At 59.5% G+C, this 56,237-nt stretch carries 52 protein-coding genes and 8 pseudogenes (1 of these 60 running past the window's edge); 34 read left to right on the top strand and 26 right to left on the bottom strand.

Annotation, left to right across the window (positions count from 1 at the left end; all coding sequences use genetic code 11):
• Positions 1-47 precede the first annotated feature (47 nt).
• Positions 48-758: an IS6 family transposase gene (locus tag BMZ35_RS18310; protein WP_093096202.1), complete on the top strand. Its 711-nt coding sequence runs from the start codon at positions 48-50 to the stop codon at positions 756-758.
• A gap of 242 nt (positions 759-1,000) precedes the next feature.
• On the opposite strand, the gene BMZ35_RS18315 is transcribed toward BMZ35_RS18310, so the two are convergent.
• Entirely contained in the window at positions 1,001-3,976 is a 2,976-nt protein-coding gene (locus tag BMZ35_RS18315; RefSeq protein WP_110680265.1) for a Tn3 family transposase, read from the bottom strand.
• A gap of 134 nt (positions 3,977-4,110) precedes the next feature.
• Here BMZ35_RS18315 and BMZ35_RS18320 point away from each other — a divergent pair, with 134 nt between their 5' ends.
• The 4 genes and pseudogenes from BMZ35_RS18320 (at position 4,111) to BMZ35_RS18335 (ending at position 7,301) form a co-directional block, all read left to right on the top strand.
• The gene (locus tag BMZ35_RS18320; RefSeq protein WP_093096427.1) at positions 4,111-4,671 is read left to right on the top strand and encodes a recombinase family protein; all 561 of its coding nucleotides are present in this window, start codon (positions 4,111-4,113) and stop codon (positions 4,669-4,671) included.
• 58 nt (positions 4,672-4,729) lie between these two features.
• A complete protein-coding gene (locus BMZ35_RS18325; protein WP_242654852.1) occupies positions 4,730-5,962 on the top strand; it encodes a dihydrolipoyl dehydrogenase family protein in 1,233 nt (410 codons plus the stop codon).
• A gap of 1 nt (position 5,963) precedes the next feature.
• A complete protein-coding gene (locus BMZ35_RS18330) occupies positions 5,964-6,563 on the top strand; it encodes an SDR family NAD(P)-dependent oxidoreductase (RefSeq protein ID WP_093096213.1) in 600 nt (199 codons plus the stop codon).
• A gap of 57 nt (positions 6,564-6,620) precedes the next feature.
• Positions 6,621-7,301 (top strand): annotated as a pseudogene (locus BMZ35_RS18335) (IS6 family transposase).
• Between the two features lie 69 nt (positions 7,302-7,370).
• Here the strand turns inward: BMZ35_RS18335 and BMZ35_RS18340 are convergent.
• From BMZ35_RS18340 to BMZ35_RS18355, 4 genes are read right to left on the bottom strand one after another with little or no spacing between them, the layout of a single operon-like run.
• Entirely contained in the window at positions 7,371-8,519 is a 1,149-nt protein-coding gene (locus BMZ35_RS18340; protein WP_093096217.1) for a CaiB/BaiF CoA transferase family protein, read from the bottom strand.
• Positions 8,516-9,652 carry an acyl-CoA dehydrogenase family protein gene (locus tag BMZ35_RS18345; RefSeq protein WP_093096221.1) on the bottom strand — a complete coding sequence of 379 codons (1,137 nt, stop codon included), beginning with the start codon at positions 9,650-9,652 and terminating at the stop codon, positions 8,516-8,518. The genes BMZ35_RS18340 and BMZ35_RS18345 overlap by 4 nt, the downstream gene beginning before the upstream one ends.
• Positions 9,645-10,820, bottom strand: coding sequence for a CaiB/BaiF CoA transferase family protein (locus tag BMZ35_RS18350; protein ID WP_093096225.1), 1,176 nt, complete (start codon positions 10,818-10,820; stop codon positions 9,645-9,647). The genes BMZ35_RS18345 and BMZ35_RS18350 overlap by 8 nt, the downstream gene beginning before the upstream one ends.
• On the bottom strand, positions 10,817-11,863 hold the full coding sequence (locus BMZ35_RS18355; RefSeq protein ID WP_093096229.1) for a glycoside hydrolase family 88 protein: 1,047 nt from the start codon (positions 11,861-11,863) through the stop codon (positions 10,817-10,819). Before BMZ35_RS18355 ends, BMZ35_RS18350 begins: the two co-directional genes overlap by 4 nt.
• A 61-nt stretch (positions 11,864-11,924) precedes the next feature.
• On the opposite strand from BMZ35_RS18355, the gene BMZ35_RS18360 reads away from it, so the two are divergent.
• From BMZ35_RS18360 to BMZ35_RS18380, 5 genes and pseudogenes are all read left to right on the top strand, one after another.
• The gene (locus tag BMZ35_RS18360; RefSeq protein WP_131814400.1) at positions 11,925-12,689 is read left to right on the top strand and encodes a TetR/AcrR family transcriptional regulator; all 765 of its coding nucleotides are present in this window, start codon (positions 11,925-11,927) and stop codon (positions 12,687-12,689) included.
• A 96-nt stretch (positions 12,690-12,785) separates the two neighbouring features.
• Positions 12,786-12,972 (top strand): annotated as a pseudogene (locus BMZ35_RS21135) (IS6 family transposase); the annotation flags it as partial.
• Between the two features lie 930 nt (positions 12,973-13,902).
• A pseudogene (locus BMZ35_RS21325) lies at positions 13,903-13,974 on the top strand (IS6 family transposase); the annotation flags it as partial.
• On the top strand, positions 13,953-14,672 hold the full coding sequence (locus tag BMZ35_RS18375) for an alpha/beta hydrolase (RefSeq protein ID WP_165610124.1): 720 nt from the start codon (positions 13,953-13,955) through the stop codon (positions 14,670-14,672). The pseudogene BMZ35_RS21325 and the gene BMZ35_RS18375, both read left to right, overlap by 22 nt.
• 202 nt (positions 14,673-14,874) lie before the next feature.
• Entirely contained in the window at positions 14,875-15,897 is a 1,023-nt protein-coding gene (locus tag BMZ35_RS18380) for a mechanosensitive ion channel family protein (protein WP_165610125.1), read from the top strand.
• Positions 15,898-16,028: 131 nt separating this feature from the next.
• On the opposite strand, the gene BMZ35_RS18385 is transcribed toward BMZ35_RS18380, so the two are convergent.
• Positions 16,029-17,108 carry an AraC family transcriptional regulator gene (locus BMZ35_RS18385; RefSeq protein ID WP_242654853.1) on the bottom strand — a complete coding sequence of 360 codons (1,080 nt, stop codon included), beginning with the start codon at positions 17,106-17,108 and terminating at the stop codon, positions 16,029-16,031.
• Positions 17,109-17,284: 176 nt separating this feature from the next.
• Between BMZ35_RS18385 and BMZ35_RS18390 the strand changes: the two genes are divergently transcribed.
• The 12 genes from BMZ35_RS18390 to BMZ35_RS18440 all read left to right on the top strand — a co-directional run bounded on the left by BMZ35_RS18390 (position 17,285) and on the right by BMZ35_RS18440 (position 31,827).
• Positions 17,285-18,841 carry an amidohydrolase family protein gene (locus tag BMZ35_RS18390; RefSeq protein ID WP_093096243.1) on the top strand — a complete coding sequence of 519 codons (1,557 nt, stop codon included), beginning with the start codon at positions 17,285-17,287 and terminating at the stop codon, positions 18,839-18,841.
• Positions 18,842-18,888: 47 nt separating this feature from the next.
• Positions 18,889-20,520 (top strand): amidohydrolase family protein, encoded by a 1,632-nt coding sequence (locus BMZ35_RS18395; protein WP_093096248.1) that lies wholly within the window; start codon positions 18,889-18,891, stop codon positions 20,518-20,520.
• Positions 20,521-20,551: 31 nt separating this feature from the next.
• On the top strand, positions 20,552-21,217 hold the full coding sequence (locus tag BMZ35_RS18400) for a DUF3299 domain-containing protein (RefSeq protein WP_165610126.1): 666 nt from the start codon (positions 20,552-20,554) through the stop codon (positions 21,215-21,217).
• Between the two features lie 163 nt (positions 21,218-21,380).
• Positions 21,381-23,006: an amidohydrolase family protein gene (locus BMZ35_RS18405; RefSeq protein WP_242654854.1), complete on the top strand. Its 1,626-nt coding sequence runs from the start codon at positions 21,381-21,383 to the stop codon at positions 23,004-23,006.
• Between the two features lie 31 nt (positions 23,007-23,037).
• Positions 23,038-23,169 carry a hypothetical protein gene (locus tag BMZ35_RS21225; RefSeq protein WP_278247162.1) on the top strand — a complete coding sequence of 44 codons (132 nt, stop codon included), beginning with the start codon at positions 23,038-23,040 and terminating at the stop codon, positions 23,167-23,169.
• Positions 23,166-24,164 (top strand): class A beta-lactamase, encoded by a 999-nt coding sequence (bla, locus tag BMZ35_RS18410; RefSeq protein ID WP_093096256.1) that lies wholly within the window; start codon positions 23,166-23,168, stop codon positions 24,162-24,164. Before BMZ35_RS21225 ends, bla begins: the two co-directional genes overlap by 4 nt.
• 142 nt (positions 24,165-24,306) lie before the next feature.
• Positions 24,307-25,794, top strand: coding sequence for a serine hydrolase domain-containing protein (locus tag BMZ35_RS18415; RefSeq protein WP_093096259.1), 1,488 nt, complete (start codon positions 24,307-24,309; stop codon positions 25,792-25,794).
• Positions 25,795-25,882: 88 nt separating this feature from the next.
• Positions 25,883-27,229 carry a metal-dependent hydrolase family protein gene (locus BMZ35_RS18420; RefSeq protein WP_093096262.1) on the top strand — a complete coding sequence of 449 codons (1,347 nt, stop codon included), beginning with the start codon at positions 25,883-25,885 and terminating at the stop codon, positions 27,227-27,229.
• 124 nt (positions 27,230-27,353) lie between these two features.
• Complete coding sequence (locus BMZ35_RS18425; RefSeq protein ID WP_278247167.1) at positions 27,354-28,934, top strand: M81 family metallopeptidase; 1,581 nt, start codon at positions 27,354-27,356, stop codon at positions 28,932-28,934.
• 198 nt (positions 28,935-29,132) lie between these two features.
• On the top strand, positions 29,133-29,819 hold the full coding sequence (locus BMZ35_RS18430) for an ABC transporter ATP-binding protein (RefSeq protein WP_093096268.1): 687 nt from the start codon (positions 29,133-29,135) through the stop codon (positions 29,817-29,819).
• A complete protein-coding gene (locus BMZ35_RS18435; protein WP_242654855.1) occupies positions 29,819-31,150 on the top strand; it encodes an ABC transporter permease in 1,332 nt (443 codons plus the stop codon). Before BMZ35_RS18430 ends, BMZ35_RS18435 begins: the two co-directional genes overlap by 1 nt.
• Before the next feature lie 20 nt (positions 31,151-31,170).
• Positions 31,171-31,827 carry a DUF3299 domain-containing protein gene (locus tag BMZ35_RS18440; protein WP_242654856.1) on the top strand — a complete coding sequence of 219 codons (657 nt, stop codon included), beginning with the start codon at positions 31,171-31,173 and terminating at the stop codon, positions 31,825-31,827.
• 181 nt (positions 31,828-32,008) lie between these two features.
• On the opposite strand, the gene tnpC is transcribed toward BMZ35_RS18440, so the two are convergent.
• The 4 genes and pseudogenes from tnpC to BMZ35_RS21330 form a co-directional block, all read right to left on the bottom strand.
• Entirely contained in the window at positions 32,009-33,568 is a 1,560-nt protein-coding gene (tnpC, locus tag BMZ35_RS18445; protein ID WP_093096276.1) for an IS66 family transposase, read from the bottom strand.
• Positions 33,569-33,622: 54 nt separating this feature from the next.
• Positions 33,623-33,976 (bottom strand): IS66 family insertion sequence element accessory protein TnpB, encoded by a 354-nt coding sequence (tnpB, locus tag BMZ35_RS18450; RefSeq protein WP_093096279.1) that lies wholly within the window; start codon positions 33,974-33,976, stop codon positions 33,623-33,625.
• A complete protein-coding gene (gene tnpA, locus BMZ35_RS18455) occupies positions 33,973-34,404 on the bottom strand; it encodes an IS66-like element accessory protein TnpA (RefSeq protein ID WP_093096282.1) in 432 nt (143 codons plus the stop codon). Before tnpA ends, tnpB (BMZ35_RS18450) begins: the two co-directional genes overlap by 4 nt.
• 154 nt (positions 34,405-34,558) lie before the next feature.
• A pseudogene (locus tag BMZ35_RS21330) lies at positions 34,559-34,666 on the bottom strand (carbohydrate porin); the annotation flags it as partial.
• Positions 34,667-34,764: 98 nt separating this feature from the next.
• Between BMZ35_RS21330 and BMZ35_RS18460 the strand changes: the two are divergent.
• The 6 genes and pseudogenes from BMZ35_RS18460 (at position 34,765) to BMZ35_RS21140 (ending at position 37,217) form a co-directional block, all read left to right on the top strand.
• Positions 34,765-35,064, top strand: coding sequence for a transposase (locus BMZ35_RS18460; protein ID WP_165610127.1), 300 nt, complete (start codon positions 34,765-34,767; stop codon positions 35,062-35,064).
• A 74-nt stretch (positions 35,065-35,138) separates the two neighbouring features.
• Complete coding sequence (gene tnpB, locus BMZ35_RS18465) at positions 35,139-35,486, top strand: IS66 family insertion sequence element accessory protein TnpB (protein ID WP_093096285.1); 348 nt, start codon at positions 35,139-35,141, stop codon at positions 35,484-35,486.
• Positions 35,487-35,548: 62 nt separating this feature from the next.
• Positions 35,549-35,860, top strand: a pseudogene (locus tag BMZ35_RS21335) (transposase domain-containing protein); the annotation flags it as partial.
• A gap of 135 nt (positions 35,861-35,995) precedes the next feature.
• Complete coding sequence (locus tag BMZ35_RS21340) at positions 35,996-36,430, top strand: IS66 family transposase (protein WP_423227767.1); 435 nt, start codon at positions 35,996-35,998, stop codon at positions 36,428-36,430.
• Positions 36,364-36,983 (top strand): annotated as a pseudogene (locus BMZ35_RS21235) (IS66 family transposase); the annotation flags it as partial. The gene BMZ35_RS21340 and the pseudogene BMZ35_RS21235, both read left to right, overlap by 67 nt.
• A 75-nt stretch (positions 36,984-37,058) precedes the next feature.
• Positions 37,059-37,217 (top strand): transposase domain-containing protein, encoded by a 159-nt coding sequence (locus tag BMZ35_RS21140; protein WP_242654859.1) that lies wholly within the window; start codon positions 37,059-37,061, stop codon positions 37,215-37,217.
• Here the strand turns inward: BMZ35_RS21140 and BMZ35_RS18475 are convergent.
• Positions 37,199-37,885, bottom strand: coding sequence for a hypothetical protein (locus BMZ35_RS18475; protein WP_093096290.1), 687 nt, complete (start codon positions 37,883-37,885; stop codon positions 37,199-37,201). The genes BMZ35_RS21140 and BMZ35_RS18475 overlap by 19 nt on opposite strands.
• Positions 37,886-38,257: 372 nt before the next feature.
• Between BMZ35_RS18475 and BMZ35_RS18480 the strand changes: the two genes are divergently transcribed.
• Positions 38,258-39,215, top strand: a protein-coding gene (locus BMZ35_RS18480) for an IS5 family transposase (RefSeq protein WP_242654857.1) whose coding sequence is annotated in 2 segments (ribosomal slippage) — positions 38,258-38,482 and positions 38,484-39,215 — 957 coding nt in all. Because the reading frame shifts where the segments join, the coding sequence is not laid out codon by codon here.
• An 87-nt stretch (positions 39,216-39,302) separates the two neighbouring features.
• On the opposite strand, the gene BMZ35_RS18485 is transcribed toward BMZ35_RS18480, so the two are convergent.
• The 7 genes and pseudogenes from BMZ35_RS18485 to BMZ35_RS18510 form a co-directional block, all read right to left on the bottom strand.
• On the bottom strand, positions 39,303-39,491 hold the full coding sequence (locus tag BMZ35_RS18485) for a hypothetical protein (RefSeq protein ID WP_165610128.1): 189 nt from the start codon (positions 39,489-39,491) through the stop codon (positions 39,303-39,305).
• 99 nt (positions 39,492-39,590) lie between these two features.
• A complete protein-coding gene (locus BMZ35_RS18490; protein WP_093096297.1) occupies positions 39,591-40,712 on the bottom strand; it encodes a BamA/TamA family outer membrane protein in 1,122 nt (373 codons plus the stop codon).
• A gap of 490 nt (positions 40,713-41,202) precedes the next feature.
• Positions 41,203-41,715 (bottom strand): Mu transposase C-terminal domain-containing protein, encoded by a 513-nt coding sequence (locus tag BMZ35_RS21240; protein WP_278247168.1) that lies wholly within the window; start codon positions 41,713-41,715, stop codon positions 41,203-41,205.
• A gap of 177 nt (positions 41,716-41,892) precedes the next feature.
• Complete coding sequence (locus BMZ35_RS21245) at positions 41,893-42,018, bottom strand: hypothetical protein (protein WP_278247164.1); 126 nt, start codon at positions 42,016-42,018, stop codon at positions 41,893-41,895.
• An 8-nt stretch (positions 42,019-42,026) separates the two neighbouring features.
• Positions 42,027-42,152 carry a hypothetical protein gene (locus BMZ35_RS21250; protein ID WP_278247165.1) on the bottom strand — a complete coding sequence of 42 codons (126 nt, stop codon included), beginning with the start codon at positions 42,150-42,152 and terminating at the stop codon, positions 42,027-42,029.
• 324 nt (positions 42,153-42,476) lie between these two features.
• Positions 42,477-43,236, bottom strand: a pseudogene (locus BMZ35_RS18505) (IS110 family transposase).
• A gap of 110 nt (positions 43,237-43,346) precedes the next feature.
• Positions 43,347-44,104 (bottom strand): IS5 family transposase gene (locus tag BMZ35_RS18510; RefSeq protein ID WP_093096305.1). Its coding sequence is split into 2 segments (ribosomal slippage): positions 43,347-43,780 and positions 43,780-44,104, totalling 759 coding nucleotides; the frame shifts between segments, so codons are not numbered across the junction.
• Positions 44,105-44,546: 442 nt separating this feature from the next.
• On the opposite strand from BMZ35_RS18510, the gene BMZ35_RS18515 reads away from it, so the two are divergent.
• The gene (locus BMZ35_RS18515; RefSeq protein ID WP_278247169.1) at positions 44,547-45,314 is read left to right on the top strand and encodes an IS110 family RNA-guided transposase; all 768 of its coding nucleotides are present in this window, start codon (positions 44,547-44,549) and stop codon (positions 45,312-45,314) included.
• A gap of 52 nt (positions 45,315-45,366) precedes the next feature.
• Here the strand turns inward: BMZ35_RS18515 and BMZ35_RS18520 are convergent.
• The 8 genes and pseudogenes from BMZ35_RS18520 to BMZ35_RS18560 form a co-directional block, all read right to left on the bottom strand.
• Positions 45,367-45,543 (bottom strand): annotated as a pseudogene (locus BMZ35_RS18520) (IS6 family transposase); the annotation flags it as partial.
• Positions 45,544-45,738: 195 nt separating this feature from the next.
• Entirely contained in the window at positions 45,739-46,374 is a 636-nt protein-coding gene (locus tag BMZ35_RS18530) for a helix-turn-helix domain-containing protein (RefSeq protein ID WP_093096311.1), read from the bottom strand.
• A 136-nt stretch (positions 46,375-46,510) separates the two neighbouring features.
• Positions 46,511-46,903 (bottom strand): RidA family protein, encoded by a 393-nt coding sequence (locus tag BMZ35_RS18535; RefSeq protein WP_093096314.1) that lies wholly within the window; start codon positions 46,901-46,903, stop codon positions 46,511-46,513.
• Between the two features lie 33 nt (positions 46,904-46,936).
• Complete coding sequence (locus BMZ35_RS18540) at positions 46,937-48,205, bottom strand: FAD-dependent oxidoreductase (protein ID WP_093096317.1); 1,269 nt, start codon at positions 48,203-48,205, stop codon at positions 46,937-46,939.
• A gap of 12 nt (positions 48,206-48,217) precedes the next feature.
• A complete protein-coding gene (locus BMZ35_RS18545) occupies positions 48,218-49,495 on the bottom strand; it encodes a TRAP transporter large permease (protein ID WP_093096320.1) in 1,278 nt (425 codons plus the stop codon).
• The gene (locus BMZ35_RS18550) at positions 49,495-50,034 is read right to left on the bottom strand and encodes a TRAP transporter small permease (protein ID WP_093096323.1); all 540 of its coding nucleotides are present in this window, start codon (positions 50,032-50,034) and stop codon (positions 49,495-49,497) included. Before BMZ35_RS18550 ends, BMZ35_RS18545 begins: the two co-directional genes overlap by 1 nt.
• A gap of 63 nt (positions 50,035-50,097) precedes the next feature.
• Complete coding sequence (gene dctP, locus BMZ35_RS18555; RefSeq protein ID WP_207503016.1) at positions 50,098-51,195, bottom strand: TRAP transporter substrate-binding protein DctP; 1,098 nt, start codon at positions 51,193-51,195, stop codon at positions 50,098-50,100.
• 229 nt (positions 51,196-51,424) lie between these two features.
• Positions 51,425-51,886, bottom strand: a complete 462-nt coding sequence (locus BMZ35_RS18560; RefSeq protein WP_093096326.1) for an Lrp/AsnC family transcriptional regulator — start codon at positions 51,884-51,886, stop codon at positions 51,425-51,427.
• Between the two features lie 134 nt (positions 51,887-52,020).
• Here BMZ35_RS18560 and BMZ35_RS18565 point away from each other — a divergent pair, with 134 nt between their 5' ends.
• The 4 genes in view from BMZ35_RS18565 to BMZ35_RS18580 are tightly spaced (at most 4 nt apart) and all read left to right on the top strand, a layout consistent with a single transcriptional unit that may run on beyond the window.
• Positions 52,021-53,196, top strand: coding sequence for a thiolase family protein (locus BMZ35_RS18565; protein ID WP_093096329.1), 1,176 nt, complete (start codon positions 52,021-52,023; stop codon positions 53,194-53,196).
• A gap of 4 nt (positions 53,197-53,200) precedes the next feature.
• Complete coding sequence (locus BMZ35_RS18570) at positions 53,201-54,352, top strand: acyl-CoA dehydrogenase family protein (RefSeq protein ID WP_093096333.1); 1,152 nt, start codon at positions 53,201-53,203, stop codon at positions 54,350-54,352.
• The gene (locus BMZ35_RS18575; RefSeq protein WP_093096336.1) at positions 54,349-55,116 is read left to right on the top strand and encodes an SDR family NAD(P)-dependent oxidoreductase; all 768 of its coding nucleotides are present in this window, start codon (positions 54,349-54,351) and stop codon (positions 55,114-55,116) included. The genes BMZ35_RS18570 and BMZ35_RS18575 overlap by 4 nt, the downstream gene beginning before the upstream one ends.
• Positions 55,113-56,237 carry the 5' portion of a thiamine pyrophosphate-dependent dehydrogenase E1 component subunit alpha gene (locus BMZ35_RS18580; protein WP_093096339.1) on the top strand. The gene runs 111 nt beyond the window's last position, so 1,125 of the gene's 1,236 nt are visible here — the first part of the coding sequence; the start codon lies at positions 55,113-55,115; the stop codon falls past the right edge of the window. The genes BMZ35_RS18575 and BMZ35_RS18580 overlap by 4 nt, the downstream gene beginning before the upstream one ends.

Here is a 56,237-nt window from a genome sequence, read left to right on the forward strand (position 1 = left end):
GGCATTGCCAAGTTGTTCGCGTTCTCTTTTTCGCCTAGGTGACAGGGATGAAAATACCATCCGATATGCCGCGTCTTAAAGGCTTCCGTTTTCCGCGCGAGATCATCGCATACGCGGTTTGGGCCTACCATCGCTTCGCCCTGAGCACGGCGGATGTTGAAGACCTGCTGGCCGAACGCGGAGTGATCGTCAGTCGGGAAACTGTCAGGCAATGGGTGAACCGGTTTGGCGCCCACTTTGCAGATTGTGTCAGACGTGACCGCCCGGCAGCGGCGGACAAATGGCACCTGGACGAAGTTGTCGTGCCGATCGGAGGCCTGAAATACTGGCTCTGGCGGGCAGTAGACTCGAACGGCGACGTTCTGGATATTCTCGTCCAACCGCAGCGAAACGCCAAAGCGGCAAAGCGTTTTGTGAAGCGACTGATGGCGCGTTTCGGTGATCCACGCGTTGTGATTACGGACAAATTGCGCAGCTATATCAAGCCAATCCGTGATCTCGCCCCAAATGCGGACCACCGGGCGCACAAGGGATTAAACAACCTCATTGAAGGCTCACATCGGCCGACCCGGAAACGCGAGAAGCTGATGGGGCGTTTCAAATCCCCGCGCCAGGCGCAAAGGTTCCTCGTCGCCCACGACCAGATCAATGTCGTTTTCCGCCCCCGCCGCTACCGAATGTCAGCCAACGCCTACCGCCAGACTAGATCCGACGCTTTCAGTCTGTGGCACGGATATGCAAGCGAAATGAACGCCTGACGACACTGCCTAAGGCTAATCGTGTCCAGTATCAGACAACTTGGCAATGCCTCTCAAATAGTTCGGACCACCCCCCTGACAAGCGATGGCCAGTTGAACACCAAATAGCCGCCCGATTTTTCCCTTTGGCACTGAGCAAAGTCAATTGGAGCTGGCTTTCTGGAGGGCACAGCAATGACCCCATCTGGGGTCACTGCATAAAAGTGACATTATTGTCCGGTTCGCGCGAACGAAACATGAACTCATGCGGCATCGCGAAGATCATTTTTCCGAAGTGGCCTGAGGCGATCTGGGCTGAATGGCGGGTTCATGTTCCAGAGGTAGTCCCCTGTCAATCCGACATGGGCCCAGCCAAGTGGCGCGATGTGTTTGATGATGTCATTCGGGATGGCGACGCCGTTTTTCCTCAGATCAGTGACTGAGGCTTCCAGATACTTGGTGTTCCACAGGATGATGGCGGCGACCAGGAGGTTGAGACCGGATGCTTTGTGGATCTGATGCTCATAGCTGCGATCGCGCATTTCACCGAGTTGGTTGAAGAAGACCCCACGTGCCAGGGCGTTTCGGGCTTCGCCTCTGGCCAGACTTGCGCTGGTTCTTTTTCTCAGTTCCAGGCTGCGCATCCATTCCAGGGCAAAGAGGGTCCGCTCCAACCGCCCCAGTTCGCGCAGGGCAATGGCGAGTCCGTTTTGCCTGGGATAAGCGGACAAGCTTTTAAGGATCGCCGATGCGGTGGTGGTCCCGGCCTTGATGGACGTCGCCAGCCTGAGAATCTCGCGCCAGTTGTCGACAATGTGACCGACCTTGATGGTGCCGCCGATGAAGGGTGTCATGATGGCCGGAGGCTTCATGCCGGGCAGAAGGTACAATTTGCGATCCTTGAAGTTTCGCAAGCGCGGCGCGAAGCGGAACCCCAAGAGATAGCACAGCGCAAAGACATGGTCTGTCGCGCCGCCAGTGTCCACATGATGCTCTTCGATTGCGACACCGGATTGGTGGCGAAGTAGACCATCCAAAACGAAGGGTGCTTCGCTTTCTGTGGCGGTGATGACCGTTGAGTGGAACGGGCTGAACTGATCGGAGATGTGGGTGTAGAACTTGAGACCCGGTGTACGCCCGTATTTTGCGTTGATATCCGCAGAGGCCTCACCGCGGCCACCGGCCCGGAAGAACTGCCCGTCTGAGGATGACGTCACGCCATCCCCCCAGAGTTTGGCCAGCGGGAGTTCGCGGTGCATGTCGACCAAACAGGCCAACGCGCTTGAATATGTTTCCTCACGCAAATGCCAGTCATGAGCCCATGCGATCTGCCGGGCGGACAGATTGTGGGTTGCTGCCGCCATGCGGGATACGCTCAGATTGACACCGTCGGCCAGGACGGCGGCAAACAGCGCCTTTTGATCTTCCGCCGGTCTGCCCGAGCGATAATGGGTGAAGCACTCCGCAAATCCGGTCCAGGCGTTAACCTCCGTCAGCAGGTCGGGGATCTTGATCTGTGGCAATTGCCCATAAACCAGACGGCTCATGGCCGTGGCGGCTTCAGGCGTTTCGTCTTTGATCGGGGTGATGCTCAGGGTGCCACCCTGAATGACGGCATCCGGCAGCGTCCCCGCTTCGGCCCGGGCCGCGACAGTGGCCATGGCCTCCTCAATCTGCTGTTGCCGTTCCGCAAGATAGGTTTCTGCATCCGCCGCGGCGGCGATCGGCAGCGATCCCTCGGTACGCAAGATCTCGAAGGTAGCCTTGGGGATGAGCCGATCATCGAAGTTTCGGCGCTGCCGGCTTCCTTCGACCCAGACATCCCCGGCCCGAAGCCGATCTCGCAATTCGAAATAGACGCACAGCTCGTATGCGCGCCGGTTGATCTCTCCTGGTGCAGAGAAGACAAATGGACGCCAGACCTTCCGAATGAACCCGGTGGGAGGGTTGTCAGGCAGGCTGCGCTTGTTCGTGTTGTACATGATGCGCAAAACATCCACCGCACGAAGAAGGCTGGCGGCACTTGCCGCGCCTTTGAAGGAGAACACCTTTATTATCAGGGGCGCAAACTGACGGGCCGTCTGATATTTTCCGATGAGATCGGAGTATTTGTCGGGCTTTCCGTCTCCCAGGGCAGTTTCAATTGCGGATGTCGCACTCTCGATCTCATCCCAATTGGCGGTGTCCAGCATCCCGTTGAGATCGCCGGTTTGCAGACGGGCCGTCAGGGCTTCACGGCAGAAGTCTTTGAGAGACTGCAAGGGGCGGATGATGTCCATCAGGAGCTGGGACGCTTTGTCGGAACTTTGCTGTTCCGCCCTTCGAAAGCTGCGGCCCAGCAATTTGTCGAACATATCCAGTGCGAGATCGGTGAGCTGTTCTTCCAGCCGCAGGCAGGCGGCCGACAAAACCGCCCACAACCGTGGCACGGCCAAACGGCGCAGGTTTTGCACCGTGATCCGCAAACCTTCCCCGGCCAGACTGTCGAGCGCCGATGTCGAGATGTTTTGACGCAAACTGGCAGGCAGGCCGATTGCTCGAACCACAATCAGGCGATCCAGAACAGCCTTGAGGGATTTGGCGGACGCTGATTTGGGTGCTGCCTTCAACCAACTCAGCGTCGACACCTCGCCTGATTCAGGGGGCGCAATCAGCGCGCGCAGAGTATCGTGGTGATCCGGATGCAGATCTCCGGTCAGAGCGGATATCCTGACATTTTCCGCGCGCTGGATCGCGTGCCTGACAATCAGTTCAACGGTACGACGCGCGGGGACCAGGATACGCCGCCTTCTCAGTTCTTCGATCAGCGAGATTGCCAAAGGCTCTGCCCGCGGGTCTTCTCCTGCAGATGGTGTCAGCCAATGAACAAGTTCCCGTACGAGAGATCTTGTGAAGGCCTGATATCCGAACCGAGCTATGATTTGCCCGATATGTTCGCGTCGCGTTTGCGGGCGCTGATCATAGACCGCCAGATCGGAAGCGCTGGCATCAACCTGATCTGCAAGAAAGGCCAGCATAACGTCGTTGGGCTGTTCTCCAACCTCACGAACCCGCCCGGGATGGCGCAGATAAGCCAATGACACGGCATAGCCCAGACGGGCGGCCGCGGTTCGCTTTCTGGCAACAGCCTCGATCTCGTCCGGGGTAAGCGTGCAATACATCGCAACCTCTCGATCCTCCGAGGGCGGCGCCATCAACCGAGACCAAAAACTTGCCGCCAATAATTGTCGCCGTGCCATAAACTACCCTCTTCCCATCGATGTCCGTGAAACGCTCGTTTGGCGGAGCCTCCCGCGCCGTCCGTCAATATGGCTTGACAACGGGAAGTCGGACAAGTTGATTCATGGACGGGAAAACGGACAAGGCTATCTTCATGGCACGGATAGGATATGCGCGGGTCTCGACGGCGGAGCAAAAACTGGAACCACAGGTGGATGCGCTCAAAGCCGCGGGCTGCGAAACCGTGTTTGAAGATGTGATCTCCGGCGCCAAAGCAGAACGCCCCGGCCTAAATGATGCCCTGACCTTTCTGCGCAGGGGCGACACCCTTGTGGTCTGGAAACTCGATCGCCTGGGCCGATCCATGAAGCATCTGGTGGAAACAGTGGCAGAGCTCGGTGACCGTGGCGTTGGCTTCAGATCTCTGACCGAAGGCGTGGACACGACGACCACCGGAGGCACATTGGTGTTCCATCTGTTCGGCGCGCTCGCCCAGTTCGAACGTGACCTCATAGTCGAGCGGACACAGGCCGGATTGAAGGCAGCCGCAACGCGCGGCAGAAAAGGCGGGCGCAAGCCTGTCGTCACGCCCAAAAAGCTGGAGCAGGCAAAAGCCCATATCAGCGATGGATTGACAGTCCGCGAGGCCGCTGCCCGCCTCAAAATCAGCAAAACCAGCCTCTACAACGCTCTCAGAGACCAGAAAACCGGCTGAAAACGCAAATGTTCTCAGAAAGTTCGCGCGAGCCGGACAATATTGGCACTTTTATGCAGTGACCCCAAAAGCGCTGCTTCATGCGGCCGAGATCATCCATGAGGCGCGCCATGGCGGCGATTGGGGGATTTCCACCGGCAAGGTGGCTGTCGATCTCGATGCGCTGCGCGCCAAGAAGGACGGGATCGTCGGGCAGTTGACCGGCGGGCTTGTCGGGCTGGCCAAGCGGCGCAAGGTTGAGGTGGTGCGGGGCACAGCAAAATTCACCGGCGCGCAAAGCCTGGAGATTGACGGGAAGGCCTGGACATTCGATCAGGCGGTGATCGCAGTGGGCTCGGCCCCGGTGCGCCTGCCCGGCTGGCCCGATGACGACCGCGTCTGGGATTCGACCGCCGCGCTGGAATTGCGCGAGGTGCCCAAAAGGCTGGCGATTGTCGGTGGCGGTATCATCGGGTTGGAAATGGCGACGGTCTATGCCGCGCTCGGGGCAGAGGTAACCGTGGTCGAGTTCATGGACCAGATCGCCCCCGGCGCCGATGCCGAGGCGGTACGCATCCTGCATGCGGCGCTGGAGGCCGAGGGCATCACCCTCCACACCGGCACCAAGGTCGCCTCGGTCAAACCCACGAAGGCCGCGCTGGTGCTGACTTGCGAAGGGGCCTTTGAGGGCGAGATCAGGGCCGACGCCGCGATCCAGGCGGTGGGACGCAGCGCCAATGGCGGCAAGATTGCCGCCGAGACGGCAGGCGTCGAGGTCACCGAGCGGGGCATCATCCCGGTCGATGCCTCCTGCCGTACCGCCAACGACACTGTCTTTGCCATAGGCGACGTCACCGGCAACCCGATGCTGGCGCACCGCGCCACCCATCAGGGTCATGTTGCCGCCGAGGTGGCCAGCGGTCACGCAGCGGCGCTCGATACCGATCTGATCCCCTCGGTGGCCTATACCAGCCCAGAACTCGCCTGGGCGGGCCTGACCCCGACGCAAGCCAAAGAACGCGGCATTGCCCACAAACTCGCAAGCTTTCCCTGGGCGGCCAGCGGACGGAACCTGTCCACCGGTGGTGGCGACGGGCTGACCAAGCTGGTCTATTGCCCCGACAGCCACCGCGTTCTGGGTGCCACCATCGTTGGCCGCAATGCAGGCGAGCTTTTGGCCGAATGCGTGCTGGCGATCGAGATGGGCGCGACACTGGAGGACATCGCGCTCACCGTGCATGCCCACCCGACACTGTCCGAGACCGTCGCCTTCACCGCCGAACGGGCGCTTGGCACCCTGACGGACCTTTGACATGCCCGGTCCAGCCATTGATCTGAGCGGCAAGACGGCACTGGTCACCGGTGCCAGCCGTGGCATTGGCCGGGCGATTGCACTGGTGCTGGCGCAATGCGGCGCGCGGGTCATCGGCGTGGGCACGTCAATAGAACGCGACGATCAGGGTCCCGAGGCCGAGATCGCGGCGGCGGGCGGGGTTTTCCGGGGTTTGTCCTGTGATCTCGCGGACCGCGATCAGATCGACGCGATGATTGCGCGGCTTGATGCCGAAGACACACAAGTCGATATCCTGATCAACAATGCCGGGATCATCCGGCGAGAAGAGGCGGCAAACCACAGCCTTGAAGACTGGGATGCGGTCATGGCCGTCAACCTCGATGCCGTTTTCCACCTGACCCGCGCCTTCGGTCAGCGCATGCTGGAGCGCGGTCATGGCAAGATCGTCAACGTCGCCTCGGTGCTGTCCTTTCAAGGTGGCATATTGGTCCCCGGCTATGCCGCGAGCAAAGGCGCGGTGGCGCAACTGACCCGTGCCTTCGCCAATGAATGGGCGGCGCGGGGCGTGAATGTGAACGCGGTCGCCCCCGGGGATCTGTCGCAAACTTTGTGCCATTGACGCTCAAGAACGCAGAGAGTGAATAGCGGCCGATGTAATTCAGCCGAAAGCCAGGCCATGATCTCCTTTAAAGGCGCACAATATCCCAAGGATGTGATCCTCTTTGCTGTGTTCTTCTACCTTCGATACGGCGTGTCGTACCGTGACCTTGAAGAAATCATGTCCGAGCGCGGCGTTGCGGTAGATCACACGACGCTGAACCGTTGGGTGACAAAATACGCTAGTGCAATTGCCGATGTTGCGCGCTGACGAAAGGGACTGTGCGACCGTTCTTGGAGAATGGACGAGACTTATATCAAGGTGAAAGGCAACTGGGTCTATCTCTATCGAGCCGTTGACAAGCACGGCAAAACGCTTGATTTCATGCTTTCCCAGCGACGAAACAAACCGGCTGCGACAAAGTTCTTCGCCAGGATGCTGGAGGTCAACGGGCTTCCGAGGAAGATTGTCATCGACAAAAGCGGAGCTAACACGGCTGGCATCAAAGCCATAAACAAGATGTTGAAAGGCTTTGGTTGTCCGATCCCAATCGAGATGGTCAGGCGGAAGTATCTGAATAACATCGTGGAACAAGACCATCGCTTCATCAAGAGACGCACTCGGCCGATGTTAGGGTTCAAGGCCTTCGCTTCAGCGGCGGCTACACTGGACGGGATCGAAGTGGCGCACATGATCCGCAAAGGTCAGCTCACGCCCGGAATCTGTCCGTTTCGTCAGTTTGCGGAACTGGCGGCATGAGCCGCGGGTTCGGTGTCAATTCTTCGGTCAGTAAGAAACTTTGCAACAGATCCCATGTCAGGGCTTCTATTATTTTGGGCTGTGCAGCCAGTTCAGTATCTCAGCCCTGTCGGCATCCAGCGCAGGCGGGCCGTGGCGCAATTGCGCAGGGTTGTCAGACAATTTCAGTGGATTACCAACCAAACGCGCGTTTTGCCCGTCGGGCAGAGGCGCGTTGATGAGCAGTCCACTGGCTTCTATTTGCGGATGCGCCAGCGCTTCGGCTAGACTCTGCGCGGGTTGGCAGAGCAGGTCTTCGGCTGAAACACGGCGGTGGGCCTCGGCGGTGGTCAGTTCAAGAAACGCGCCGCTCAGCAGGTCGCGGATTTCGTCGCGGTGGATGCGCTGTTGGTCCGGCGTCGCCAGATGCTCAGCAGTGCTGGCATCGGGTAGGCCCAATGCTTTGCAGAGGGATTGCAGCGGATTGGGGCGGAAGAAACCCAACACGGTCAAATAGCCGTCGCTGGTTTTAAAAACAAAATTCGCGGCCAGGTCGAACCACTTGGTCGTGACCCCATGCATCAGGGTCGTTGCGGCCTCAAGGCTCTGGATCGCCATCGCGGTGTCGAGCAAGTTGATCGCAACTCTTTGCCCCTTGCCCGTACGCTCTCGATTTAGCAACGCCAGCAAGATACCCTGAGCCAACGTCTGCCCCGAGGCATAATCAATGGCCGGCGGGTTGACGAAACTGGGGGCGCCACCGCTCGACGCGCTTTCGCGCGCCATGCCAGACAGCGACTGGATAATCAGATCCTGCCCGCCTGCCTTGGCCAGCGGGCCAGTATCACCATAGCCCGAGGCCCAGGCATAGATCAGCCGGGGATTGCGCGCGTGCAGGGCGTCATAGCCAATGCCCAACCGCTCGGCCACACCTGGGCGGAAGTTGTGAATGAGGACATCCGCCCGATCCAGCAGCGCCTGCAACGTCTCGGCGTCCTCGGGTTTTTTGGCGTCCAGAGCGATAGAGCGCTTGTTCCGGTTGGTGGCCGCGAAATGGCTGCTCATCATGCCCTTGGCGGTCGACGCAGGGTCAGAGCCTCGCAATGCCTCCCCGGTGCCCGCGCGCTCGATCTTGATCACGTCGGCGCCGAAATCGCCGAGGACCTGCGCCGCCAGCGGCCCTTGGAACACTTCGCTCATGTCGATGACGAGAAGCCCGTCGAGTACTTGGTTGCTCATGCTTGACCACCTTCGCTCAGCAACGCCTTGGCAATGATCAGGCGCTGGATTTCGTTTGTGCCCTCGTAGATTTGAGTGATCTTGGCGTCACGCATCATGCGCTCTACCGGGACACCACGTAGATAGCCGTAGCCGCCGTGGAGTTGCACCGCATCAACGGCCACCGACATCGCGGCATCCGAGCAAGCAGCCTTGGCCATTGACGCCAGGCTGCGCGCCTGCGGATCGCCGCGCATCGCGAAATCGACTGCGCGATAAAGCAACGCGCGCGCGCTTTCGACCCGTATGGCCATATCGCCGATCTTTTCTTGGATCAGCTGGTAGCGCGCCAGCAGTTTGCCCTGCGATTTTCGCTCTTTGACATAGGAGGCGGCCTGATCCAGCGCGCCCTGGGCGACGCCAAGCGCCTGACCTGCGATCACCGGGCGTGAATGGGTGAGCGAGAGGCCCATGCGCGCCAAGCCGCCACTGCGGTCTCCGACAATGCGGTCCAGCGGGATGCGGCAATCGTCAAAAATCACATCGGATGTGGGCGAACCGCGCAGGCCCATCTTGTCTTCGGGTGGACCAAAGCAGATGCCGGGGTCGTCGGCGTTGACCATGAAAATGGCGAAATCTTCGTCCAGCCGGGCAACGACCAGATACCAGTGGGCCCAGCTGCCGTTGGTGATGAAACGTTTTGTGCCATTGAGCACCCAGCAATCGTCCTGCTCGACGGCGCGTGTTGTCATGCCGGCCATGTCGGTGCCGCCTTGCGGCTCGGTGATGCACCATGCGGTGCGCAGTTCGCCTGCGGCAACGGGCGGGATGATGGCCTGTTTCAATTCAGCCGAACCAAACCGCACAAGCGGATCAAGCGTGCCCCAAGCCGCGGTCATGGTCAGTGCGGACGCCGAACAGACCCGCGCCATTTCCTCGACCGCGATTACTTGTGCCATCAAATCCCCGCCGCCGCCGCCATATTCCTCGGGCAGGCCGAGGCCGAGCAGTTCGTTTTCGCGAAAGATTTCGAATTGCGCATCGGGCGGGCCGCCGGTCTTGTCCAGATCCACGGCCAGTGGTTCGATCTTGTCGCAAGCGATACGGCGCACCATGTCGCGAAAAGCCTCGTATGTATCCCAGGATTCACTCATTGTTTTCATTGCTCCCTGTTGGTTTTTTTGGCCGGCGTGGGGGCCATTGCAGACTGCGTGAGGTGGCGGCGCCGTTGCCTTTGAGCACGGCGCCAACCGTGTCGGCAGACAAGCCTGCCGCGATCAGCACGGCTTCTGTGCGGTCGGTCATGTCGCGTGGGGGCGGGGGCTGGTCATCGCCGTCAAAACGTGGCGCCAGCGGAACAGTGCCGGGGGCGCGGGTCAGGCGGTGGGCGATCTGCGCATCATTACGCACTTCGTCGGGGGCCAGAACCGGGGTGACACAGGCGTCGGCACCTTCGAAAACCGCTGTCCACTCGGCGCGGTTTCGGCTGGCAAATGCTCGAGCAAAGCGCGCCTCAAGCGCGGGCCATATGTCGGGATCCATATAGTTGGGCATGGGGTCGTCAAACTCCAGCCCTTTCCACAAATTGGTGAAAAACGCGGGTTCGAGCGCGCCCACGGCCATATAGCCGCCGTCTGCGCATTCATAACAGCGGTAAAAAGGTGCCCCGCCGTCGAGCAGCCCTTTTCCGCGCGCTGGCATGAAATCGGTGCCCCACATTTCGGCATGCATGGCCATCATCGACAGACACCCGTCGACCATGGTGGCGTCGATCACGCGGCCTTTGCCAGTGCGGACGCGTTCGGTCAGCGCGGCTAGGATGCCGATTACTGCGAACAGGCTGCCACCACCGAAATCCGCAACCAGATTCAACGGAACCGACGGCGGCGCATCAGGCGGACCCATTGCGCCCAAAACGCCCGAAACCGCGAGGTAGTTGATGTCGTGTCCGGCCTCTTGCGCGCGCGGTCCGTCCTGTCCGTATCCGGTGAGCGAGCAGTAAACCAAGCGCGGGTTCAGGGCGCATAGTTCATCTGCTCCGGCACCGATGCGGGCGGCGACGCCGGGGCGGAACCCTTCGACCAGAACGTCGGCGTGGCGCGCCAGATGGTGCAACGCATCGCGGCCTTCGGGCGATTTCAGATCAAGGCGGATCAGCGTCTTGCCCCGCGCGACAACAGGCGCGACGCTCGCATCACTGCCGGCACCGACGGTAATGACTTCGGCACCCATGTCGGCCAACAACATTGTGGCATATGGACCGGGGGCAAGTCGCGACAGGTCGAGAACACGGATTCCGGACAAAGGGCGCGGTGCGGTCATTTCGCGCCCTCGCCTCCCGCAAGTCCGAGCAGTTCGTATGCGGCCAGAATGAAAAAGCCCTGCCCAAAAGGCGCAGAAGCAAAAGGCACTCCTGGCCCGCCGGGAGGAATGGCAACACCCGGCACCATGCCGTCCGCGCGCACCGATCCGGCGACGACGTTGAAGGCGCGCCAGGCGCTATCCAACCAGTTGTCATAAAGCAGGCCCAATCGGACGGCCTTGGCCACGGAATAGGCATAGATCAGGGTCGCCGAGGCCTCTTTCTTGCTGCCAGGTCCATCTATGATGTGGCGGAAAAAGCCCGACCGATCCTGATACTTCGCCATCTCACGCAAGGCGCGCATTCCGGTTTCGGCGATAAAGTCACGGGCTGGGTGGGGGCCCATCATTTCGAGCAAGTCCACAGTCACAGCAGTCAACCAGCCATTCCCGCGCGCCCAGAAGGTCGATTGCGGATAGTGGTTGGGCACCTCGCACCAGGCGTGGCGGGAAAGGCCGGTGAACGGATCGACCAGTCTTTCAATCGCGACGCGGTGTTGCAGGACCGCTTCTTCCAGATAGCTTGGATCCTCTTTGATCTGGCCGTAGGACACAAGAAACGGGGTCATCATATAGACCATATCGATCCAGAGTTCCGGCCCTTCGCCACGCGACCAGAATCCGCCGCCCGACGTGCGCGGTGAATTCATCAGCGCCTGCATCTGCAAATCGGCGGCCTCAAGATAGGCGGTATTGCCGGTGCGTTTGTAATATTCCAGCAAGGGCCGTGCGAGGCTGCTGGTCAGGGATGCGATAGGTGTGAAAGTCTTGATGTGACCTGGCAATCCATCGACGGCGTCGGAATAGTTCAGGTTGCCGTCGCTATTCTGTGTCGCGACCGAGCGCGCAATGATGCGTTCGGCCTTTTGCACCGCTTCGGGGTCGTTCCACGTCAGGATGGCCGTCAGGGCAATTGATTTTTCCCAAACATCCCGCTCTTCGGTGTTGTGCAGCGCGAAATCCGTGACGCGGCCGACGAGTTCTCTGATTTGTGAGTGTTCCATAATGTCCTCCGCAGCAAGGCGTTGCCTCGATATTTACATACCTTCGCGTAGGTAGGTAAAATTGCACTGGTGCGTCTGTCAAGCATCTTGGCGGTTCGGAGGCGGACTGATTATGGGGTCACAGGCGGCATACGAGGTGCTAAATCAGGATCAGCATGCCCCGGCGTGCCATCAGGCCGAGGAGAAAAGACACGTGCCCCAGCAAGCAAGAAAAAGAACCAAGCATGAGATTTCCCGCGACAAAAGCATCAGCCTGATCAAGGACGCGACCACCGACCTGTTCATCGAACGCGGCTATCACAATTGCCATATCGAGGCGATCGCGCGGGCGCTGGGTATGACCAAGGGCGCGGTTTATCATTACTTCGCGTCCAAGGATGAGATTATTCTGTCCTTGCTGCAGGACATCGACACGCGCATCTTTGAAGCTCTTGACCGCGTAGAAGGCAATTCGACACCAACGGCAACCCAGAGACTGTTGGCGTTTCTCCATGCGCAGGCTGCTTATGCCGTGCAAAACCCGAAAGCGTTCACCATGCTGGTGCTGTGCTCCTTCAGCTTTGCGGGTGACGACAGCCCTGTTGCAGAGTGTGTTCGTGCCATTTTTGAGCGACAGGAAACGATCATCGGAGAGATCTTGGCTGAGGGCGTGGCGAGCGCGGAATTCGCGCGCGACATCGTCCCGGCCACGCTGGCGCGCAGCATCGTTGGGGCCTATGCGGGCAATGTGGTGGCTTGGCAGCGAAGCGGTTTCGACCCTGCGGTGGGCCGTGCATTGGTGGCCGAACTGCGCGCAATGATCTTGGCCCGGATCCGACCGACCTGACTTTTCATGGAGGTTCTGGCGATTTTCGCGGCCCAGAGGGGCGGTGTCAGAAGGAATCCGGTTGAGACCGGCAAGGCGGTCTCGTAGCTTCTCTGCATGTCGAAACGTGATCCGTTCAAATACTTCCACAGCAGCCCAGAGATCATTCGTCTGGCGGTCATGCTGTACGTCAGATTTCCCCCTGTCATTGCGCAATTTCGAGGATCTGCTTCACGAGCGCGGCGTCGATGTCAGCCACGAAACGATCCGGTTCTGGTGGCAAAGGTTTGGCCCAATTTTTGCGTCCTAGATCAGAAAACGGCGGATTGAAGGGATGAAATCCAGCCGCAGTGGGGTTGGCATATGGACGAAAGTGTGCCGCGAGGCTCCGGCATATGATGCGGGTGCAGAGCTGCACGAAAGATGAAGGGAGGCCCCTCGAAGCCGGCCGTCAGGGGCAGGCTTCAAACCACTGCAAGCTGCGACGGTAAAGAGCCGTGGTGGTGAGCGTTGTAGAAAAGGCGGGCTTCGAGCCCGTCAGGTGCGGTCTGGAGAGACGAGCGTAAGCGAACCGCTGATAAAGTGTCGAAAAGTGCAAGATGATGGCGAAACCGGGGGGAATTCGTTAACTTGGGACGAGGCTGGGGGGCAACCTGATTTTTGCCCAGATGGCATCCGGCATGAAGGCGGCGTGACCCTTGATCAGTCTTTCGTGTGGAACGCGGGAACCTGTCGCCCCGATGACAAGCGAGAAACCCAAGCAGGCAGACCCTGTGAGGGTGAGATTACCGATGCGGGGCACAGGGGCGGAGCAACCGGTAGTGGTGATGAAGGTCCTGTAATGGGGCTGGAGCGAATGGGTTGCGTTGTTCAGCTCTGGAGCGGGGATAACCGGCGACGGGAGGATCCTCGTGAATAGGGCAAAGCCATATGCTTTTCCGAAAAGGGAGGTATGGAACGCATACAAGCGGGTTAGAGCCAACCAGGGAGCGGTTGGCGTTGACGGCCAGACGATTGCGGACTTCAAGGCTGATCTTTTGAACAATCTCTACAAGCTCTGGAATTGGCTGTAGTCGGGTAGCTACTTTCCGCCTCCGGTGCGGCGGGTCGATATCCCGAAGAGCGATGGCAAGACACGGCCGCTGGGCATACCCACGGTTGCGGACCGCATCGCCCAGATGGTGGTCAAACATCATCTGGAACCGCAGGTGGATCCCAAATTCCACCCGGATTCCTAACCAGCCGACAGAATTTCAAGCTCAACCGCGCCGCCGCTCTCGCCGAGTGGCGCGATCTCTGCGCGGCGAAAGAGACAAACGTTCAACCCTTCGTGAGACCGGTTCTCATCGTTCTGACAGGGCCTTCGTCGAGGATACGGGATATGATGGTGTTCCATTGCTGTTCTCATGGGCCTCCGACGGGCGTCTCACGAGCTATGTCTACGACATCAACAGTGCCCTGATCGCCCGCGATGCAATCTATGAAGTCGCAAGCACACTGGGTCGATCATCATTCGACACCATAGAAATCGTGGCCCATTCCATGGGCAACTTTCTCACCATGGAAGCGCTCCGGACCGGTGTTCAACAAAAGCTTTTCGATTCAACCGGGAAGCTTGCGAACATCATCCTGGCGTCCCCTGACATCGACTACGATCTGTTTGCGGCACAGGTGCGTTCCATTCCACCAGAGAAGCGCCGGTTCTTCGTTCTCATTTCCGATGATGACCAGGCATTTCGCCTGTCGGAATTTCTCTCGCGCCGTCCGAGGGTCGGCAATATCGATGCGGATCGACTGACCAGACTTGGCGTAAACGTCATTGATCTGAGCGAGGTGAAGGATAAAAGCTCGATCCATCACACGAAATTCAGCGAAGCGCCCGAAGTGGTGCAACTTCTCGGAACGCGCATCTTGGCCGGAGACAGTTATTCCAACAACGAACCGACCTTGCTGGGCGAAGTGATTGTCTTCGGAGCCGGTGGCGCCCTGGAGATCATCAAGTGAGCGGATGACACAAATAGCACTTTCGGTGATTGGGGGCGATGTGTGCCATCGCAGTCTGAGTGACGCAACTTGCCCAGGTCAATCCGCAGGACGATCCGATGGTTGACCTTGATTGCCAGAAGCGACAAAGCTCACCCATACCGGATGCGGATCAAAGTGTGGTTGACCGAACGTCGCCGTGCAAATGAATGGAGATATCATCTTGGCTGACACCACCTTGGTATACCTGATGGGCGAAACGCTCCTGACCGTGGTATTGCCCATCCTCATGCTCGTGATTTGGGCGCTCGCAGTCCGCTTTCGCATGCTGCGTGGAGTCTTGGGTAAGTACCCCTTTACGAGCGCGATCATCGAGATTGCGTTGGTTCTGACGGGGAGCTGGAGCCTTGGAACAGCAGCCGAGATCTTTCGCGACACTCTCTTGTCCGATCAAACGCAGACTCGGCCGGGGATGTTGGTCAGGCTTGCTATGTACCTTGCCATTTCCTTCAGCGTCGCGAGGCTTGTGGAAGCGGCGGCCGTCTCGCGGGAGCGTCATGGGCGCGGCGATGGCCTCTCGCGGCTTTCCCGAACATTTCTGCATGGGGTCTGTGTCCTTGCCGGCCTGCTCGTCTTCTTCGCCGCGAACGATTTTCCGCGGCTGACGGTGGTCGTCGGAGGTTTCGCTGCGGTCCTCGCCTTCGCGCTGCGGCAGACGCTTACGGACATCGTCGCCGGGGCGGCACTGTCGATAGAACATCCCTTCAAACGCCGTGATTGGGTAATGCTGGAGGACGGCACCGTCGCTCAGGTTGTCGACATGGATTGGCGGGCAACGCATCTTCGGGGCTGGGATCGCGCGATCTTCCTCGTTCCGAATGCGCAACTGGCAAGTCAGTGTCTGCGGATTCTTCCGAAGCCGGGCGAGCTTTACGCGGAAACCTACACAATCCTTGTTTCCGGTGACGAGGACCCGAAGCGCGTGAAGTCCCTTCTGGAGGAGGCGGCCCGAGAATCTGAGACCCTTCTGACCCGTCCAGCCCCCGTGATCCGGCTGGCCGACGCTTCGTCACTCCCCTACCGCTATTCGCTGTGGGTGCACTTCGACGGCTACATGGCGAGCTTTGCAGGGCGTGAGGAGCTTTTCTCTAACACCCACAAGATGTTCGCCGAGGCGGGCATACAGGTGACGACCGAGATTCAGGATGTTCGGGTCGAGCGGAAGCGCTCTACAATTCGTCCTTGATGCCGTGGCGCCGTTCGTTGCTTCAGTGACCCCCCGGATATCCTCCACCCGATGCGAAAGTCCGGGTGGGCTAGAGGGCCGGATGGCGAAGTGCCATGAAGGGTACGATCGGTGCATCAGTGCGTTAGGGCTCATCCTTTACGGTTCGTTCTGGTACTGGACCCGGATCCGTTATCCACAACTTGGGCATCCGGATCCGATTTGGATTCGGCCCGAAAACCTGTGGGCGTCTTGCCGGTCCATCGCCTGAATGCCCTGTCGAGGGCGGCCGGGCCGGAGAGGCCTACCTGAAGGGCGATTTGCGAGATGGGTAGCGTTGTGTTCGAGAGGAGGTCTTCGCTGACGCTCTGGCGCACGTCGTCTTTCATCTGGCTGAAGGAGGTGCCCTCTGCCTGCAAGATGCGCTGTACACGACGAGGATGCAGGCCACAGAGCGCGGCAAATCCATCAAGAGATGGATCGTGGTGCGCGATGTTATCCGCAAGCACGCTGCGAAGATAGCAAAGGGTTGCTTCGCTGCCGCTGGCGCCGCCGGTCGCGAATTCCCCTCGTGGCGCTTCCACAGGGTCCCAGTCCAGCGAGAATGAAGCCCAAAGCCATTGCGGCGGAAATGAAATCCTCAAGCCGTCGATCTGGGATGTGATAAGCGCCTGTTTCGGCAGAAACCCCGGCGGAAGACCTGCGGTGCTCGGCACAGTGACGAGGAAGTCATTGGGGTTGAAAGTGTCACCGATACCCAGCCTGATCACGGTCACGTAGAAGGCGGCGCTGACAGCATCCACTTGACTTGATGGCTTCGACACCCTGATCGTGCGCTGAACCTCCAAGCTTGCAACGTCGGGTGAAACGAATAAGGAATACTTTACATTGTCGACTTGCTTCGAAACTTCCACCACCACTTGGGAGAGGAAATCTCCCAAGGTGCGAGCCTGGCGCGCCGCGTCCCGGAGCCCGGGCGTCCCCTTCCGGGCGGTTTCGATGGCCACCGTTGCGCAAAAATGTGGGTCGCCGAGCGTTTCGGCCATGTCCTCAATGGCCGCATAAAGGGCGGTCGCCTCAATCAGCATTGCGGGATCGGTCAGCGCGCGGCGCGGAATCCTGTAGCGGGCAAGGACAGCTTCTATATCGCCGCCCCGCAAGGTGAATGCCTTGGCGAGCGGGAACAACGTCAACACTGCCCGGGTGAACTTCGGTGTAGATGGTTTGCTCATCCGGACTCCTTGTCTCATCTTTCAACGGATTACCCAACGCGACTAGATTGTGCCACCGCTGGCATTAGATGCAAAGACTTGACCTCGCGGGCAGTGTAGCTTTTGGGCTAGTCACGAACAGATTCTGGCGTCATGTGCTCGGCGCCCGTGACCTCTGTCAGCCCAGGAGCCTGTCAATGCTACGAACAAGGACTTTGGGAGCCGCCACGATGGTGGCTCTGCTGTTGTCGACTACGGCCGTGCTGGCGAATGACATCGTCATAGCGGGCGGTCGCGTCATCGACCCTGAAACCGGTCTCGATGCCATTCGCAACGTCGCCATCGAGGGCGACAGGATCGTGGCGATCAGTGAATTTCCGCTGGCGGGTGATGTGGTGATCGACGCCACCGGCCACGTCGTATCTCCGGGCTTCATCGATCTGCATTCCCATGGCCAGAACATCGGCGACTATCGGATGCAGGTCATCGAGGGCGTCACCACGGCGCTGGAGCTTGAATCCGGCATTGTGCCGGTCAGCGACTGGTATGAGGATCAGGCCACGAAGAAACTGCCGATGAACTATGGCGCGTCCGCAGGCTGGACCCACAGCCGGATTGCGACCTTCAGCGATACCGATCCCTTGGCCACGGCGGCGTTTTTCACGGATGCGCAGGGCCGCACCGACTGGAAGCAGGACATCGCCAGCCCGGAACAATCCGTGCGCATCATGTCTCTGCTCGAACAGGGCCTGAAGGACGGTGCGCTCGGTATCGGCGTCAACGCTGGCTATGCGCCGGGTTTTGGACACAAAGAGTATTACGCGCTGGCCGAACTGGCCAAGAAATACAATGTCCCGACCTATACCCATGTGCGCTATGCCAGCAACACCGAGCCGCAAAGCTCGTTCGAGGCGATCCAGGAGCTGATCAGCCTCGCCGCCATCACCGGCGCGCACATGCATCTGTGCCACATCAATTCGACCTCGCTGTCGGACATCAAGGCCACGATGGCGCTGGTGGAAAAGGCGCAGGCCCAGGGCATCAACGTCACGACCGAGGCCTATCCTTACGGCGCAGCCAGCACCGTGGTCGGCGCGGCCATGTTCAGCGGCCCGGATTGGCGCGACCGAATGGACTCGACCGCCAACAACTTCCAGCTTGGCGCGGATCGGATGACCGAGGACGAACTGGCTGACTATAAGGCCAACAAGCCCGGCACCTTCATCGTCTGGCATTTCCTGGACGAGGAAGATCCCGCGGCCCTCTCTTTGCTGGACGTTTCGGTGACGAATCCCGCGACAGCGATCGCCTCGGATTCCGTGCTCTGGTCCTATTTCGATGAAAACGGCAACATTCTGCTATACGAAGGCGATGAATGGCCGTTGCCCGACAATGTGTTCAGCCATCCGCGGTCAACAGGCACGTATACCAAGATCCTGCGGTCCTATGTGCGCGAACGCGGGGTATTGTCGCTTTCCGAAGCGATCCGAAAGATGTCGCTGCTACCCGCGCAGACACTGGAAGACAGCGTGCCGCAAATGCGCACCAAGGGTCGGCTTCAAGTGGGCATGGACGCTGATATCGTTGTCTTCGATCCCGCCACGGTCTCTGACCTGGCTACCTTCGAGAACGCCAATCGACCGACCGTGGGCGTGCAAACCGTGATCGTGAACGGCGGCTTCTCGGTGCGCGATGGCGAGCTGGTGCTGGACGCTCCCAATGGCAGGGCGATCCGTAATACGGTGGTGAACTGAAACTCTTCCAAACGGATAGAAAGCAACCTGTGGATTAGGAACACTCCATGAAAGCCAAAACAACCATTTTGACAAAAACACTTATTGCCGGGCTGCTGACCGTTTCAGCGGCCTTCGCGCAAGACTATGATCTGGTGATCAACAACGGCCGTGTCATCGACCCGGAAACGCTGTTCGACGACATCGCCAATGTCGGCGTGAAGGACGGGCGCATCGTTGCGATCAGCAAGGACCCGCTGACGGGTACCGAGACCATTGATGCGACCGGCCATATTGTGGCGCCGGGCTTCATCGACACGCATTTCCACTTTCAGATGCCGATCGGATATTCCCTCGGGTTGCGCGACGGGTTGACCAGCAGCATGGATTTCGAGATGGGCTGTGCGGGATCCTATGTCGCCGCCTGGTATGAGGCGCGTGCGGGTGTGACCCAGGCCAACTATGGTTGCGCGGTCAGCCACGAATTCGCCCGGGCGATGGTGCTCGACGGGTCAGACGGCGCCGAGTACCTGATAAACGGCCCCGTAGCCGCTTACACAACTCGGGCGAAAACAGGCTGGAGCGTGACGCGCCCGACCCTGGAACAGGGCAACGCGATTCTCGAAGAGATTGACAAGGGTCTGATGGCGGGCGCACCCGGCATTGGCAGCACCACGGGCTATATGAGAGCGGGCATCTCTTCCCGCGAGTTGTTCGAGGTGCAGAAGGTTGGCGCACGCTATGGCCGCCCGACGGGCTCACATACACGCTATACGCTTGGCAACGACACGACCGAGGTCAACGGCGCGCAGGAACTGATCGCAAACGCAATCGCGCTCGGCGCGCCTGCGATCGTCCTGCACTTCAACAACCCCGGCTGGCGCGTGACACACGAATTGATTTCAGGGTTGCAGGAAAGGGGCTTCAACATCTGGGGGGAAATCTATCCCTATGCTGCAGGCTCCACCACGATCAATGCGGAGTTTCTGGAGCCCCAAAGCTGGGTCGACGATCTGGGCAACCGCTATGAGGAAACCATTCTGGATCCGGTCACGAATGAGTACTATACACTCGAGACCTACAAGGCGACCATCGCATCCGAACCGACCAGGCCGGTCGTCGTATTCAAGATGCCCGCCGAAGACCAGGCAAAATGGCTGACGCTGAAGGGCGTGACCATGGCCAGCGATGGGGTTGGTGCACAGCCGTACGACGCCCCGTGGGATTTCCCGATGGACCAGCTGGGCGGCACACACCCCCGAACCGCCGGATCCCGAGGAGCCACGATCCGACTCGGTCGGGAACACAACATCCCGATGATGCAGCTGATGTCGATCCTCAGCTACAACGCAGCCAAGCATCTGGGCGATACCGGCCTGAAGGCGATGCAGGAACGCGGTCGCATCCAGACCGGGATGGTCGCCGATATCGTGGTCTTTGACCCCGAAACCTTCACGGACAATTCCACCTATGAGCAGGGTGCCATCCCGTCGACGGGCATGAAAGCCGTGATCGTTAACGGTCAGGTTACCGTGCGGGACGATGTGCTGCTTCCTGTCTTCGCCGGTCAGCCGATCCAGTTTGAACCTGAAGACAAGCCACGCTTCGTGCCGGTCTCGTTAGAAGCGTGGAATGCCGAATTCTCGACCGGGATGCCCAGTGACTTCACGGGCGCCTTCCCCGCGGACGGTGGCAACTGATCATGACGCATCCAAGCAAAGAGGCGGAAACATGCGGTTTTTGATCTCTGTCTTCGTGGCGGCCTTATTGGCCGCCACTCAAGTCACGGCAGAGCCGGAATCTGTCGAGTTTTCCGATCTGGCTGATCCGTTGGCGGTGGCCTTTGACGACCCCTACGCAGCTATGAGGGTCGACATGATGAACGAATTGAAACTGTTGGTTCAGTCGGACGAGAAGCTCGCCGGCACTGATCTTGATGCGGAGACCCGCACGCGTCTGGAAGCCCGCCGCACCGCCGCGCGGGAAGTGCTTGAAGCGAACGGTCACGATGTGGAAGCGCTGCTTGAGCAGCGATGGGACGTCGCCAAGAAGCGGCAGATCGCCCGCATTGCCACGAACCCCATTTTCGACGGCGTCGAGGTCTCGATCTCGGGCTATATCATCCCCGCACCGCCAGACGCGGATGGCAGCGGGTTCGGCTATCTGGTGCCGCAGGTCGGAATGTGCAGCCACCTTCCGCCGCCACCGCCGAACCAACTCGTCAGGGTCAGACTACGCGCGGATCAACAGGTCGGGTCGCTGTATCTGCCGGTTCGTGTGTCGGGGCTGCTGCGCGTCGAGCCAAGCAATGATACCATATTCATCCTCGACGGCGAGTCGCGCATGCTGAGCGGCTGGACCTTGGAGGCTGAAATCGTCGAGTTGCCGGAGGGATGAGATGGGAATGGCCCGGCCCTTTTTCTTTGGAATGTAGGAACTGTTGGCGAATCCGGGCGGCGCGGCGTCCGGGAAACAGGAATTCGCCAAGGGCGCATTCAAGACGATCGCCCGGCTGGTAATAAAGCCATCAATAGAAACCGAAATCGACATGGAGTCACAAATGAAGACGCAAAGACACCTATTGACCGGGACCTTCTTGCTAAGCGTCATGTGTGCCGTTCCGGCCTTGGCACAAGACTATGATCTGGTGATCAACAACGGTCGGGTCATGGATCCCGAAACCCTGTTCGATGACATCACCAATGTCGGCGTGAAGGACGGGCGCATCGTTGCGATCAGCAAGGAACCCCTGACGGGCACCGAGACGGTGGATGCCACTGGCCATATCGTGGCGCCGGGCTTCATCGATACCCATTTTCATTGGCAGACGCCAATCGGCTACCGGGTCGGTTTGCGCGACGGATTGACCAGCAGCATGGATTTCGAGGCTGGCTGTGCAGGATCATATATTGCTCACTGGTACGAGGCGCGTGCCGGTGTGGCCCACGCCAACTATGGCTGCGCGGTCAGCCACGAACTGGCCCGCGCGGTGGTGCTCGACGGGGCAGAGGGCGATTTCCTGATAGAGGGTCCGATTGCCGCCTTGGAAACCCGCAAGAAACCGGGTTGGAGCGTGACGCGCCCGACCCTGGAACAGGGCAACGCCATTCTCGAAGAGATCGACAAGGGTCTGATGGCGGGCGCGCCCGGCATCGGCAGCACAGTGGGCTATATGCGGGAGGGCGTCTCTTCCCGCGAGATGTTCGAGGTGCAGAAGGTTGGCGCCCGTTATGGCCGCCCGACTGGCGCGCATACACGCTATACGCTTGGCACCGACACGACTGAGAACAACGGTGCGCAGGAACTCATCGCCAATGCCCTGACACTGGGTGCCCCGGCGATCGTTCTTCACTTCAACAACCCCGGCTGGCGGCTTGCCCAGCAAATGATTGTTGAGCTTCAGGAACAGGGCCACAACATCTGGGGTGAAATCTATCCCTACGCTGCCGGATCCACTACGTTGAATGCGTCGTTCCTGCAGCCGGACAGCTGGGTCGAGCAGTTGGGCAACCGCTATGAGGATACCGTACTCGATCCGGTCACGAACGAGTACTACACCCTGGAGTCATTCAAGACCGACATGGCCGCCAATCCGACCAAGCCGATCGTCGTGTTCAAGATGCCCGCGGAAGATGCGCCGAAATGGCTGACGCTGAAGGGCGTCACCGTGGGCAGCGACGCGCTTCCGCCCGAACCGTACTTCGGCCCGTGGGATATCTCGCTGGACCAGCTCGGCAACACCCATCCCCGCGCGGCGGGCGCCCGGGGCGCCACGATCCGGCTCGGTCGGGAAAACAACATCCCGATGATGCAGCTGATGTCGATCCTCAGCTACAACGCGGCCAAGCATCTGGGCGATACGGGCCTGAAGGTGATGCAGGAACGTGGCCGCATCCAGACCGGCATGGTCGCCGATATCGTGGTGTTCGATCCCGAACGCTTCACGGACAATTCGACCTACGAGAAGGGTGCCGTGCCGTCAACGGGCATGAAAGCCGTGATCGTTAACGGTCAGGTCGCGTTGCGTGACGACAAGGTGCTGCCTGTTTTCGGCGGTCAGCCGATCCGGTTTGACCCTGAAGACAAGCCGCGCTTCGTGCCGGTCTCGGTAGAGGCCTGGAATGCCGAATTCTCGACCGGGATGCCCAGCGACTTCACGGGCATCCCGGCGGACGGTGGCAATTGATCGCGGCGCATCCAGGCGAGGAGACGGGATCATGCTGTTTTTGATCTCCGACTCCTGGCTGTCCCCCGCTCAGGTCTTGCGCGCAGGCTGCGCGATTCTGGGTATCAACGCAGAACGGGACAATTCCGATACCAATCTCTCAGAAAGGAGATATCTGAAATGAAACTTCGCAACACCATCATGGCCCTCGCGGTTTCTGCAGCGGCCACCTTCGGCCCGGCATACGCCCAGACATCAGACGGGCAGCCCGTTGCCGCCGCGATCGAGCAATTCGCGGCGAAGCATGTCGGGCGCCTCGGCTTTGCGGCGCAGGAAATCGGCGGCGACGAGGTTATCGCGTTGAATGGCGATGAAACCTTCGCCATGGCCAGCACGTACAAGATGGCGATCGCCACTGCGATTATGGACCGCGTGGACAAGGGGGAACTGAGCCTCGACCAGATGGTCGACATCACACCCGACATGATGATGATCGGGGACGCTGCGCTGAGCGACACATTCGTGCATCCCGGTCTGCAGCTTTCGGTGGCGAACCTGATGGAGATCATGATCACCGAGAGCGACAACACGGCGACCGACACCTTGATCGGGCTGGCTGGCGGCGCCGCGGCCGTGACCGAAAACCTGCGCAGGCTCGGGATCACCGATTTCAGGGTCGATCGGACGACTGGCGAGATCATCGGCGAATTCTATGGTCTGCCGGGACCGGCCACGATGAAGGTCGCCATAGAGGCCTTCAAGACCAACCCGGAGCTTGCAACGATCGTCAGTGACCGCAATCTGGACTTCGAGGCGGATCCCCGCGACCACGCAACGCCGCTTGCGATGCTGCAACTCCTGCTTGCCATCGACAGTGGCACGGCGATGAGCGCCGAGAGCCGCGACTTCCTGATTGACATCATGTCGCGCACGCGCACCGGCGCTGCCCGGCTCAAGGGGCTGCTGCCGAGAGGAACGCCCGTGGCGCACAAGACCGGAACCATCGGGGGCGTGGCCAACGACGTCGGCTATATCACGCTTCCCGACGGTCGCCGGTTTGCCGTCGCCGTGTTCACCAAGAGCAGCGTGTCATCCGAGGCGGACAGGGATCGGGCAATTGCAGAAGTCGCCCGATCGCTTTACGACTACTTCTACGTCGGACAGATGGCTAAGCCGTAAACCGGGAATCTTCGCCGTGCAAACTCTGCCAGCGCGATTCTGCCCGGCGAAGACGGAACCCTCCGGGAAGAGCAATGGTTGTCCCGGAGGGAGAAATCCAGTGAAAACTCCAATTCAAAGGAAAAATCCAGTGAAGAACCTAATGAAACCGCTACCTGCCCTGCTTGTTTCGTCGCTACTGTGCGTCACACCGGCACTCGCACAGCAGGCCATGACAGAGGAAGAGGGCCAGGCGACCTTCGATGCGGTGCTCGCCGAAGCCTCTGAACTGATCAAGGAACTGAAAATCCCGGGGCTTGGTGTCGGGGTCATTCATGGGCCCAACGCCTACGGCGCCGGACTCGGTGTCACGAACGTCACCACAGGAGAGCTTGTTACCACTGATACGCAATTCCAAATCGGCTCGGTGACAAAAACCTTCCTTTCGACAACGGCCATGAAGCTGTCCGAAGAGGGCAAACTGGATTTGAACGCGCGTGTCGTCGACCTCCTGCCATGGTGGAGGGTCGCGGATCCCGACGCGACGTCGAAAGCGCGGGTCGTTGACCTGTTCCACCATCACGCTGGCTGGTATGGCGACCATGGGTTCCTTCCTGTTCCTCCGGGTGGGTCGATCAGCGAGAAGGTCATGCTCCAGGCGGCTTACGTCGAGCAGATCTATCCGTTCGGTCAAACCTGGATGTACAACAACACCGCCATCACCTTCGCGACCCATGTGGTGTCGCATGTCGGCGGAAAGCCGATCGAGGACCTGATCGAAGAGAACCTGTTGACTCCGCTCGGCATGGGGTCGACATCCTTCAACTACGACCCCACCCCGCCGGCCAAAGATTATGCATGGGGCCATCCGCCGATCTACGGCGAAGGCAGCATCAGTGATCTCAAGCCGTACTACATTCCGTTGATCAGAGAGTCCGCAGCCTCCGGCGGAATCCGGTCTACGGTTACCGACATGCTGAAATACGCCCGCTTTCAGCTGGACGGCAAGGACGCCGCCGGGAATCAGCTGTTGTCCATGGACGCGCTGGACTATGCCCACGCTCCGGCAGTCGACGCCTCGGTCGGCGAGTTTACCGGACTGACATGGTTCGTCCACGACTACGACGGCGTCACCAGCCCCTTCCACGGGGGGAATTGGCCCGGCACGCGGTCTTTTCTCAAGCTGATCCCGGAACACGACTTTGCCGTGGTGATCATGGTCCACAGCGATCGCGGAGTCGAAGCCTACAGCAAAATTGCGGACAAAATGGTCAAAGCCTTCACGGGAATCGAGGCCGACTCTCCCGTCGCAGCGGGCGTTGATCCGGCTGTGCTCGATCCCTTCGTCGGCGTCTTCAAGGGGAATTCGCAAAACATCGAGATCCGCAAAGAGGGCGACAAATATGTGTTTGTCCAGTTCTCCGCATTGACCAGCGGAGCGGATCCCGCGCCTGCCAATGTGGCCAACACGGCCGAGGGCTATTTCATCATCACCGAGGGCCCGAACGAGGGCGCCCTTGGCGAATTGCTCGAAGATCCGTCTGGCGAACTCAACTACGTGCGATTCAACCACCGGATCTTCATTCGGGGCGACGGGGCGGTCGACGAATTCTCGCTCTCCGGAACTGCATTCGACAAACCAGCCCAGTAAGAGCCATGCATTCGGTGGAGGGGCGATCCTGCAAAGCGCAGATCGGCCTCTCCACCGAACTCGCAGCATCGACAACAAGAGTCACCAAATGAAGAAATCAAACCCAAGGACCTTGACCGCGGCGCTTGCCGTCACCGTCAGCGTCTCCCTTCCGGCGGCGGCTCAGGACGCCTCCGGGCCGATCCTGTTCACCAACGTCAACGTCTTTGACGGCGTGAACGAAGCTTTGATCATGAATGCCAACGTCGTGGTGACGGACAACCTTATCACCGCAGTGTCGACCGAACCGTTGGCGATTGCGGGTGGCACAGTGATCGACGGAGGCGGTCGCACGCTGATGCCGGGCCTGTCCGACACACATACCCATCTGGCCTATTCCTCTATCTCTCAGATGCGAATGCTGACGGGTCACGCTTCCTATGGCTACATCCGCGCGACCGTGGACGCCGAAGGCATGTTGATGCGTGGCATTACAAGTGTTCGCGATATGGGCGGCAATGTCTTCGGTCTGAAAAGCGCCATTGACGAAGGCCTTATTCCCGGCCCGAGGATCTATACGCCGGGGGCTTTGATCGGCCAGACCGCCGGGCATTTCGACTTCCGGTTCGGCAACCAGCCCCATGTTCAATTCGGCGGCACGACGCCCGATTGGGAAAGGCAGGGCCATGCCTATAATGTGGATGGCGTGGATCAGGTGCTCGCAGCAGTGCGCGAAAACCTGAAAAACGGCGCATCCCATATCAAACTGGCGATCGGCGGCGGATACGCGTCCCCTGCGGACCCTCTTCTGGGCAATCAATTCACCTTTGATGAAATCAAGGCGGCCGTGGATACGTCTGGCGATTGGGGCACCTATGTCACCGTTCACGGGTATCACCCTTCCGCCATCAACAGGGCGATTGACGCGGGGATCAAGGACGTTGGTCACGGCCAGTTGCTGGATGATGCAACCTTGCAGCGGATGTCCGACGAGGGCGTTTTCCTAAGTACCCAGCCCTTCACGGTCTGCAAAGAGCCACAGTTGGATGATTTCTCGAACTCCAAGCTTGCGCTGGTCTGTCAGGGTACAGAACGGGTCTACAAAGCCATCAAGAATTTTCCCGATCTGAAGGTGACATACGGGACCGACCTGTTCTTCCTTCCCGAAGAAGAGCTCGCCAAACAAACACAGCAGATGGAGCGGTTGCTGCCGTGGTTCGAGCCCGTCGAGATCCTGCGTATGGCGACGAGTACTGCGGGCGAGTTGTTCGCGTTGAGCGGCGACATGCGCAACCCCTATCAGGAAGGAACTCTTGGCAAGGTTGCAGTGGGCGGTTACGCTGACCTTCTGCTGGTCGATGGCAATCCGCTTGAAGACCTAAAAGCGGTCACCAACGTCGATAACCTGAAAGTCATCATGAAGGACGGTGTGATCTACAAGAATACCATCGATTGACCGTTTTCTGCAGGCGTTTAGCCAAAATGCCTGCAGCATTTTTTGAGGATTCTGGGAGAACAGGACGAAACATGAAACGTAGAACATTCAATACTCTGGCGGCCTCTGCCGCTATTGCCGCAGTATCGTCACCTTCGCTTGGGTCAACGAAAAAAGTGGAAAATTACGGGTCTGCTGTGTCGGTTTTTTCCATGAAACAAATACTTACCTCACCGAAGGCATGGGCGAAACCACGCTGGACAACATGCGTATTTTTCGGGGTGATGAAATCAAGGCACTCAGAGGAACAGCCTTGGGCGGTGCAGTAGATGTGTGTGAGGAAAACGGCTGGGAGTTGCTCCCGGGTCTTATATACGGACCGGATTCGAGCTTTGGTCTGGTGAATGCGCAATTCTGGAGCGATGCGAAAAAAGAAATGCTCGACACGCTTAAAGCACAGATGCCATTGGACATCGTTTACCTCGCTCTACACGGTGCAGGTGTTGTCGATAAAACGCCCGATCTTGAAGGAGATCTGGCGGAGTCTGTCCGGGAACTTGTGGGAAAGGACACGATGATTGTCTGGTCCGGCGACCTGCATGGCAAGATCACGGACAAAATGAAGGACAACATGAATTTCTTCAGTGCCTGCAAAAAATATCCTCATCTGGATATGAATGAAGCTGCACGTGATGCGATGTATCGTGCCGCCGCGATCCTGGCAGGAGAGTCGGATCCCACCCCGGCCTATCGCAAAGTGCCGCTGATGATTCCGCTCAGTAACACCGAAGAGGAAGGCATTTTTGGAAATCAGCTCAAGGAAAAGTGTATTGAGATCGAAAACCGTCCCGGTGTTCTCAATTGCTCTGTCATGCATGGTTTCCCGTACCAGGACACCGATTTTATCGGCGTGTACCCGATGGTCACCACCGAAAACAACGCCGAGTTGGCACAAGATCTGGTGGACGAATTGTCCCAGTGGATATGGGATCACAAGGATGAGGCCTTTTATCCACTGAACGATTTGAACACAACGATGACCAGCGTACTGGCCATGCTCGACAGAGACGGCCGCTATGAGCGTCAGCAGCCGACGAAGGGCGACATCATCGATCATACCCCGATCGTGATTGGGGACGCTGCGGATAATCCCGGTGGTGGGGCGGGCGGCTCGGGGACGCATCTGCTGCGGGCTCTTTTGGAAACAGAAGGCTTGGGCAAGGTCGCCTTCATTTCCATACACGATCCGGAAACCGCACAGGCCGCAGTCGCTGCCGGTGTCGGAGCGACAATCGATGTGAGCCTCGGGGGCAAGTTTGAGCCGATTGCGGGCGAACCGATCAAAACCAAAGCCTATGTCAAGTCGATTTCGGATGGCTACGAGTTCGTTCGCGGGGGGACCGCTTACGGTATCCCTTACACGTTTGGTCCCTCAGTCAGGCTGGTTATCTCGGATACGGTGGATGTCATCGTCATATCCGGCCTGGTTCAGGCCTATGACGATTCACAAGCGAGGCCACATGGCATCGCCATCCAGGAATATGACGTCATAGGTGTCAAAAGCGGGAATCACTTCCGAGCGTTCTATGAAAATTTCACGGACAAGGTGCTGATCGTTGATGTTCCCGGTGCCACCAGTCGCGATATCACTCTTTTCGAGCACACGCAGCTGACGGAACCCATCTACCCTCTCGACAAGAGCACAACTTTTTCTGTTGCGAACTAGCAAAATTCTACAGGTACACGCCGCCAAAGGATACTATTTCATAATGCTTCGAGCCGGCGTTGTTGATCAACTCAAAGCGAAGGTGGCCTGTCTTAACAGGGCTTCAGCCCTTGGCTCTAGCTGCTTCATACATGTATTTGGATTTTGGCCCATCGTACCAAGTGGGCTGTGTCAAGGTAGCCAGATTGAGTGTATCGAATGAGGGCATTGCACGTCCAAAACCTGACTTTCACTTGGCCGGGCGCAGAAAATGCGACGCTGCGCATACCAAACCTGTCGCTTGCTCAGGGTGAGCGGATTTTCTTGTTTGGCCCCAGCGGCAGCGGAAAATCCACACTGCTCTCGGCTATCGCAGGCGTGGTGGATGTTTCTCCGGGGGCAATCCTGGTCGCGGACAAGGATGTAGGCGCGGTAAATGGGGGTGCGCGGGATCGGTTCCGGGTCGATCATATCGGCATGATCTTTCAGGTATTCAATCTGATCCCATGGCTGAGCGCGCTCGAGAATGTCCTACTCCCCTGCACATTCTCCAAGCGTCGACGCGCGCGCGCGGGCGAGGATCCTGGGGGAACGGCCCGACATCTGCTCGACGAACTGGGCCTGTCGGATCCGTCCCTGGTATCCAAGCCGGCTAGCGAGCTCAGCGTGGGCCAGCAACAACGGGTTGCCGCCGCGCGCGCGCTGATCGGCAAGCCGGACCTGATCCTGGTGGACGAACCGACCTCGGCACTCGATGAGGCGGCCAAGGCGGCCTTTGTCGACCTGCTGGCGAGGGAATGCGCCGAAGCGGGCAGCGCGCTGCTCTTCGTCAGTCACGACCGCAGCCTGGAGCATCATTTCGACCGTAGTGTTGATTTCCTCGCCCTTAACGGGGGCGCAGCCTGATGCTGGGGTTCAGCCTGCGCAGCCTGTGGAACCGCCGCTTCGTGGCCGGCATGACCGTGCTGGCCATCAGCCTCAGCGTCGCGCTGATCCTCGGTGTTGAACGGCTCCGGGACGGCGCACGCGACAGCTTTGCCAACTCCGCGTCAGGGATCGACCTGATCGTGGCGCCGCGCGGCAATTCGGTGCAGATCCTGATGGCTACCGTGTTCGGTGTCGGTGGCACCGAAACAGGTATGACATGGGACAGCTTCGAGTGGCTGGAAGATCGGCCCGAGGTGGCCTGGGCGGTTCCGATCCAGATGGGCGACAATCATCGCGGCTATCCGGTGATCGGGACGGTTGCATCGTATTTCGAGCATTTTCGGCACTCTGGCGGTCAGCCTCTCTCCCTCGCCGCAGGCACGTTCCTTTCCGGTGAAGGGGCGGATGCCGCAGTGGTCGGGGCCGAGGTCGCGGCGCGGTTCGACTATGCCCCCGGTGCGGTGATCGTCAACGCCCACGGCGCGGGCGAGGTTTCCTTCGACCTGCACGACGACGCGCCCTTTACGATATCCGGCGTACTCGCGCCGACGGGCACTGCCGTCGACCGGATGGTCTTCGTCACGCTCGAAGGCTTCGGCGCCCTGCATGCGCAAGAAGACGCGCCTGCTGCCGACCCCCTCGACCCGGCCGCCATTCCCGCCGATGATCATGACGATCATGACGATCATGACGGGCATGACGCGCACGAAGATCATGGCGCACACGAGGGCACGGTGGCCAAACACAGTCACGAACCGGACCGGATCAATGCCGTCTACGTTGGGCTGATCGATCGGACGAATGTCCTCGGTCTGCAGCGGGCCGTCAACGAACGCGCTTCCGATGCGTTGAGCGCAGTCCTCCCTGCGGTCGCGCTCGCCGAGCTCTGGGGGATTATCGGGACAGCGGAGCGCGCGATGAGGTTGATGGCGTGGGCCGTGGCTTTGGCAGGAATGATCGGCATGGTGGTCATGCTCTCTGCGACCCTCGACACCCGCCGCCGCGAATTCGCGATCCTGCGGTCTGTTGGCGCCACGCCCACCCGTATCTTTGCGCTGATTGTCACGGAAGCGGCCGTTCTCACCGCGGCAGGGCTTATCCTTGGCCTTGTTCTGCTCACGGTGGCCACGTTCGTGACCGACCCGATCCTGTCTGACCGCTTCGGTCTGAGGTTGGGATTGAATGTCTTCGGTACGCGCGAAATGGCCACCCTTTTCGTCATCTTCTGGGCCGGGCTCCTCGCCTCGCTTATCCCGGCGGTCCGGGTCTACCGCATGACGCTGGCTGACGGGCTGTCGGTTCGGCTATGATAAAAGAAGGGGATTTCTTCATGACCATGTTCGCCCGTCTCTTCTTGATACTTTCGCTTGCCGTTCCTCCGGGTCTCGTAGAAGCGGCTGATCCTAAGGAAATCTCCTGGGAGACGCTTGCGCCTCCAGCCGCCGTGATCTCGAACCCGTTCGAGAACCTCAACGACGACCAGATGAACAGCCTCCGCCAGATCCTGCGGCTCGAGGCACGGGCCGAGCGGAGCGATGACGCCGAAGCGCACGCCGAGGCGCAAGCCTTACGGAAGCAAATGGCCATGGACGGCCTTGATGTCGACGGGCTGTTCGCCGCGCGCCGCGCGATCATGGAACAACGCGAAGCCGCGGCCTCGGCGGTGAACGAGGACCTCGTTGGCACCAGTGTCCGCCTGCCTGGCTATGTTCTGCCCCTGGAATTCAAGGACCGCAAGGTCGTCGAGTTTCTTCTCGTGCCGACAGTGGGCGCCTGTATCCACACCCCGCCACCCCCCGCCAACCAGATCGTCCATGTCGTGTATCCCCAGGGCATCGAGGTGAACGGTCTCTTCACCCCCGTATGGATCACCGGGGCCATGGTCGCCCAGAGTTCGGTTCAGAAGGTCGGCTATGTCGACGGACAGGCTCCGGTCTCCGTGAGTTACTTGATGCGGCCAATTTTGGTCGAGAAGTACGGAAGCTGAGCTTCGGCGCTAAGGCCCAGTTCCTTATCCAAGCTTGGCGATCTACAGACAATGCGTCAAGGCGACGGGCCTGAGTGGCGCAGCGAGTTGGCCGTTGGCCATGACGCGTCCGAATCCATACCGCTACTTCCGAAAAAGCCGCGAGATCATCCGTAAGCGTTAGCTGAACAGCACCAGCGGGTCAGCTTGACGGCGCAAAGTTCCACGGCAGCAGATCATCGAGGCGGCTTTGCGGATGGCCATTGCCGATCGCTGTGAGGGCTGCCTTGAGATAGGCGAAGGGTTCGACGCCGTTGATCTTGCAGGTCTCGATCAGTGAGGCAATGCGACCCCAAGCGATGCCGCCTTCGTCGTGACCTGCGAAGAGGGCGTTCTTTCGGTTCAAAGCGATCGGTCGGATCAGGTTTTCGACACGGTTGTTGTCGATCTCGACGCGCCCGTCGGTCAGGAAGGTTTGCAGGCCGTCCCAGTGATTGTGGATGTAGGTCAGCTTTTCGCCCAGCCGGGATTTGGCGGAGATCTTACGGCGTTGCGCCTGCAGCCAGTCGCCGAAGGCTGCGACCAGCGGGGCACTGCGAGCCTGACGGGCGGACAGGCGCTGGCCGTGCGAGACACCACGGATATCAGCTTCAACGGCATAAATCTGGGCGATGCGGCGCAAGCCTTCGGCGGCGATCTCTGATCCGTCGCGGTCGAAGACTTCCTTCAGCTTGCGCCGGGCATGGGCCCAGCAATGGGCCACCCGAATGGGGTCGCCACCCTTGCGCGCGGGTTTGGTCAGCCGATTGTAGCCCTGATATCCATCGATTTGCAGGATGCCATCAAAGCCCATCAGGAATGCTTCGGCATTCTCGCCCGCGCGCCCGGGTGCATAGAAGTAGACCACCCCGGGCGGATCCTCACCGCCCCATGGTCGGTCATCGCGGGCAAGTGCCCAAAGATATCCTGTCTTGGTTTTACCGCGCCCCGGATCCAGCACTGGAGCCGTTGTTTCATCCATGAACAGCTTACCGGATCGTTTCATGTGTTCGGCCAGTCGGTCGACGACGGGCTTGAGGTGGAATGCTGCCTTGCCGACCCAATCCGCCAGCACCGCACGATGCAGATCAAGACCCGCCCGCGCCAGGATCTGGCTTTGGCGGTATAGTGGAAGGTGGTCCGCGTATTTGCTAACCAGCACATGCGCGATGCTGGCCTCGGTCGGCAACCCGCCCATGATCAGATGCGGTGGTGCAGGGGCCTGGGTCACGCCATCGGTGCAGGTCCGGCAGGCGTATTTGGGGCGCACGGTGATAATGACACGCAACTGGGCCGGCACGATGTCCAGCCGCTCGCTGCGATCTTCGCCGATCTTGTGCATGACACCGCAGCCACAAGGGCAGATCAGGCTGTCGGGTTCGATAACCTCTTCGATGCGCGGCAACGCGGCCGGGAGATTGCCAATCGTGCGCTTTGGCGCAGGCCTGGTTGCCGTCTTGTCACCTGTCTTGGCGGCCAGATGCTCCTTCCGCACCTCGACCTCAGCCAGTGCGATGGACAGATCCTCAAACGCCAGTTGCCGGTCATCCTCGGTCAGCTTTTCCGACCGTTTGCCATGCAGGGCATGGTTCAACTCGGCGATCAAGTGCTCTTGGCGTTGGGTGATTTCTGTGAGCGCCGCCACCTTTTCCATCAACGCCAGAACCGCCGCGCGTTGCGCAGCCGGGATAGCGGAAAGATCAAGTGCCGGGGCAGTTTGCATAGGCCAGAGCTACCAAAAAATCCCAGTAAAAACACACAAAAACATGCGGTTGATTCATTCTGCCGCAGCAGGTGGGCGTGTTTCCAATGCCTTTACCTTACGCCAGTCCAGACCGGCAAACAGGGCCTCGAACTGGGCGTGGTTCAGCGCCATAATCCCGGCTTTGATCGTAGGCCAGGTGAAGGTTGCCTCCTCCAGCCGTTTGTAAGCCATCACCAGTCCGGTGCCGTCCCAATAAAGCAGCTTCAGCCGATCCGCCCTGCGCGACCAGAACACAAACACCGTGCCCGTGAATGGATCCTTGCGCAGCACCGATGACACGATTGCAGCCAGACCGTCATGACCTTTCCTGAAGTCCACAGGCTGCGTCGAGACCAGAACCCGCACACGGTTTGAAGGGAACATCATGCCAGCACCCCGACTGCCCGAACGATCTCGGCAATCCGGTCAGAACTGGTGGTGCAATCGAGCCTGATTGTCACTTGGCCGATCTCAATCTCGATAGGGTCAGCGGATGCTGCGTCAGACTTGGTAAGCGGTGCAGACACTGCTGGCACAGGAGCATCGCCGCAATCATCCAACACCACGATCGGCGCAAAACAAAAGTCGTCCTCTTCAACTGCGGGTAAAACCAACCTGCCGTCACGCGCCCGACTGCGCCATTCCAACAGATGGTTTGCCCGAAGCCCATAACGCGCAGCAACCCCGTTCACCGTCGCCCCGGGCTTCAAACTCTCAGCCACGATCCGCGCCTTGACCTCATCCGGCCAGCGTCGCTGACCATTGGTCCGTATGTCCACACCGTAGCCCCTGAGAAACTCCACCGTAGTCGCCATCGCGAAACTCCTGCCCTAATCTCCGTCAGGTGCGAAATCTCAGGTCAGGTCAGAATTGGGAAGGTGCGGACCAGGAAACGCTTACGAAGCGGGCGGGAGCGCGAAATAAATTCGCCATTCCTTCAAGGCGCACCGGCTCTCACGTTCGACGAAATCAGAAAAAGACCCGTAGGCGCAGACCTCCAACCAAGATATTTTTCGTTGCCAGGTCGTTGGCCGGATTGGCAACATATTGAATACTTGGGGTTATCTGGAGGAAGTCAGTGACTTCGTAAGTAACCGCCCGGTTGGGACCGCCTGCCGAATTTCATCGTGAGGCGGTAAGACACGTGCATAGCGACGTCGCAAACGACGTCTCTTATGCGCGGAGGGGCGATGCGGGGCGAAGTTCTGGGTGTTGAGCGCCGTCGGCGTTGGGATGACGAGGTGAAGCTGGCGATCGTGAGCGCGACGGTGACCCAGGTGTCGCAACTGCACGAGGTGACACGCCAACAGTTCTACGCCTGGCGTCATGAGCTGAAGCGGAAGGGTTTGTGGTCACCCGAGGCGGGCGCGCTGTTCCTGCCCGCTGGCATGGCGCCGACGATGGAGCTGACGGTGGTGGAGCCGCCAGTCTCAGCCACCGCCCCCGTAGCCTGGGTTGAACTGCGGCTTGCGTAGGGACGCGTGCTCCGGTTCGAGAGCAACATCGACGATGGGGCGCTGTCTCGCCTGGTTCGCGCGGTGGATGTCGCATGATCGGGCCGGGGACCGGGGTGCGGGTGTATCTGGCCTGCGGAGCGACGGATATGCGCAAGGGGGTCGGAGGGCTGGCGGCGCTGGCGCAGGACGTGCTGCGGCAGAAGCCGACCGGCGGCGCGGTCTTCGCCTTCCGGGGCCGCAAGGGTGATCGGCTGAAGTTGCTTTACTGGGACGGTCAGGGGTTCTGCCTTTACTACAAGATCCTCGAGCGCGGGCGCTTTCCCTGGCCGAACACCAGTTCGGGGGCGGTGCGGCTGACTTCGGCGCAGCTGGCGATGTTGTGGGAAGGGATCGATTGGCGGCGGCCGGATTGGGGCGCGCCACCGGCCCGTGTTGGGTGATCTATCTGCCTGAAAGGTCTTGTTTTTATGGCACTTGATGATCGGTTGTGGTAGGTGATGGCATGTCGAGCGACACGCCCATCTTTCCCGAAGATCCCGCCGTTCTGAAGGCGATGATTGCCGCGTTGCAGGCGGAAAACGCCAAGATGGCGGCGACGATCCGGGCGCATGACCAGCTGATCCAGACGCTCCGGCTACGGATCGCGAAGCTCAAGAAGCAGGCCTTCGGCAAATCCTCCGAGAAGATCGAGCGCGAGATCGAACAGCTCGAACTGGCGCTCGAGGATCTGCTCATCGCCAGCGCCGAAAGAGCCATCACCCCGGCGGTGGACGAAGACGAGGCAGATGCCGCACTTGAGGTCACGACCGGCGACATCGACGTGAGCAAGCCGCGGCGGCGTCCCCGCGTGTCGGCAACCACCCCGCGCGAGCGGCGCGAGCTCGACCCGGGCAGCTGCTGCCCGGACTGCGGTGGTGACCTGCGGCTCGTGGCCGAAGACATGAGCGAGATGCTCGACCTGGTCGTGGCACAGCTGAAGATCCTGCAGATCGCACGGCTTAAGAAGTCCTGCCGCCGTTGTGAGAAGATGGTTCAGACGCCCGCGCCCAGCCGTCCGATCCCCGGCAGCATGGTAAGCGCGGTCCTGCTGGCCTGGATCCTCGTCTCCAAGTTCGATGATCATCTTCCCTTGTATCGCCTGAACGAGATCTTCGCCCGGATGGGGGCCGACATCCCGGACAGCACGCTGGTCGACTGGTGCGGGCGCGCCATGCAGGTGCTGGCGCCGCTGGTCGAACGGTTCGAGGCCGATGTGATGGCCAGCGATCTTCTCCACGCCCCCTCTCGGCAGCATGCTTCGCATGCGCCTGCCGGGCAGTGGATGACACCCCGATCCGGGTACTGGACCGATCCCTCAAGGACCGCGGCCTCGGAAAGGGAGTAAAGCAGGGACGGGTCTGGGCCTTTGTCCGCGATCCGCGACCTTGGGCAGGGACAGCGCCACCCGGTGCGGTCTACCGCTTCGCCCCAGACTGGAAGCAAGAGCACGTCCATGGGCATCTCGCCCAGACGCGCGGCATCCTGAAGGCCGACGGGTACAAGGGCTATGCCAAGCTTTACGAACCCGACCCCGACGGCACGCCGCGTTTGCAGGAGGCATCATGCTGGGCTCATCTGCGGCGCGACTTCCACGACGAGTGGGACAAGACGAAATCCGCCATCGCGCGCGAGGCGCTTGACCGCATCGGTGCGCTCTACGACATCGAGCGGGAGATCAACGGGCAGCTCGCCGAGCTCCGCCTTGCCGCGCGCCAGACGCACAGCGCGCCAAAGGTCGAGGCCTTCTTCGCTTGGTCCGAAAGCCAACTCACGCGGATCCCGGCAAAGGCGACCTCGCCCGCGCTTTCCGCTATGGGCTGGCTCGCCGCGCCTCGTTCAGCCTCTTCCTCACCGATGGTCGCCTGGCCATCGACTACAATGCCGCCGAGCGTGCCCTGCGCCCGATCGGCATCGGCCGGAAGAACTGCCTCTTCGCGGGTGCCGACACCGGTGGCGAAACGCTGGCCCGCGCCATGACGATCATCGAGACCGCCAAACTGAACGGCCTCGATCCGCAGGCATATCTCGCCGACGTGCTCGACTGGATCAACGATCACAAGATCAACCGCCTCGACGAACTCCTGCCGTGGAACTGGACCCCGGTCGCCTCCGCTCAGGCCCAGGCCGCCTGATCAATCGCGGTAACAACCGGGCGGTTACCTTCGTAACGATAGAAAGCCTCGACAGTATACTGATCGCGCGTACTGGCTGGAGCCTTGCCCCATGCGAAACCGATCCCGGCAAGATCCTTCCCCCCACGGGCGTCATATCCCGTTCCGAAACTGATTGCCCGTTCAAGGCTGGTCCCGCCGTTATCGGCATAACCTGCTCTGAAAAAGGGACGCCAGGCATCGAAACGGCCGCTCGCGGCAAAAGATACACCATGACCGCTTGGCACAGCCGCATCCGTTCGCTCATCGACCTGCCAAAGCGTTAGATGTACAAGTTGATCAGAACGGTCATCCCAATCGGGCGACCAACCGATCGCGACGTGTTTGAAGGTCTTGCCGGTTTGTAACAGCTTCTTGGTCGCCTGCCAGGGATCGGAGGCGTCGGCATTTGCATTGGCGATCCCGGCGAGAATGGCCCAGTTGCTGTTGAGTCGCCATTGAATGGCGGCTCCAAAACCTTGTCCCGGTCCGGCAAAAGTGGCCTGCTGTTCGAATTCGAGGTTTGTGAACGCGGTCCAGGGGCTCGCGAGGCTGTTAACGATCACATAGTCATACGGGTCGATATGACCAATGACGAAACTGCCCCGCCCATCCGCGAAACGCTGTCGCCAATAAAGATTGGTCAGCACCAGTCCTGCGTTGCTTTAGGTTGAAGAAAACAAGCCAGCATATCCCAGCGTCGGGCCTAGGGCCTGCGTGGAAATCCTCCCGGCAATCGCTGTCCGATACTCGAACTTAAATACCAGTGCTCCGGTGTCGGGTGTGCCGCGGCCGAACGCGCTCCAGGTTCCGTAAAGACGGGTCACATTGCTGGCTGCATTAGATGGGGTTCGAGTAGAATCCGAATTGAGAAACTGGGTATGATTATCAACGCCAAAGGACAATCCGGTTCTGGCCTCCAGGTCCTTCTTCCAGTTGTAGTATCTCTGGAACATCTGAAAAACCTGCGCGCACGGGCTTGATCTGGTAGGTTTTCGGGGAGCCGCCAAGGAGCCGCGCCGATGCCGAAACAGCCCGCCCTTCCTGGTTTTCGTGACGCGATGAAGAAGAAGGTGACGCGGCGGGAGCAGTTTCTGGCGGAGATGGATGGGGTGGTACCTTGGACCCGGCTGCTGGCGTTGATCGCGCCGCACTATCCGAAGGCCGGGCCGAAGGGCGGACGCCCGCCGATGGCGCTGGAGACGATGCTGCGGGTCTACTTCCTGCAGAACTGGTATGCCCTGAGCCGACCCGATGACGGAAGAGACGCTGTATGACAGCGAGGCGATGCGTCGCTTCGCCGGGATCGAACTGGGCGACGACCGCATTCCCGACGAGACAACGATCCTCAACTTCCGCCATCTTCTGGAGCGGCACGGGCTGACCGAGGCGATCTTCGCCGAGGTGAATGTCCACCTTGCGGACAAGGGTATCACGCTGCGCTCGGGCACGCTGGTGGATGCGACGATCATCGACGCGCCGTCCTCGACCAAGGACAAGGCGGGTGCGCGCGACCCCGAAATGTCATCCACCAAGAAAGGAAATGACTGGTATTTCGGCATGAAGGCACACATTGGCGTCGATGCCGGCAGTGGCGTGACGCACAGCCTCGAGACCTCGACCGCCAAGCTGCACGACAGCCAGGTCTGGGACGAACTGCTCCACGGCGAAGAGACATCGGTCTGGGCCGACAAGGGTTATGTCAGCGCCGAGCGCGAGGCCGAGTTCAAGGCGCCAGGCAAGGTCTGGGGCGTGCTGCGCAAGGCGCCAAGGGGCGGCAGGTTGCATCCCGTCGACGCGCGGATCAATCGCCTGATCACCATGGTACGCGCCAAGGTCGAGCATCCGTTCCGGGTGATCAAGCGCCAGTTTGGTTACGTGAAGACCCGCTACCGGGGCCTCGCCAAGAACCGCGCCCAGCTCTTCACGCTATTCGCCCTCGGCAACCTGTTCCTGGTGCGACGAAGGCTGTTGGCATGAGGGACGAGTCCGTCCAGAATCGCCAGATCGGCCCAAAGCGGGTCACAGAGAGCGAAAAACCGCCCCTCCAGCAGCCGCAAGACCGCTTCACGCGACGAGCGCCCGGTGTTCGGCGAAGCCGAAGGCGTAGATCAGATGTTCCCTCTCTAGGGCACCTTGCTGTTGCCGCTCCGCGGTTGCCAACAGTGTGCCTTCGACGCTGTCAGGCGTTGCGAAACCGCGCTTTCCGTATTGAATGTCGGCAACCGCGCAACTCGGCGAAAGCGCACCCATCATGCTGAAAAGAAGCAGGCAAGATGCGGTGGAAACCCGGCGTATTGCAAAGCTTGATGTCTTGCATGATGACATGAGTTTCTTACCCTTTCCGCAGTGGCCTCAGAATTTTTGTCCCACTGAAAGATACAAAAATTCATCTCCATGATTATTGCGCGCATAGTCGATCGCATAATCCAGCCCGAACTTCTTCGATAGGCGATATCGAAGCCCGGCACCAATAGCTGACCCGCCCAGGTTCAAAGAAAGGCTAGTCAAATCGTTTCCGCCGGCTCCGGCGCCAGCGAACACGACATAGCCAAGGCGCTGGTTGAAGCGTCCGCGGTATTCAACCTGCGCTGATGCGGACCAATCCGCCAGTTGGGAGAGCGCCGAGAACCCGCGCAGACCATCAGCGAATCCCACACCACAGGTATCAAAGAAGGGGGCAGCGCTGCCAGCACCGCATAGCACGGCGTTGAACGCGATCACCCCCGTGGCTCCGATGGGTCGAAACACAGACGCCTCGGCGACCATCTTGGTGTATGATCTGTCGCTGAACGTCAGCCGCCCGCCAAAAACGGAATCTTGTATGTGGCCATAGCTGAGGTCGAGCGCGGCATATGTTCCAGTATGTGGATAAAACGTGTCGTCGCGTGTGTCGTGAACCATATCGAAGGTTAGACGCGCCAGTTCCACATCCATGTCCGGGCGCAGGAAGCCGGGCAGTGTAATCGACGGGTTCCACGCGATGTTGGATTCGAGGTAGGCCAGTCCCAGCCCCGCCTTGAAGGTCTTGCTGAACCCGTAGTCCAGTCGAATAACGGCGCCGGATACGGATTGCGTCACCGGCAGCGCCAGCGCTCCGACGATCGGCAGGTCATAGTTCAACTCACCTTCGGCGACAAAGGCGCCCAGCGACCAGCGGTCATTGTCGAACACGACGCTGCCGCCAAGACCGTAGGCATAGCTGCCAGTATCGGTTTCGAAATATCCCACCCCGATTCCCGATGGTTTCGATCCGGGCAGACTGAACAGATACCCGGCCCCAAGAGCCAGCCCGTTTCCGATCGTGTCATTGCTGAACGGAATGGGCGCCAGAATGAAGTTACCGTTTCTCAGGCCGACATCGGCGCTGGCGACGGTCTTCACTGGGCCGTTCAGCTGGTTCTTGATCGGGTTTTTCGCGAAAGCAGGGGAGCCAAGGCAGACCGCAAACGCTAGACTTGAAAGCAGACGCACCATTCGTCTGTCCAAGGTTTTCCAATCGCGCCGCTCGGGCTGCTGTGTCTCTGGGGACATTTCCGCCAACTAGAGACCCCACACCCGAGAAGACGACCTCGACAGGGGTTTGCATCCGTCCATTTGCCGGCAAATATTAGCAGGACTGGTTCTCCTGATCATGACTAGTCTTCCTTCCCTATAATTTAGGGTGATATGAATTGACCACCCTTCACCCCTTGATCTAGTTGTAGAAAAATTCTGAACGACGGGCTAGTCCGAGAAGTTGATTGCCCAGTCCTGACCGAACATGTCATTGAATTAGGCATAGTATCAACCCCGGCCTGAAACTTGACTGGCAAGTTTCCGATCTTTGTGACCTTGCTGACGGACAAGTTGATCGGCAGGGTCGCCTGGTCATTGACCCAGTCGTCAGACAGTGTCCGTCGTCAGGGTTTTTCGGAGAGCTGAGGCTGTATCGTAACGGAGGCTCTGGTTCGATTTCTGTTTGAGTTTAGGCGGCAGCAGCTTGGTGCTGCAACCGGCCTTTTCTGATTGTCTGCTTCTTGATCTCCTCTCTCATCTTCAGGATCTTCTCGCCGCGGCCGTGATAGACGTCGGCGGGGGTCAGGTTGGCCAACATGTCGCGGGGATCGTATTTGACCAGCAGCCGCCGGTTGGTCCGTCTGACATCAGCACTGAGCGCGGCAGACCAGTAGCGCATGTCGAAGAGATGGATGCCGGTTGGCCGAAGCGTTCGTTCCTGATCTGACAGGAAGTTGACCCAGAACTGTAGCCGGTCCTCCGGCAGTCGAAGGGGAATGTCGCCTTCATGGTCGTGCCACACCGCCAAAGGTGGACGACTCAAGGAACTGTGGATCGACTGATGGTAGGAGCCGACAATGTCTAGGGCGATATACCTTTCAAGTTCGCGCAAACTCAGGGCTGCGTGCCGCTCGGGATCATACTCGCCGCGATCCTGTTCGTTGCTGAATGTGGTGCCGGGCAGAAGGTGCAGCCGTCCCATTTGCGTGCCGATCAACCGCTCGATATGCCCGCCGAAGCGCGGTGTCCCCGGCGGACGCCAGTCAATGGCAATGCCCGCGTTCTCGCATCCGCGCTTGAAGGCACGGCTTCGGAAATCCGCGCCGTTGTCGACATGTATTCTCTCAGGCAGGCCAGCGACAGGCCAAGGCTTGTCGATCTAGCGTTCCTTCAACCAGGCTGTGTTGTCATAGACAGAATGCAGCAGACACAGGCTGGTCGAAAGGCGCGAAGGCGGGTCCATGGAGAGGTAGAACCCCGTCACCATCCGGGTGAAGACATCCATGGCGAGCGTCAGGCAAGGACGGCCGCCGAAGTCTGGTCGTCGCCACCCTTTAGGACCTTGCGGATTGCATCCGCCCGACGGCATGCCTCCTGCCAGAGCACATCATCGATTTCTTCGGGTAGGGGATCGGACACGGCAATCCAGACTAGGGTCCAGACTTCGGTAACGGGTCCCTGTCAGTCAAGAGATTCCGGTCAAGCGATCTGACCCCGCCGACGGGCTGTTCCTGTTCGGTCGATCCGCCCGGCGTCTCGCGGCTCTTTCGTGAGATCTTTCGGGAACATGCTTCGGTCCGTGGTCAGCCGCGAGGGCTGCCGACATGATGCTGGTGCGATGCAGTTCCGGTGTGCCCATCTCATTGGCGTGCTCAGCGTGGCTGGCGACGGTCTAGACCACGACATCACTGGAACCGCGTCCCTTCGGGACCTCGGGAGCCTGCAATCAGGCAGGCGAAGCGGTCAGGCCCAATTGGTCGGCGCAGCCTCCATCTTGAAGGTCGTTCCATCAACCCAAATACGATGCAACACGACAGCAATGCGGCGGGCCAAGGCAACCATCGCACGTTTCCTCCCGCGGCGTTTGGCAACATAATATGCCCATGTCCGAAGTGCGTTGCCACGCCCGCGATTCAGCATGACCGTGGCTGCCTGACACAGGGCACGCCTGAGGTTCACATCTCCTGCCTTGGTGATGCCGCCTGAGACATCCCGCTCTCCAGATCCGCGCCTCGAACCTGCCGCGCGAGATAGCACCCACCTTGAGCCCGAAGTTCCGAAGCAGCCCGCGCAGCGACATCTCCAAAGCGATCATGCTCCCTTGGACGGCCTTGCGCGCCGCCAGAATCGCGCGCACCTCTTGGGCGGAGACCGACTTGCAGTGGACCGGTCGGAACCAGCCGAGGTGCAACAGGCGCGCGATCCCTTCCGCATCGCGCCTGTCGGTTTTGATGGGCATGGCCTTTAGCGCGCCCTTCACCTGCCGGGTTTCCATCAGAACGGCAGGCAGGCGGATCTCCATCATCGCACGGTGCAACCATTGCGACAGCGGACCAGCTTCGAGACCGATCGCTTCAACGACGCCTTCGAGCCCTTTAAGCAAGCTGATCAGCGGCTCCGGTTCGCTGACAACCTCCATCTCTTCCATAATCTTTCCATGCTCCGTGAGCACGCAGACCGCAGTCTTCGCTAGCGATACGTCCAGCCCAACAAACAGCTTCATCCCGTCATCCTCCATAAAAATTTGGTGCGGGAACGACAGCTGCACGCGCGACATCCGGCAAGCGGTAACGGTCGTGAAGTGTCCGACCCGTTACGGCATCTCATTGAATTTCATAGCCAGAACAGAACGGTTGCGGCGAGCATGATTGCGGAGAAGAACGTTTCCGGGCGGCGGTCGTATCGGGTTGCGACGCGTCGCCAATACTTGAGCCTGCCGAACATGATCTCGATGCGGTTGCGCCTTTTGTAGCGCCGCTTGTCGTATTTCACTGCCTTCTTACGCGACTTTCGGCCTGGGATGCAGACCTTTATCCCCTTGTGTTTCAACGTTTCTCTGAACCAATCGGCATCATAGCCCCTGTCGGCCAGCAGCCAGCCCGCTTTTGGCAAGCTGCCCAGCAACGCCAATGCGCCGGTGTAATCGCTGACCTGACCGGCGGACATGAAGAACCCTATTGGGCGCCCCTTGGCATCCGCGACGGCGTGCAGCTTGGTGTTCATGCCGCCCTTGGTGCGACCGATCTGGCGCCCACGCCCCCCTTTTTCACGCACAGGCTCGATACCGTTCGGTGTGCCTCGAGATAGGTCGCGTCGATCATGATCGTCTTATGCTCGGTGCTTTCGGCGGCCAGGCCGACCATGATCCGAGCGAAAACGCCGTTTTCGCTCCAACGCTTCCAGAGGTTGTAAAGGGTCTTCGCCGGGCCGTATTCCTTTGGCGCATCACACCAGCGCAAGCCATTGCGGTTGATGAAGATTATGCCGCTCAGGACGCGGCGATCATCGACGCGGGGCTTGCCATGGCTCTTGGGAAAGAACGGCTTCAGACGCTCCATTTGGGCATCCGTCAGCCAGTAAAGGTTGCTCATCGATCGGGTCTCCTTACGGAGCCTGAATCATGCCAAAAGACCAAAATCAATGGGTCCTGACCCTTCTGTATCTCCACTTTGTTATGCTGCCCCCGTCAGCGACCTTGGCCGAGGCTGCTGACGGGGCGGTGTATGGCGTCTGAGCCTTGTGGATTTGACCACGTTTGTTAGCGAGCCAGCACCGTCTCTCTTCATCGTCTCGAACAGTTGAATGTGGCCGGTCAGGACCACGGAGCAGAAGGAAGAGAGCATGGAAACGGTATCACACGATTGGATAATCGGCATAGATGTCAGCCGCGATCGGCTGGACATTCATTGTTTGTCAGGTGGACGGCGATTGCGATTGCCAAACACGGCTGCGGGACATGCGCGGCTTGTCGATCTGGCAAAGCCAGTCTCCGCACTGGTTTGTTTCGAGGCCACTGGTGGTTAAGAATGGCGTCTGTGGTCTGCCCTCGACGCCGCCGAAATCGCAACACGGCAATTGCCGCCTGCGCAAATCAAAGCCTTTGCCACCAGCCGGGGCACACGGGCAAAAACGGATAGGATCGATGCAGAACTCATCGCGCGCTTTATGGCTTTCAGGCCCGATGCCGGGCGCAACCTCCCACACGAAAAGATACGTCTTCTCAGAGCTTTGACATCAAAGCGTGGGCAGCTCGTCGAGACACGAAAACGGCTTCTGGCACAGATCAAGGCGCATGGGAAACTGGGGTCGGCAGATATGTTTGAAGACATGGATGCTGAGTTGAAAGACCTGCTGGATCGCCAGATTACAGAGCTTGAGGTTCAGATCGAAGAAATCATCGCCGCAGATGAGAGCCTTGCCAGGACTGCGAGCATCTTGCGTTCTGTTCCCGGGATCGGTCCGGTTGCCAGCACGATGCTGATCGCTGAAATGCCGGAACTTGGTCAGATCAGCGGCGAACAAGCCGCCGCACTCACAGGCCTTGCGCCAATTGCACATGACAGTGGAGCGATGCGTGGCAGGCGCGCTATTGGCGGTGGCCGTAGATTGCTACGGCATGTGTTGTTCCAGGCTGCTCTCGTCGCCAGCCATCACAATCAGGTTCTCAAACGCTTCGCTGACCGCCTCCGCACTGCTGGAAAACCCCACAAGGTTGTCATCACTGCTGTTGCTCGAAAGCTCGTCACAATCGTCAATGCGCTTTGTAAAAATCGTCAGAAATGGACCACTCAGTCCGCCTGACGAATACAGTTGCTAACAAAATCAGCCTGATAAGAGTTGTTCAGATCGGACCACTTATCAGCGGTGCGAATTTCACCACCCAGCGGTTCAGCGTCGCGTGATCGACTGTGACGCCTCGCTCGGCGAGGATCTCCTCCAGATCGCGGTAGGAAACGGCGTAGCGAACATAGAAGCACACTGCAAGCAAGATCACCGACTTCGGATAGTGCACGCCCTTGAAATCAATCACCCCGCATACTCCCTGCCAAGCACTTGACATGACTGGTAGATCAGGCCCAGCAGTTGAACTGAAAAATTTGCGACACTACCGTCTGGAATACGTGCCAGTACGAGCGCGCCATCAAACGCCCTGATTGGGATCGGCCGAAAAACCATATGCGCCACATTGCCCCAATCGCACACGCCCATATCCTGCTAAATGACCTTAAATGACAGTCTTGTCGTCACTTTCGAACGAAACCTGACCCGCGCAAATACAAAGTATTTCGGCGTCTTCATCGGACCCCGATACGTATGCGTGACCCATGGTGCTATCGAGGTAAGCATACTCTCCCACGTTCAATACAACGGTTGCATAGAATTCGCTGTGCAGCTCGACCGTGCCTCGTAAAACATAAATGAATTCCTCGCCATCATGGCGGACGAGTTCACCGAACTCGGCGATAGACCCCGCCTTTATCCTGACCAGCACTGGCAGCAGGCGCTTCGTCTTCAGACTGGAGCACAAGTAGCGGTGTTCGTAATTTTTGGTGTCCAACAAGTCATATTCATCGGGCCGGCCGACGACCTGCCATCCAGTCGGCCGTGGACCTTCGTTGGACTCTGGGATGGTCTCGCCAAACATCGCGCTGACCGGAATGGACAGCCCTGCCGCCAGCCTCAGAATGACGTCATAAGTCGGCGAAACACCCCCGTTTTCGATCTTTGATATGGTCGAAGCAGAAACCGATGATCGCGTTGCCAATTCGGTCAGAGTCAAATTGCGAGCTTTGCGCTTCGCTTTGAGACGTTGTCCGAAGGTCTCTTCCTCGGGGAGCGTTTCCCTTGCCGAAACATTCATGGTTTCTCCTTCAGGCATAGATGCTTGGCCTCGAGATATATGGTATTGTGCAGATGTCGGGGGAACAAGCAGCAGTAAAACTGCTTTTTTCTTGCGCGGGCTTGCACTCCACTGGATGCCGGTATGGTCGGGCCGACTATTCCTTGGGCTTGAATACCGTAACCTCTATCTCCACTCTTGCGTCGGGTAACATCAACTCAGAGCAAACCGCCGAACGCGCTGGCGGGTACTCCGAAAAGAATTCTGCGTAGACCGTATTGAAGGGGGGAAAATCGCCGGCGTCGGTCAGCCAGACTGTCGCCCGTACCACATCTGACAACTGAGCATCCAGGTTCTGCAGGAACGCTTCGATCAACGTCAGGCACTGACGCGTTTGCGGAGCGATGCCGCCCGCAACGATCTTGCCGTCGGAACCGAATGCAAGCTGGCCGGACAGAAAAATGAAATCACCTGCGCGGACCGCCTTTGACAGCGGCACCGGAGTTCCATCTGCAAGGGTGACCGCGCCTCCAAGTGTTTCGATTGTCATTTAGCGCCCCTACGATTGGCATTGGATGGAGTGTCAGAACCGGTCAGGTCCGTAATCGGACACCGGGAGAGCGGGCAGTCGTCCTGCGATAAGGTCGCTGACAGCACGCGACGTGCCGCTGGCCGTGGTCCAGCCGAGATACCCGTGACCCGTGTTCAGATAAAGGTTTCGGGGGCCTTGCTGACCGATGATCGGCAAGCAATCCGGCGTCATCGGCCGATGCCCGCACCATGTCGTGAGCGGCTCCGCCCCTTCAACAAGTTCACGTACGCTCGGGTATGTTGCAAAGGCCGCGCGGCGCAGGTTTTCAATGCGCGCCGGATTGATTTCGGGTGAGTACCCACCGAATTCGGCGGAGCCGACAAAGCGTATCCGATCCCCAAGTGGTGTCAGTCCGATATGCTGTGCATCGTCCACCACAGGGATTTTCGGCGCGCCGTTCCACCCTGTCACGTCATAGGTCACCGAATAGCCTTTGACCGGTTTGATCGGCAGCCGAAGACCCAGCTTTTGACCAAGCGCGGCACTCCAGAAACCTGCGGCAAGCACAACGGCGTCGGCGGCATGGCGTGTCTTGTCGGTGACCAAGGCGCTGATCATGTCGCCAGAAAGCTCAATGTCGGTGACCGTCTCGCCATAGCAAAGACCGGCCCCTTCGGCGCTCAGGTGATCGGACAAAGAAGCGCAGAACTGGTGTGCATCGCCGTGCTGGTCATCTTTGTAATAGAAGCCTCCGGCCAGCCGGTCTTTGATATCGGTCAGGGCAGGTTCCAACCGCACCAGATCGGCTGGCGAACACGTTGTGACATCAACCCCGGCACTTCCGACGATCCCATTGGCGATCTCCGCATTCCTGAAACTTGCGGAATCGCGGTACATCATGATTGTGCCCAGTCCGCCCCGGTCCATCGGGGGATTGAGGGTTTCGCGCAGGGCATCGTATTGGTCCAGAGCATAGTGGCTCAGCCGTGCATTGCGTTGGATGGTTTGCCGAAACCGGGAAGGCGTGGAGTTTCGAACGAAACTCAGCCCCCACCGTATATATTGCGGAATTGCCGAGGTCTTGACGTAGATCGCCGATGACGGGTTGCCGATCGAGGACAGAAGCACCTTGAAAATTCCAGGTGAATTCCAGGGAGCGGAATGGCTGGGGGTGATTAGCCCGCCATTCGCAAAACTGGTTTCAAGCGCAGGCCCTTCGCGGCGCTCGACCACGGTGACATCCATGCCCTCCCGCTTCAGAAAAAAGGCGGTTTGAAGCCCCGCGAGTCCGGCCCCGATGACGACGACTTTATTGGTCATGTCAAATTTCCCTTAGTCGAGCAGCGAGGGCAGCCAAAGCGACAGCGAAGGAACAAAGGCCAGCAAGAGTATCGAGGCGATCACCGCGATGAAGAAGGGAATAGCTGCAACGACGACGCGCTCCGTCGGCACTTCTGCGATTTTCGCAGCCGTCAGCAGCGTCATCCCGACCGGCGGCGTGATGTTCGACACGTTCAGCGTGACAATCATGATGATCGCGAAATGCAGGCTGTCAAAGCCCAGCCCTACCATGGTGGGGTGCAGGATCGGACCGACCACGACCAGTGCGGGCAGCACGTCCATGACAGTACCCAGCAGGATAAGAAACGCGATGACGAGGAGCAACTGTACGGTTTGGCTATCGGACACTCCCGAGATGATATCGGCTGCATCCCGTGCGAGGCCCGAGCGAACGACAAACCATGACAGAACCGCAGAAGCCGCCAGCAGAAAGAACACGACGCCGGAAAACCGGATAGTCACAACCATGGCATCCCATACCTTCGCCCAACTCAGGCGGCGATACAGCAAGGCACCAACCAGCAGCGTGTAGACAGCGGCAAAGGCAGATGCCTCGGTGACGGTGGTCAGGCCCGAAAGTATGCCGCCGAGAATAACGATGGGGACCATCAGCGCAGGCAGCGAGACGAGAAAGGCCATGAATGCAGCAAAAAGCGCGGTGGGCTCGTGCTGAGGGAAGCCCTTGCGCCATGCCAGAAATATGCTGACGGCGAGCATGGAGCCTGCCATCAGGATGCCGGGGATGATGCCGGCGGCGAATAGGTCGATCACCGAAACGTCACGCAGGATAGTCGCATAGACGACCATGATGATGCTTGGCGGGATGATCGGCCCGATGATCGACGAACAGGCCGTAACGGCGGCGCTGTACTCGGCCGAATAACCTTCCTCCTTCATTGCGGGAATGAGAATGCGGCCGATGGATACCGTATCGGTCACAGCGGCCCCCGTCAGCCCGGCAAAGAACACGCTGACCGTGATGTTCACATGACTCAATGCCCCACGGATGCGCCCGAACAGCGCATTGTTGAAGGCGATCAGCCGCTCGGTCAGGCTGGCGTGGCTCATCAACTCGGACGTGAAGATGAAATAGGGGACGGCAATAAGCACGAAGGATGACACGCCCGAGAACATCTTGTCAGGCACGATGATCAGGTAGTCCAGCCCACCCAGTGACAGAGCGCCGGCTCCGCCCGCGAAGACCATCACAAGGCCGACCGGGGCACCGATCATCAGCATCACGACGAAAACCGAAACAACGATTGGCATCAGCGTAACTCCACGTTTTGAGCGGCTTCCTGACTGCTGACGGGAAAGTCCATCTCATGGGGGGGCGTCTCCTCGATCAACGCACGCCCGGCGACGAGATGGACCAGCATGATCGCCCCCGCGACCGGCAGGCTTGCCGTAACCCAACGCTGCGAGAACTGGATCTGGTCACTGATCATGACCAGTTGATCGGACTCGACGGTGAACTGTATTCCGTAGACCAGCAGAACGAGGCCCAGAACGCCAATTGCTGCAATCGTCATCACGTGCAGAACGGTGCGGAGAAACGCCGGCATCGCATTGGTAACCAGCTTCATGGCGACATGCTCGCCGCCGCGAAAGGCGACAGTTATCGAAAGCAGCGCGATCCAGGGAACAAACTGCCGGGCCAGCGAATAGGTCCAACTCAACGCGTCCCCGACAATTGCCTGATAGAGTGCTCCGGAAAAGGAAATGCAAAGCATGGAAACCAGAATCGCGGCGCAAACAGCGGTGACAATCACGTTGAGACGCATGCTGAATTGTGCAAGCCAAGACATTTGGTGCTCCGATGCTCAAATACGCGCAGCCCGGGAGCGTGTCCGGGCTACGCTCATCCCGGATCAGTCTGCGTAGAGACCGATGCTGGTTTCTTTCTCGGCGGCAGAGATGCGTGCCACTTCCGCCCAAAGCTCATCGACCAGTGCCGGGTCCACTCCGAAATCACCGGTGACCCACTCGCGCCATGCGGGGCGCGCAATCTCGGCCATCCTAGTGCGCTCGGAAGCAGGCAGGACATAGCATTCGTCGAACAGCTTGCAGCTTTCTGTCCATCCGTTGATGGCCTGCAGTGCCGCGATGCCGTGGCCGATCTTCACCGCTTCGCGGGCCGCGACGGCAATCGCCTCCTGATACTCTTTTGGCAGCGATTGGAACCACTTTTCGCTGACCACGAAAGTCGTCGAGTTGTAGACGTGGCCGCTGAGCGTGGTGTAATCGGTAACTTCATAAAGCTTGTAGGCGGTCGAGATGCCCGGAGCATTGAACTGACCATCTGCAAGGCCCGTGGACAGTGCGGTATGGACCTCGCCCCATGGCAGCGGTGTGGCCGAGGCGCCGAGCGCCTTCATGATCGCGACATGTGCCGGGTTTTCCTCGACACGGATCTTGAGGCCTGCCAGGTCCTCGACGGTCTTCACCAGCCGCTGGTTGGTCGTCAGGGCGACAAACCCGCCCCCGTCGTCAAACGTCCCCAGATAACGCAGGCCGCTTTCCTCGATTGCCCCTTTCATGAAATTCGCGTGCCACTCGCCATCGAAATAGGCGCGGGCTGTGAGGTAATCATTGAACAGGAACGGCGAGGTGACGATCTGATAATCGGAAAAGAACGAAGACATCGCCCCCGACGACATCACCGTCGCCTGCATGGTGCGTCCGGATTGGGTCTGCTTTCCGGATTCCACTTCGTTACCCAACTGGCTGCCGGCAAAGATCTGCACGTCGATGGCCCCGCCGGTGGCGCTTTCCACCAGGGCTTCGAAATGCAGCAGGCTCGGTTGCACTTCGTTGCTCATCGGGTCTTCGGGGTAAAGGTGCCCGATGACCATTTCATAGTCAGCTGCATGGGCCGTGCTTGCAAGCAATAGTGCAGCGGCCCCGGCCTGGGCTGTCTTGCGGGCAATCAGCAAAGCTGCGGAGCCAGTGGTAAGTTTTGTCGGCATTCTGTGTTCCTCCCGGTCTGTGTCGCCCGTCGTCTTACGCGATGAGCAGATCTGGTGTTGTCGCCTTCGAATCCGGTCGGACCGGCGACATGGAGGTAAAGATAGAAAAACAATTTTCTTTTTGTCAATAAATTTCCTATCGGAAAATTTTTGTGCGCGAGCGAAAGCGGGTGCGGCGGCAATCGGAGGCACACTCAGGGGCCCAGATGGCCGGGTGTTGGCCGGTACATCAGATCGGCAGGGCTGTCGTCTTTTTGACGACGTCCAGAACGACCGAACTTTCCATTTCCTGAACCCCGGGCAGCGAGACAAGCTTGTCCTGAACAAGCGCGTGATAGTGGTCAATGTCGCGCACCACGATATGAAGGTGATAGTCGAAGCTCCCCAAGAGCAGCACTGCATACTGGATTTCCGGAATGGCGCGGATCGCGCGGCGGAAGGCTTCAAGCCCCGCCCGGTCATGTTTGTTCAGTTTGACCCGCGCCACGACAAGCGCGTTAAAACCAAGCCGTCTCCGATCCAGATCGACGGTCTTGCCCCTGATGATCCCGGCTTCCTGAAGCTGGATGATCCGTCTTGAGCAAGGCGATTGAGAAATGCCGACCTGCTCGGCGATTTCGGTCACGGTTTTAGAGCCATCAGCCTGCATCGCGCGAAGGATACGCATGTCCGTTTCATCTATTTTCAGCATGATTCAGCCTCTTAAAGGAGTATTTGCGTCTGAATCTTGCTTTAATTTCGAACTTTTGTCCATCCTTTGGGAAAACCAGCCGAGAGACTCATGCCATAGTGCGCCCGGATTTGAGCTCGACTGGGAGAATGAGAATGGCAGAGGTCGTGATCTGTAGCGCAAAGCGCACGCCGATGGGCGGGTTTCAGGGAGAGTTCGGCGGAATCGGAGCCACTGATCTGGGCGCGATCGCAATTCGCGGCGCGATTGCCGACGCAGGGATAGCAGGTGATGACGTTGACGAAACCATCATGGGCATCGTGCTGTCAGCCGGCGTCGGTCAGGCACCTGCACGTCAGGCCTGCCTCGGCGCTGGCCTGCCCTTGTCCACGCCGGCAACCGCAATAAGCAAGGTTTGCGGCTCGGGCATGCAGGCGGTGATCCAAGGCTGCACCCAGATTTCCTCCGGGTTCAGCCGGTTCGTCGTGGCGGGCGGCATGGAGAGCATGTCCAATGCCCCCTACCTCTCTCCAAACACCCGCTCTGGTGCACGTCTTGGACATGTGAGGATGCTGGATCACATGTTTTTCGACGGGCTGGAGGATGCCTATGAAGGTGGCCTGATGGGAAGTTTTGCCGAAAACTGCGCCCGGAAATACGAATTCTCACGCGAGGCGCAAGATGCCTACGCGATCGCTTCGCTCAGCCGGGCTCTGGCCGCCACGGATGGCGGGGTATTCAGCGCCGAAATCGCGCCTGTGACGATCAAGACGCGCAGCGGCGAACAAACGATCCGAAGTGACGAGCAGCCGCGCAATGCCCACCCCGACAAGATCCCGCAGTTGAAGCCCGCATTCGCCAAGGATGGCACGGTTACGGCGGCGAACGCCTCTTCGATTTCGGATGGCGCCGCGGCCTTGGTTCTGGCATCGCGCGACGCTGCTGCGGCGAAAGCGCTGCCGGTGCGGGCGCGGATCGTAGGGTTTTCGGGCCATGCGCAGGAGCCCGGCTGGTTCACCACGGCCCCGGTCGCGGCCACACGAAAGCTGTTGGACCGGATCGGCTGGACCATTGCCGATGTTGATCTCTGGGAGGTCAACGAGGCCTTTGCTGTAGTGGCCATGGCGTTCATGCAGGATCTCGATATCGACCATGAGACGTTGAACGTAAACGGTGGCGCCTGTGCCTTGGGCCATCCCATTGGCGCCTCGGGCGCGCGCATCCTCGTCACGCTTCTGCATGCGCTGGAACAGCGCGATCTGAAACGCGGGGTCGCCGCAATCTGCATTGGGGGCGGCGAGGCCTTGGCGGTCGCCATCGAGAGGGAGTGATCAGATGCTAGGTATCCTCACAGAAGAACAGGTGATGATCCGCGATATGGCCCGGCAGTTTGCGCGGGACAAGCTGACGCAAGGCGCTGCTGACCGGGAGTCGGCAGGACGGATCGAAACCGATATCATCGAAGAGATGGGGCAACTGGGATTTCTGGGCATGACCGTGCCCGAGGAAATGGGAGGTGTCGGGGCCGACTATGTCTCTTATGCGCTGGCGCTGATGGAAATTGCGGCCGGCGATGGCGCAGTCTCGACCATGATGTCGGTCCACAATGCGCCATTCTGCGCGATCCTGCAGACGTTTGCCAACAAGACGCAGCAGGACGCCTGGCTGAACCCGGCGGCCACAGGCGCGTTCATCGGCTGCTTTGCCTTGACCGAGCCCGGAACCGGCACCGATGCCGCCGCGATCAAGACGCGGGCTGTGCGCACAAACGATGGCTATGTTCTGAACGGTTCAAAACAGTTCATCACCTCGGCCCGGATCGGTGGCGCAACGATTGTCTTTGCCGTGACCGATCCGGCGGCGGGGAAAAAGGGGATTTCGGCGTTTTACCTCGAACAGGGCAGCCCGGGATTTTTCGTGGCCGAACCGGAACGGAAGCTGGGCCAGAAAGCCTCTGACACCTGCGCCCTGACCTTTGAAGATCTCAAGGTGGATGCCGGCGCGTTGATCGGAACCGAGGGGCAGGGGCTTCAGATCGCGCTGTCGTCGCTGGAAGCGGGTCGCATCGGCATTGCGTCGCAATCGGTGGGCATGGCGCAGGCCGCGCTTGACTATGCCATGGTCTATGCGCTGGAGCGTCAGACGTTCGGCAAGCCGATCTTCGAGCATCAGGCGGTTGCCTTCCGGCTTGCGGACATGGACGCACAGATCGAAGCCGCGCGGCAACTGGTCCTCTATGCCGCACGGCTCAAGGATCTGGGCCAGCCCTGCCTGCGCGAAGCCTCCATTGCCAAGCTGACGGCCAGCCAGATGGCGGAACGGGTCGTGTCGGACGCGATCCAGACACTGGGCGGATATGGCTATCTTTCTGAATTCCCGTTGGAACGGATCTATCGCGACGCGCGCGTCTGCCAGATCTACGAAGGCACATCGGATGTCCAGCGGATCAACATTTCCCGTGACCTGAAAAGGAGATACCTGCAATGAGGATCGGTGCAGACACCCCCGCCGTCGTCACCGGTGGCGCTTCCGGTCTTGGGGCCGCCGTGACTAGAGCCCTGCGCGCGAAGGGTGTTCCCGTAGGCATTCTGGATATGAACGCGGACGCCGGACAGCAGTTTGCCGCAGAGACCGGCGCGACATTCGCGCAATGCGATATTTCCGATGCCGGCGCCGTGGGCACCGCGCTGGACAGGCTGCGCGCCCGTCAGGGTCAGGAAAGGATCTGCATCAACTGTGCAGGTATTGCGCCAGCGGCCAAGACCGTATCCCGCGGCGCGGCCCATGACCCCGCCCTTTATGCGAAGGTTGTTGGTGTCAATCTCATCGGAACGTTCAACGTTGCAACCCAATCCGCGCTTGGTATTTCCGGGACCGAACCGCAGAACGACGATGGTGAGCGCGGGGTCATCATAAACACAGCATCGATTGCCGCCTTTGAAGGCCAGATGGGCCAGCTGGCCTATGCCTCGTCAAAGGCAGGGGTCGTCGGCCTGACCCTGCCAATGGCCCGCGATCTGGCCCAGACCGGCATCCGCGTCGTCGCCATTGCCCCCGGTATCTTCGCGACCCCCATGGTCACCGCCTTTCCGCAAGAGGTGCAGGATGCGCTCGCCCGGACATCGGAGTTTCCGCAGCGCCTCGGACGGGTCGAAGAGTTCGCCGAACTGGCGCTGCATATCGTCCGCAATACCATGCTGAATGGCGAGGTCATCCGCTTGGATGCAGCAACAAGGATGCAGTCAAAATGACCAGGCAGACAAAGCTCAACTTTCCTCACCCTCCCGCGCGCCCGGATGAAACTCCTGATTTCTCGGCCATTGATATCCCGGAGGCGGGCATACTGGATGTGCCGCCGCCCGACCTAAAGGCCGCCGACAGTCACGACTACGCCCAGAGCTTGATCCGTATTCTCAACGATCAGGGCGACGCCGTTGGCCCCTGGGCCGATTACATCGCCGACCAGGAAGACGAGTCCCTGCTGCAAGGGCTGCGCGACATGCTCAAGATGCGGGCGGTGGACAAACGTCTGCTGAATGCGCAACGCCAGGGCAAGACCTCGTTCTATCTGCAATGCACCGGCGAGGAAGCGATCGGCTGCGGGTTTCAGCGCCAGCTTGAGCAAGGCGACATGAACTTCCCGACCTATCGGCAGCAGTCCCTTCTGATTGCGGCGGACTATCCGCTGCGGGATCTGATGGGGCAGATCTACTCGAACGCATGCGATCCGCTGCAGGGCCGGCAACTGCCCATCATGCACTCGGCTCGGGAGCATGGCTTTTTCTCGATCTCGGGCAACCTTGGCACGCAGTATGTGCAGGCCGTCGGCTGGGCCATGGGGTGCGCGCTGCGTGGCAATGGCAAGATCGCGGCGGGCTGGATCGGCGACGGCGCCACGGCATCGAATGATTTCAATTCGGCGCTGTTGTCGGCCTCGGTGTATCAGCCGCCTGTCGTCCTGAATATCGTCAACAACCAATGGGCCATTTCCACCTATACCGGCGTTGCCAGCGGCCAGAGCAAGACCTATGCCGAGCGGGTGCTTGGCTATGGCATTCCCGCCTTGCGGGTGGACGGCAATGATTATCTTGCCGTAATCGCGGTCAGCCGTTGGGCGATCCAGCGCGCGCGCAATGGATATGGTCCGATTGCGATCGAGTGGTTCACCTATCGCGCCGCGCCGCATTCGACCTCGGATGACCCCTCGGCCTATCGCCCCAAGGACGAGGCGCTGGCCTGGCCGTTGGGCGATCCGGTGGAACGTTTGAAAACCCACATGATCAAGCGTGGCATCTGGACCGAAGAGCGCCACGCGCAGTCCGAGGCGGAATTGCTGGCCGAGGCCACGGCAGAGCAAAAAGAGGTCGAGAAA

This window comes from Shimia aestuarii (assembly GCF_900114635.1).
In the GTDB taxonomy this organism is placed as follows: domain Bacteria; phylum Pseudomonadota; class Alphaproteobacteria; order Rhodobacterales; family Rhodobacteraceae; genus Shimia; species Shimia aestuarii.

What these genes read in the sequence shown, in the direction of transcription:
- BMZ35_RS18310 (WP_093096202.1), top strand. Translation starts at nt 48, where the DNA reads ATGAAAATACCATCCGATATGCCGCGTCTTAAAGGCTTCCGTTTTCCG.
- BMZ35_RS18315 (WP_110680265.1), bottom strand. Translation starts at nt 3,976, where the DNA reads ATGGCACGGCGACAATTATTGGCGGCAAGTTTTTGGTCTCGGTTGATG.
- BMZ35_RS18320 (WP_093096427.1), top strand. Translation starts at nt 4,111, where the DNA reads ATGGCACGGATAGGATATGCGCGGGTCTCGACGGCGGAGCAAAAACTG.
- BMZ35_RS18330 (WP_093096213.1), top strand. Translation starts at nt 5,964, where the DNA reads ATGCCCGGTCCAGCCATTGATCTGAGCGGCAAGACGGCACTGGTCACC.
- BMZ35_RS18340 (WP_093096217.1), bottom strand. Translation starts at nt 8,519, where the DNA reads ATGAGCAACCAAGTACTCGACGGGCTTCTCGTCATCGACATGAGCGAA.
- BMZ35_RS18345 (WP_093096221.1), bottom strand. Translation starts at nt 9,652, where the DNA reads ATGAGTGAATCCTGGGATACATACGAGGCTTTTCGCGACATGGTGCGC.
- BMZ35_RS18350 (WP_093096225.1), bottom strand. Translation starts at nt 10,820, where the DNA reads ATGACCGCACCGCGCCCTTTGTCCGGAATCCGTGTTCTCGACCTGTCG.
- BMZ35_RS18355 (WP_093096229.1), bottom strand. Translation starts at nt 11,863, where the DNA reads ATGGAACACTCACAAATCAGAGAACTCGTCGGCCGCGTCACGGATTTC.
- BMZ35_RS18385 (WP_242654853.1), bottom strand. Translation starts at nt 17,108, where the DNA reads ATGAGCAAACCATCTACACCGAAGTTCACCCGGGCAGTGTTGACGTTG.
- BMZ35_RS18390 (WP_093096243.1), top strand. Translation starts at nt 17,285, where the DNA reads ATGCTACGAACAAGGACTTTGGGAGCCGCCACGATGGTGGCTCTGCTG.
- BMZ35_RS18395 (WP_093096248.1), top strand. Translation starts at nt 18,889, where the DNA reads ATGAAAGCCAAAACAACCATTTTGACAAAAACACTTATTGCCGGGCTG.
- BMZ35_RS18400 (WP_165610126.1), top strand. Translation starts at nt 20,552, where the DNA reads ATGCGGTTTTTGATCTCTGTCTTCGTGGCGGCCTTATTGGCCGCCACT.
- BMZ35_RS18405 (WP_242654854.1), top strand. Translation starts at nt 21,381, where the DNA reads ATGAAGACGCAAAGACACCTATTGACCGGGACCTTCTTGCTAAGCGTC.
- BMZ35_RS21225 (WP_278247162.1), top strand. Translation starts at nt 23,038, where the DNA reads ATGCTGTTTTTGATCTCCGACTCCTGGCTGTCCCCCGCTCAGGTCTTG.
- bla (WP_093096256.1), top strand. Translation starts at nt 23,166, where the DNA reads ATGAAACTTCGCAACACCATCATGGCCCTCGCGGTTTCTGCAGCGGCC.
- BMZ35_RS18415 (WP_093096259.1), top strand. Translation starts at nt 24,307, where the DNA reads ATGAAACCGCTACCTGCCCTGCTTGTTTCGTCGCTACTGTGCGTCACA.
- BMZ35_RS18420 (WP_093096262.1), top strand. Translation starts at nt 25,883, where the DNA reads ATGAAGAAATCAAACCCAAGGACCTTGACCGCGGCGCTTGCCGTCACC.
- BMZ35_RS18430 (WP_093096268.1), top strand. Translation starts at nt 29,133, where the DNA reads ATGAGGGCATTGCACGTCCAAAACCTGACTTTCACTTGGCCGGGCGCA.
- BMZ35_RS18435 (WP_242654855.1), top strand. Translation starts at nt 29,819, where the DNA reads ATGCTGGGGTTCAGCCTGCGCAGCCTGTGGAACCGCCGCTTCGTGGCC.
- BMZ35_RS18440 (WP_242654856.1), top strand. Translation starts at nt 31,171, where the DNA reads ATGACCATGTTCGCCCGTCTCTTCTTGATACTTTCGCTTGCCGTTCCT.
- tnpC (WP_093096276.1), bottom strand. Translation starts at nt 33,568, where the DNA reads ATGCAAACTGCCCCGGCACTTGATCTTTCCGCTATCCCGGCTGCGCAA.
- tnpB (WP_093096279.1), bottom strand. Translation starts at nt 33,976, where the DNA reads ATGATGTTCCCTTCAAACCGTGTGCGGGTTCTGGTCTCGACGCAGCCT.
- tnpA (WP_093096282.1), bottom strand. Translation starts at nt 34,404, where the DNA reads ATGGCGACTACGGTGGAGTTTCTCAGGGGCTACGGTGTGGACATACGG.
- BMZ35_RS18460 (WP_165610127.1), top strand. Translation starts at nt 34,765, where the DNA reads ATGCGCGGAGGGGCGATGCGGGGCGAAGTTCTGGGTGTTGAGCGCCGT.
- tnpB (WP_093096285.1), top strand. Translation starts at nt 35,139, where the DNA reads ATGATCGGGCCGGGGACCGGGGTGCGGGTGTATCTGGCCTGCGGAGCG.
- BMZ35_RS21340 (WP_423227767.1), top strand. Translation starts at nt 35,996, where the DNA reads ATGCTCGACCTGGTCGTGGCACAGCTGAAGATCCTGCAGATCGCACGG.
- BMZ35_RS21140 (WP_242654859.1), top strand. Translation starts at nt 37,059, where the DNA reads ATGACGATCATCGAGACCGCCAAACTGAACGGCCTCGATCCGCAGGCA.
- BMZ35_RS18485 (WP_165610128.1), bottom strand. Translation starts at nt 39,491, where the DNA reads ATGATGGGTGCGCTTTCGCCGAGTTGCGCGGTTGCCGACATTCAATAC.
- BMZ35_RS18490 (WP_093096297.1), bottom strand. Translation starts at nt 40,712, where the DNA reads ATGGTGCGTCTGCTTTCAAGTCTAGCGTTTGCGGTCTGCCTTGGCTCC.
- BMZ35_RS21240 (WP_278247168.1), bottom strand. Translation starts at nt 41,715, where the DNA reads ATGGGACGGCTGCACCTTCTGCCCGGCACCACATTCAGCAACGAACAG.
- BMZ35_RS21245 (WP_278247164.1), bottom strand. Translation starts at nt 42,018, where the DNA reads ATGGATGTCTTCACCCGGATGGTGACGGGGTTCTACCTCTCCATGGAC.
- BMZ35_RS18530 (WP_093096311.1), bottom strand. Translation starts at nt 46,374, where the DNA reads ATGAATGTTTCGGCAAGGGAAACGCTCCCCGAGGAAGAGACCTTCGGA.
- BMZ35_RS18535 (WP_093096314.1), bottom strand. Translation starts at nt 46,903, where the DNA reads ATGACAATCGAAACACTTGGAGGCGCGGTCACCCTTGCAGATGGAACT.
- BMZ35_RS18540 (WP_093096317.1), bottom strand. Translation starts at nt 48,205, where the DNA reads ATGACCAATAAAGTCGTCGTCATCGGGGCCGGACTCGCGGGGCTTCAA.
- BMZ35_RS18545 (WP_093096320.1), bottom strand. Translation starts at nt 49,495, where the DNA reads ATGCCAATCGTTGTTTCGGTTTTCGTCGTGATGCTGATGATCGGTGCC.
- BMZ35_RS18550 (WP_093096323.1), bottom strand. Translation starts at nt 50,034, where the DNA reads ATGTCTTGGCTTGCACAATTCAGCATGCGTCTCAACGTGATTGTCACC.
- dctP (WP_207503016.1), bottom strand. Translation starts at nt 51,195, where the DNA reads ATGCCGACAAAACTTACCACTGGCTCCGCAGCTTTGCTGATTGCCCGC.
- BMZ35_RS18560 (WP_093096326.1), bottom strand. Translation starts at nt 51,886, where the DNA reads ATGCTGAAAATAGATGAAACGGACATGCGTATCCTTCGCGCGATGCAG.
- BMZ35_RS18565 (WP_093096329.1), top strand. Translation starts at nt 52,021, where the DNA reads ATGGCAGAGGTCGTGATCTGTAGCGCAAAGCGCACGCCGATGGGCGGG.
- BMZ35_RS18570 (WP_093096333.1), top strand. Translation starts at nt 53,201, where the DNA reads ATGCTAGGTATCCTCACAGAAGAACAGGTGATGATCCGCGATATGGCC.
- BMZ35_RS18575 (WP_093096336.1), top strand. Translation starts at nt 54,349, where the DNA reads ATGAGGATCGGTGCAGACACCCCCGCCGTCGTCACCGGTGGCGCTTCC.